Genomic DNA, 57,671 nt, shown 5'->3' with positions numbered 1-57,671 from the left:
CTGCTGCACCTGATACAGACACTGTGGCTGGAGTACTGCCAATATCAATAGACAGTACATCAAAATCTACCGCAAGTCCGTTAGCACAAAGAACTTTGTTATTTTCCAAGTCTAGGGCAACTACTCTGTTAATATACAACTGTGCTTAAGCAAAGGTCGTAAATCAATATGGCATTCCTCGTGGCTGTTGAATCCAGCAATGTGTCCTGGTAACATTCCATCGGCTGTCTTTTGATTTGCAGTAATCAACGTCAAACGTACTTTGGATAACGGCTTCATTCCAAACATTCTCAGGACAATTGATGGCTGTGATTGCCACCAATCAGCACTAAGTCTTTAAGTATCGTATGTTGACAGTAATCATTAATTATTTTCATACTGTAAAAAATATTTCAAAAAACATTTCATCAACAAATAACAGTCAATTCTCAAAAATATGTCTGAAGATACATGCTTTTCAGCAAAAAGTTAACTAAACTCAGTATAATTTACAAAAGCAACGTTTAAAAATAGCAATTGAACAACTAGGGAATAGAACAATAGAAACCAGTCTCGCTGTTATTAATGATTTAGAGCAAATTGCCCATAATTATCCACAGTACCACTGGATAATCATGGAGATTCTTACTAATTTTGTCCGACAAAATGCTCATTACACGCCCCAAAAGGAAGTAACAAGCAATATCGGGGCAAAAGTTCGTGCAGATATTCAAGCAGCCCTTACCGTTATCGCTAGAAGAGATGTAAGTAAATCGGCGGGAATAAATCAAACTATGTTAAGTAATGTCAAAACATTGAGATTGGCTTTTAGTAGGGGCTTTAGCCCTAATATCAGGGCTAAAGCTCTGACTACAAACCGGGAATTATTTATGTCGAGCTACTTAAATAAAGACCCAGAAAATGAGCAACTTGATTTAAGTCACGCGGACATGAGAGGAGCAAACCTGAATAGGGCGAACCTAGAACAGACAAATCTCTATCAAGCTAATCTTGCTGGGGCTAATCTCAGAGAAGCTAATCTTGCTGGGGCAATCCTCAGTGCAGCTAACCTAGAAGGAGCTAACTTATATCTAGCCAACCTAGAAGGAGCAATCCTCAGTGCAGCTAACCTAAAAGGAGCTAACCTCTCTGGAGCTAACCTGCATTGTGCAAGCTTATATCTAGCTAGGTTGGACGGGGCAGTTCTTGATGATGCCATACTTGATGGGGCAAATCTTAGGGAAGCCAAATTTTCTAAGTAAAATACTAGTACCGCAAGGTGTAAATCCAGCTACCATTTCAATTAACAAGACTTGGGGCTTAACAACGGGCAAAATCTCCTTGTTAAAAGTAGTCAAACTTCCGCCACAGTTTACTATAGCAGTTCTAAATGATTCGTAAACTTCTTTCCTTCTTCTTTTGGCGCTCTTCTCTAATGAGATGCTGCGCGTTGGCGGAAGCCTCTTGCAGAGATGGCGGTAGCCTGCGGCAAGTCGCAGCGCGTCTACGATAATTTTTACAATTCATATAATAATGTCCGCTAAATTACCCATAGAATAACCCCACCCCCAACCCCTAAGAGCAGGCTCTTAGGGGAGCTAAAGTGCAGCTTAGGCAAAGTAGGGTTCTCTTATGATGCTTAATTGCCCTGACATCATATCAAATAAGATTGCTATAGTACGGTTTATCTACGAGACGCTACGCGTTCGCCTCTAGTCTGGTAGATAAGGGGGAATTCGTCATTCATAATTCGTAATTCTTGTACCACAAGCGTTTCATTGTTTTTGAATCGTGGTTTATTTCTGTCGGAACGTATAAGTATATTCAATGTTATTCCTTAGTTCAATGAGTGCCTTGACACCTATTATAATTTTTTGCTAAATGCTATACTATTTTGCCCAAATATCTAAGTAATAATTCTAGGTTGTAAGGAAAATCTTTACCATGTCTTCTAAAAAGACAGACTCTCCGTTGAATTGGTTGATAACTATAACAGTTATATTTGGCTTCTCATTGACTGTAATTTTATTCGCGTTGTCCAGTATTAAGGAGTTGTCAATTCAGGAAAAAATCCAATATAGAAACCAAGCATTAACAACTACTGCAGTAGTTTTTCTAGCATCGGCAGCAATATTTAATACTTATTATGCATCAAAGCGTGCCCAAGCGATGCAGAAAAATGCGATCGCAGCTGAGAAAAACCTGGAAATTGGCATTCAGAATGCCAAAATCAATCAAGACAGATTGATTTCAGAACGCTTTATGGGGGCAATTGCCCAGCTTGGTCATGATAAGATTGAAACCCGAACAGGTGCAATTTATGCATTAGAAAGAGTTGCTCAGGATTTTCCTACAGAACACTGGACAATCATGGAAATTCTCACTGCCTTTGTGCGAGAGAATGTACCTATCCACCAGGTGAGGGTAGAGCAACAAAAGCCAGAATATTCACCAGCAGATTACTCAGGTAGGCGTAGAAGTGGGTCGCGTCCGACTCAGCAGTTGGAGCAAAACCTGAATGAAGAATTGCCAAACATCCGCACGGATATTCAAGCAGCCCTAACTGTCATCGGCAGGCGTAATTTACTCGAAGACCCAAAAGATCAGAAACTTGATTTACGCAATATCGACATCAGACGAGCAGACCTGCTAGGAGTTAATCTCCAACAAGCAGACTTACGTGGTTCTGATCTGAGTGGGGCTGACCTGCGTGGAGCTGACTTGAGTGAGGCTGACCTGAATGGCGCTAAACTCGTTAAGTCTATTCTCTATGAAGCTAAATTACAAAAAGCTAGCCTATGTGGAGCAAACCTTTGTTGGGCTAATCTCAACCGCACTAATCTTTGTGGGGCAAACATGCGTTCAGCCAACCTCTGTGGCGCAAGTCTGCGTATAGCTAATCTGCAAGGAGCAAACCTCTATAAAGCCAACTTGCAACAAGCAACCTTAAAAATGGCCAATCTCTCTGGAGCAAAGTTGTTTCTTGCTAACTTGCAAGGAGCAAAACTGGGTAAAGCCAATCTGCACATCACGGGTTTAATTGGTGCTAACCTTTCAGGGGCTAACTTAAATGGGGCCAACCTTTCTGGGGCTAACTTGAATGCAGCCAAACTTCACCAAACAGAAGTCTATTTTGCCAACCTCTCAGAAGCCAGCTTAACGGAAGCTGACCTGCATCAAGCAAACCTCATCGGAGCAAACTTGTATAGGGCAACCTTTTATCAAGCTAACCTGACTCAGGCAAACCTGATGGGAGCTAACTTCTCAGAAGCTAACCTCAGTAATGTCAAACTGGAAGGGACAATTTTAACAGGGGCTAAAAACTTAGAGTTGCAGCAGATTAGAAAGGCACTTGGCGATCGCACTACTCGCCTACCTGATTATATAGAAGTACCGACAGATTGGCGGCAGTCTGGTTAAGTTATCTCAGCATCATTAGTTATTTGGGCGCATTCTACCGTTTTCACCTAATGCTATAGTTTTTACCAAAAGTCTCCGTAAAAATTCTGGAGATGAGGAAGAAACATAATTTATGTCTGATAACAAGACAGACACTCTGAGAAATCAGTTAATAGTTCTAGAATTTATATTTATTTTTTTTTAATTGCTGTTTTTTAGCCTTTGCAAAGGGCGATCGCACAACAATCCTACAGGAAATCTTCAACCACTGGAACATTGGAAAGCTTAAGTTTCACCCTTTGAACCTCAACGTCGAGCCTTTTAACCTCAACGTCGAGCCTTTTAACCTCAACGTCGAGCCTTTGAACCTCAACGTCGAGCCTTTGAACCTCAACGTCGAGCCTTTGAACCTCAACGTCGAGCCTTTTAACCTCAACGTCGAGCTTTTTAACCTCAACGTCGAGCCTTTTAACCTCAACATTGAGCCTTTGAACCTCAACGTTGAGTCTTTGAACCTCAACGTCGAGCCTTTTAACCTCAAACGTGACCTTTTTAAGATATAAGATTGGCTAGAGTGACTGCAAAATCTAACTTATCGGTATAACCTGATAAATATTCCCCAAGCAAGAGATAAACAATAGGACACCTGTCTTATCTTAGTATTTCTATAAGAATAGGAAAAGGAGATGTCTCTAACAAAAGGACTAAGAAGTTTAGATTTAATTCGGGAGCTTCGGCAGCAACTCAATCTTTCTCAGAAAGAGTTTGCTGCTAAATTAGGAGTTTCATTCAAAACAGTCAATCGCTGGCAAAATGGGCATACAGTGCCTTCACAGATAGCATTAAAACTAATAGAAGAAATGTTACGGAAAATGGGTGAACCTGGTCAAAGGCTGCTAAACCAGTATTTTCCAGAAGCAGAGTAGAGTTATGACTCATAAAGTGAGGACATTTAAACCAAAAGACATCTTTGCTGGCGGTAGAAACAAGGGCGCAATCATTCCAGAGCAACTGCTGCACTATACTATTGCTTTGCTATCCGTAGCCTTAGCACTGGGAGTAACGATGCTGCTCCGTCCATATCTGAGCACAACGCCTTCTGCACTATTTTTTGCAGCAGTGATGGTAAGTGCCTGGTATGGGGGTTTCGCACCAGGACTACTGGCAACTGTTTTCTCTACTTTGGTAGTCAACTACTTGTTTCTTCAGCCGCTCTATCCGCTGTACATTACACATCAGGACATTTTAGTGCGGCTGGTCGTGTTCATGATCACAGCAGGGTTAATCATCTGGCTCAACGAATCACGCCGCACAGCTCAAAAAAAAGCTGAAGCGAACCTCAAGTCCCTACGCCAAAGTGAGGCAAGGTTTGGTCGCTTAGTAGAGTCCAATATTATTGGAATCATTATGGCTGATCTGAACGGCTCGATCATTGAAGCCAATAATGCCTTTCTGCAAATGCTTAATTATACACGCGAGGATCTGCGCTCTGGTCGAATCCGCTTGGGCGAGATCACCCCACCCCAATACCTTGAGGTGAGTGAGCGATCAATTCAAGAACTGAGAATTACCGGGGGGTGTAAGCCTTTTGAGCAGGAATATATCCGTAAAGACGGCTCTCTAATTCTTGCCTTACTTGGCTTCGTCAAGCAGGAAGAGACTATCATTGGTTTTGTTCTTGACTTGAGCGAACGACAAGCCGCGCTACGCCATCGCAACCAGGTAGAAGCAGCGTTGCGTGAAAGTGAAGCCCGTTTTCGTCATCTGGCAGACACTACTCCCGTACTGGTGTGGATGTCTGGCACAGACAAACTCTGTTATTACTTCAATAAACCCTGGCTAGAGTTTACCGGGCGGACTCTGGAGCAAGAGATGGGCAACGGGTGGGCTGAAAATGTTCATGAAGATGATTTTCAGCGTTGCTTAGACACATACATCAATGCTTTTGATGCCCGACAAGATTTTAAAATGGAATATCGCTTCAGACGCAATGATTCCGAATACCGTTGGATTTTGGATACTGGTGTGCCTCGGTTTACACCAACTGGGGAATTTCTCGGCTATATTGGCTCCTGTGTTGATATCCATGATCGCAAAGTTGCCGAAGCCGCCCTGCAACAACTGAACGAAATGCTGGAGCAACGGATTCAAGAGCGCACCCTCCAACTCGAAGCTGCGAACAAGGAACTCGAATCCTTCTCCTATTCAGTCTCTCACGACTTGCGAGCACCGCTTCGCCACATTGCCGGATTTATAGAATTGCTTCAAAAGCGGCACAGCTCAACAAGTACGTTAGATGAAATAAGTCAGCGCTATTTAAGAATAATTGCCGAAACTGCCAAACAGGCAGGAATACTAATCGATGAGTTGCTCACATTTTCCCGCATGGGGCGCAGCGAGATGCGCTACATCAATCTGAATATGGAGCAACTAGTGCAAGAGATAAAACGCGATTTGGTTAGCCAAACCCCAGGACGTACAATTAATTGGCACATAAAGTCAGTGCCAGAAGTACAAGGCGACCCCTCGATGCTGCGGCTCGTCCTTCGCAACCTCATAGGCAATGCCATAAAATATACCCAGACTCGAAACCCAGCAGAAATTACTATCGGAAGTACTGACAATGAAAACGAAGTTGTCTTTTTTATACAAGATAACGGCGTAGGTTTTAATATGCAATATGTCCACAAGCTATTCGGAGTATTTCAACGCCTACATAGCGACCAACAATTTGAAGGTACAGGTGTTGGATTGGCAAACGTGCAACGCATTATTCATCGACATAATGGCCAAGTCTGGGCAGAGGCTGTAGTTGATAGTGGAGCTACCTTCTATTTCTCACTACCTAAACTGTCCAAGAAGGAGGGCGAATGAAAGAACTCAAGCGAATTCTACTGATTGAAGACAGTGCTAATGATGCAGAGTTAATATTGGCCGCCTTGTCAGAAAATCATCTCGCCAACGAAGTAGTGGTAGTGCGTGATGGAGAGGAAGCACTAGATTATCTCTATCGCCGGGGGCTGTTCCGGTTGCGAATGCAGGGGCATCCTGTTGTAGTGCTGCTCGATTTGAAACTGCCTAAAATCGATGGACTAGAAGTACTGGCACAACTAAAATCTGACCCAATAATGCGAATGATTCCGATTGTGGTACTAACTTATTCGCGTGAGGAGCCAGACTTAGTTCGATGCTACGAGTTAGGTGTAAATGCGTATGTCGTCAAGCCTGTAGATTACCATGAGTTTGCCGATGCTATCAAAGGTCTGGGACTGTTTTGGGCAGTGATTAATCAGCCACCCCTTGGTGCTCTCCCCTCTGTACCTCATCGTCAACAGGAGGTTAAATGATGAATGTCCTGCGTTTTCTGCTTTTGGAAGACAGTCCCTTAGATGCAGAGCTTGCCGAAGCGATATTAACTGAAGGAGGAATTAATTGCGAACTGATCAGAGTCGAAACCGGTGCTGATTTCTTGACTGCTCTGGAAACAGAGGGTTTCGATTTAATTCTTGCCGATTATGCCTTGCCTTCTTTTGATGGAATTTCTGCTCTGAAAATTGCCCGAAATCACACTCCAGAGGTTCCTTTTATCTTTGTCTCTGCCGCATTGGGCGAAGAATTAGCGATCGAAGCCTTGAAGAACGGTGCAACTGATTATGTATTAAAGCAACGACTAGGGCGGTTAGTTCCCTCGGTGCAACGGGCATTACGGGAAGCCAAGGAGCGCCGGGAGCGCCAGCAAGCAGAGGAATTGCTACAGAAGAGTGAAGCCAGATATCGCAGAATTGTTGATACCTCTTATGAGGGAATCTGGATGATTGACTCTCAATCACGAACAGAGTTTGTGAATCAACGGTTCTGTGAGATGTTAGGTTATCCGGCTCAAGAGATGCTCGGTCGTTCTATGTTTGATTTTATGGCTCAGGGTGATGGGATAGTAGCCGAAGAGATACTAAAGTGGCTAAAGGGAGAAAGGAGTGATCTTAAAGAAGGTCAATTGCGCTGCAAGGATGGTTCGTATATCTGGACGCTGATTTCTAGTAGAGCTATTTTTAGTGAAGAAAATGAGTTCTTGGGCGCGATCGCCATGATAACTGATATCAGCGATCGCAAACGCACTGAATCAGAACGCGATCGCCTTTTCCAACTTGAGCAAACAGCCAGGGCAGAAGCAGAGGCTGCTAACCGGATAAAAGATGAGTTTTTGGCGGTACTTTCCCATGAATTGCGATCGCCACTGAATCCAATTCTCGGTTGGTCAAAACTATTACAGAGCCGTAAATTTGATGAGACAGAACTCCAAAAAGCCCTTAAAACCATTGAGCGCAATGCTAAATTACAAGCTCAACTAATTGAAGACTTGCTTGATGTTTCTCGTATTCTCCAAGGCAAACTCAATCTCAAGATGATACCAGTCAATCTAGCATCCACCATTGAAGCAGCAATGGAGACAGTGCGTTTAGCAGCAGAGGCTAAAACCATTCAAATTGAGATGATGCTTGATCCGAAGGGGAAAGTTTTGGGTGATTCAGCCCGCTTACAGCAAGTTTTCTGGAACCTTTTATCGAATGCCGTCAAATTTACACCGATTGGGGGAAAAGTAAATGTGCGATTGGAGTATATCGACGCTCAAGGGCAGATTACCGTCAGCGATACAGGTAAAGGCATTCACCCAGACTTTTTAGTTCATGTGTTTGACTATTTCCGTCAAGGTGACAGTACAACAACTAGAAAGTTTGGTGGGCTAGGGTTAGGTTTAGCGATCGCTCGTCACTTAGTTGAGATGCACGGTGGAACGATTTCGGTCGAAAGCCTTGGTGAGGAGCAAGGAGCCATCTTCACAGTTAGGTTACCACTGCTCAAGGACAGTGCAACAATCGAGGATGACCCGAATACTGATTCCTCAACTGCCATTTTTGCCTCCTCTCCCCTGATGGGTGTACAAGTCCTAGTTGTGGATGACAATACTGATAGCCGCAACTTTTTCAGCTTTGTGCTGGAACAGTTTGGCGCGATCGTCACCGCAGTCGGATCGGCAGATCAAGCATTACAAGCGCTAACACAGTCAAAGCCAGATATCTTACTCAGCGATATTGGAATGCCAGAAATGAACGGCTATATGCTGATGCAACAAGTGCGGGATCTGGAAGCAGAAGTAGGGGGAAAACAGATTCCAGCGATCGCTCTGACTGCTTATGCAGGCGAAATCAATCAGCAGCAGGCACTAAGAGCGGGGTTTCAACAGCACATCGTTAAACCTGTAGCACCAGAGGAATTGCTCATGGCGATTTCCAATTTAGTCAGATGTGTTTAGGTGTTTCTGAGAAATCTGAGTAATTAGATGAACCTCGTTAAAACGTTAACCCAACCGGATTAGATGCGATCGCGCACTGAAGTGATTGGTAGCAAATGGGTTGGTTAATTTAAAAAACAATTTAGCAAAAGAACTTTCAAGAGTGAAATATATCACTAAAATTATAAAGCTATTAAATTTAAAGATATTTTTAGTGATTGAAGTTTATTTATTCCTGATACAAATATTTCCTTATAACTGAATTTCCTCTGATTGTGGGCGCTGTTACAACGCGTAATTTGGAAAACGTTTACTATACCTGAGTACTTTCACAAAACAAAAGTAGTTCATCAGGAACATAAGTATTTTAATACTGGAGAATAATATCATGTCCACCAAATTAACCATAAGAAAAGAACCCCACCCTAACCCTCCCCTTTCTAAGGGGAGGGAATTAAATTTCCTGTTTCCCCCCAATACATCGGGGGGATTAAGGGGGGTAATTCGACTTGTATGTACACCGCAGGCGGGAAGGTTAGCTAAAGCTATGCTTTAGCGGGGTGGGGTTCTGGGTATTATGCTTAATTGCCCGGACATAATATAACTTGCTGTTATCCTATCCAGCTAAATCGCAGTCGGCTGGTAGATTTTCAACAATTTTCTTTTTTTATGAACTCTGAATCGATAATAACTATTAGCAAAAAGGTAATATAAACTTTCTAAAAGGCTGCACAAAATCAAGCATACTTCCGCCGAATAAACAAGGGGATTCTGCCCTTTGTTCAAAAGCAAGCTCACAGGTAATTGGTATAAGGATAAAAACTTAATTTATTTAGTTTTTTCTGCGCCACTAGTTAAGAGGTAATCTATGGTGCGAAACTCAAAGCTAGGGTACAGAACGTTCCCTAAGTTTATTCTGCGTCCATCCGTTGCTATAGGTATAATTGCATCTTTATTAATTTGTGGAATAAGTTTTTATATAGTAAAACGCTGGCATTATGCAAATTCAGAGGCACAAATGCCAGCAACACAATTGCCACAGTTAAAAACAGTAACAGCTTTAGGGCGGATTGAACCACAGGGAAAAGTAATTAAACTCTCTGCTGCGGTGTCTACAGAAGGAAGTCGGGTAGAAAAGTTGTTAGTGAAGGAGGGGGATAGGGTAAAAGCAGGACAGGTGATTGCGATTTTGAACAGCCGCGATCGCTTGCAAGCAGAATTAAAAGAGGTGCAAGAACAAGTGAAAGTAGCCCAGGCAAACCTAAACCGCATACAAGCAGGTGCTAAACCCGGTGAAATTGCCGCCCAAAAAGCTGCGATCGCTCGACTCAAAGCAGAACACCTTGGCGATATTAATGCCCAAGCAGCAACAATTGAGCGATTCCAAGCCGAAGTGCGTAATGCCCAAGCAGAAGACAAACGCTATCAGCAACTATTTCAACAGGGTGCAATTTCCACCTCCCAAGGGGATACCAAGCGTTTAAACTTGGAAACGGCCCAAAAAAGCCTGCAAGAATCACAGGCACAGTTAAATCGCACTCAATCAACTAGCCAGCAAAAGATTAAAGAAGCCACAGCAACACTCGATGAAATCGCCGAAGTGCGCGGAGTGGATGTAGAAGCTGCTCAAGCAGAAGTTAATCGTGCCATAGCAGCCATGAATCTGGCAAAAGTCAATCTCGAACAGTCCCAGGTGCGATCGCCCCAAAATGGACAGGTATTTGAGATCCACACCCATCCTGGGGAATTAGTATCAAATGATGGCATTGCAGATATTGGACAAACCAGCCAGATGTATGTCATAGCCGAAGTCTACGAAAGCGATATCGGCAAAGTGGATTCAGGGCAGCAAGTGCGAGTATTTGGTGATTACCTCCCGATTGAATTGCAAGGAATCGTAGATCGCAAAGGCTTGCAGGTGCGACGGCAGAATGTTATTAACACAGATCCCGTCAGCAATATCGACAACAGAGTAGTAGAAGTCCATATCCGACTAGATCAAGCCTCCAGCCAAAAAGCTGCCAACTTAACCAATATGCAAGTTAAGGCAGTAATTGAACTATGAAATGGGCATGGGGCAGGGGGAGCAGGGGGAGTAGGGAAGAGTTAAAACTGGATTTATCCACCTCAGATACTCGTTGATCCACCTTTGATACTCGTTGATCCACCTCAAAGACTCGTTGATCCACCTTTGATACTCGTTGATCCACCTCAAAGACTCGTTGATCCACCTTTGATACTCGTTGATCCACCTCAGATACTCATTCATCCACCTTTGATACTCGTTGATCCACCTCAAAGACTCGTTCATCCACCTTTGATACTCGTTGATCCACCTCAGATACTCGTTCATCCACCTTTGATACTCGTTCATCCACCTCAAAGACTCGTTCATCCACTTCAAAGACTCGTTGATCCACCTCAAAAACTCGTTGATCCACTTCAAAGACTCGTTGATCCACCTCAGATACTCGTTCATCCACCTAATCTCTCTATTCCTAATGCCCCCTGCCCTCCACTTCTTATGATGGGATTAATTAAACAACTGCGACGACGAACCCCTCTAGGATGGCTGCAACTGAATTATGAAAAAAGCCGTTTGTTAGTGGCATTGTCAGGTATTGCCTTTGCGGATCTTCTCATGTTTATGCAGCTTGGCTTTCAGACTGCGCTGTATGACAGTAACACCAGACTGCATCGCAGTTTGCAAGCAGATATTGTTTTAACCAGTCCCCAAGCTCGTAACTTGCCAAGCTTGTCTACATTTTCTCGTCGGCGACTTTATCAAGCAATGGATATACCAGGGGTAAAGTCAGCAGAACCAATGTATTTCAACAACACAATTTGGAAGAATCCCCAAACACATCGTGAGACGGGGGTGTTAGTTATTGGCTTTAATCCAGACAAGCCAGCCTTTGACTTAACGGATGTTAACCAGCAATTGCAGAAAATTAAGCTGCCAGATACCGTTTTGTTTGATCGTGGTGCAAGAGGAGATTATCAAAAAGCGATCGCTCAAATTGACCAAGGTAAAACCCTAACCACCGAAATAGAACGGCGCACAATTACCATTAGCGGCTTATTCCGAGTCGGGGCTTCCTTTGGCGCAGATGGCAACCTGATTACCAGCGATCAAAACTTTTTGCGGCTATATTCCGGGCGACAGTCAAGTAGCGTCAGTCTAGGTTTGATTGTTCTTAAACCAGGCTATGACTCGAAAAAAGTAGCTGCAATATTGAAAGCCTACCTCAGAGATGATGTCAAAGTATTAACCCATGCAGAATTTATTGAATTTGAGAACAACTTCTGGAGAACAAATTCCCCAATTGGGTTTATTTTCAGCCTGGGTGTATCGATGGGGTTTGTGGTGGGCGTGATTATCGTCTATCAAGTCCTCTCCACCGATGTTAATGCCCATGTTCGGGAATACGCCACCTTTAAAGCAATGGGATATCGCAATTATTACCTGCTAGGTGTGGTGCTTGAAGAATCGTTGATATTGGCAGCACTGGGCTTCTTCCCCGGATTGGGAGTGTCCTTAGCACTTTACCAACTGACTCGCATAGCTACAAATTTGCCCATGTACATGACTGCGATTCGGGCATTGCAGGTATTAGTGCTGACTATCATTATGTGTGCAATTTCTGGTGCGATCGCCACCCGCAAACTCCAAGCCACCGACCCCGCTGATATGTTTTAAAAATGGGCATGGGGCATTGGGATAATTAACAATCCCCAATCTCAAATCGTTCGACTGAAGCGAACGCGTAGCGTCTCTAAGAGTTGCGAAGTCCAAAATCTCCAATCTCAAATCCAAAATTGTTATGCTTCCCGTCATCTCCATCCATAATCTCGACCACTACTTTGGTTACGGCTCACTCCGCAAGCAAGTTCTATCTAACATCAATTTAGAGATTAACGCTGGTGAAATTATTATTATGACCGGGCCCTCTGGTTCTGGAAAGACTACCTTACTGACCTTAGTAGGTGGATTACGTTCTACCCAATTTGGTAGTTTGCAGGTGTTGAGACGCGAACTTTGTGGTGCTAGTGCTGAAGAACTAGTGCAGGCGCGACGCCGTAACGGTTATATTTTCCAAGCACATAACTTGCATGGTAGTTTAACGGCACTGCAAAACGTCAAAATGGCTTTGGAATTGCACAAACATCTTGGGTTAAAAATGATGCTAGCTAGGTCAGCCCAGATGCTAGAGCAGGTAGGATTAGGAAATCACCTGCATTACTATCCTGATAAACTGTCTGGGGGACAAAAACAAAGAGTAGCGATCGCTCGCGCCTTGGTCAGTCATCCTCAAATTATCTTAGCGGATGAACCCACCGCCGCCCTTGACAGTCAATCAGGACGAGATGTAGTCAATCTCATGCAAAAACTGGCAAAAGAACAAGGCTGTACCATCTTGATGGTTACTCACGACAACCGCATCCTAGACATTGCTGATCGCATCGTTCACATGGAAGATGGTAAGCTCAAGTCAAAATTAAAACTGTCAGCTTAGAGGATGAGTCCTCTCCCAAAGGGAGACAATGCCGCGCAACCAGCGTCACCAGTTCGCCCTACAGCCCTTCAGGCATCCTACGGCAGGCGTTCCCGCAGGGTAGGGCGGTTCGTTTAAGAAAAATTAAGTGCATCTTCATAGCGAATTGGTATAAGTTCTGGAGTAATCCAGGCAAAGATCGTTGAAGCAGGAATCATGCCACTTCAAGTGATGTAAGCTTCAAAAGCGTTCATTACTCAAGCTCAGAACTCGAAACCTCGAGCTTTTTACTCGATTATTCCAAATCAGAACTGGAAACGAGGAAATTTTAGGTAAAATCGCTGCTATTTTACACCCTATCTTAACTTTAGTAAAAAATATTATAAGTATATAAACGGGAATTAGGGTAAGCAAACTGATGCCACAGTATACTAATTAAGTTTTAAGATCATTGACAATGTAATACACCTTGGTTATTAAAGTTAATATCAATTCATTAAATTACACTTACAAATCATTCTCTCTTGTCTCCTACCCCTACCCCTGTGCTGTCCATAAGTCCCTAGACGATTTCCCAACATTTATGGTTTTCAACAACATTTGCTTTAAACAGGAAACACTAGTAGAAATAAGCTAGTCTATTTTCCAATCCAAGCAAGGTATTTTTTATAGCTCTATGATTACTGAGAATCGCACTAATAATTCAAACAATAAGTTGCTCGGTTTTGATGTCAAAAATTTGACATCTAATCGCCGTGCAATAAATGTGTTAAAGGGAATATTTGCTGTTCTCCCTCTCACCTTGGCATTGCCTGTAGATGCTTTACAAGTAAAGGTGACTCCAACTAAACCTAAATTAGGAGATACGCTCTCAGTGGAGATTAATCTAGATCATCAGGAGAATGGTACAAATCCAACAGTAGCTAGTGGTAAGAATACATACCCAGCCTTTAAAATTGCCCCCAATCAGTATCGGGCTTTTGTTCCCACAACTCCACTAGAAAAAGCTGGAACTAGACCACTTCGGGTTGCAGGGGATGGTCAGGTGCAAAACTTAGCAGTGAATGTGCTTAATCGCAAATTTCCTATACAGCGCATAACTTTGCCACCTGGCAAAGCCGGAGTGGATGCCACAGAATATGAATTAAAACGGGTGGCAGCTTTCAAGGCACTACAAACACCACAAAAGTATTGGAATGGAGTGTTTCTGAAGCCAAATGCTGGGCGGATGAGTACAAACTATGGTGTACGTCGCTACTATAATGGTACATTTGCAAAAGACTACTATCATCGTGGCCTTGACTACGCTGGTGCTGCCGGTTCACCCGTAATTGCCCCAGCCGCTGGGCGAGTTGCTTTGGTGGGTAGGGTATCCCAAGGGTTTCGGGTTCACGGTAATGTAGTTGGCATTGACCACGGTCAAGGCGTAATCAGTATTTTCATGCACCTGAGTCGTATTAACGTTAAAGAAGGTGATTTTGTGAAAGCTGGTCAACTAATTGGCGCAGTGGGTTCCACAGGTGCTGCCACGGGCCCACATTTACACTGGGGTCTATATGTCAACGGACAATCTGTTGATCCAACACCTTGGCGGACTAAGGTCGTTAACTAGTAGAGGCGGAATTGATCGCGTCTGTGCATAATTTGTGTTTTTTTGTTGAGAATTAGGCAAAAGAAATTGGATTGATACCGTCCCTACCTTGCTTGGCTAACATAAATGATGATAAGCGTTATGAGCATCGAAAAAATTGTAGAACAAGCTCTCCAGGATGGTTATTTAACACCAGCAATGGAAGCAGAAGTCGGTAGAATCTGTGACAATGCCTCGGAACTCTCAATTGAAGATTATATGGCACTTGATCGGCTGATGGGAGCATTATTGACTGGTGAGGTAGTGGCGGTACCTCGGAAACAATTTATTAACGTCATGGAAGAATTGGTACTGACTGAAGCGATCGCCCGAGTTGCAGAAATTGAAGCCACCAGCGAAAGTTCTCTAGATGTCGGCGATATTGCTGCTTACGCTCTCAATCGGCTACCACCTTTGTATGCTACTACAGAAGAAGGTGCTACCTTCCAGCGCCAAACGGCTCGGGCAGAACTGCAAGAATTAATTTCTCAGCAAGTAAATGAGGCAATTAACCGTTACCTTGATCGGCCCCATTTCTTCCCAGAACGACAAGCCTTAGGCAAAAACACTGGCAATGAGGTTGTACGCCAAGTTAGTGCTTTACTCCAAACATACGCACCTAACTTTGAGCAAAAATTATAACTTTAAGAGTCATTAGTCATTTGTCAGGAGTTTTAGACAAAGGACAAAGGACTCTTAATTAATCAATCACGCACTAACACTGTTGTCCCTAAACTCACTTGCTCATACAACAATCGGACATCAGAATTACGCATCCTTAAGCAGCCGTGAGATACAGCCGTTCCTACCAGGCCAATATCCGGTGTGCCATGAAAGCCAATTTCGTTTCTTCCATCTGACCAAAAACCAATCCATCTGTCTCCCAAAGGACTATCCGTACCAGCCTGAAATACTTTACCAGTAATCGGGTGACGCCAGATTGGATAGTGTCGCATGTGGATCACCTGGAAAGAACCTGTGGGCGTTTCCCAACCTTTCTTACCTACAGCAATTGGATAGCTGGCTATGACCTCATCTCCTGCGTATACATAGGTGCGGCGATCGCTTAAATCAACCATTACTTGCGTCTTGGCATTAGCCAGCCTATTAGATGGTATTTGTTGGGCTGAAGCCTGAGACCATAGAGCTTTTGGCCAACTATCCCCAACTGGATTTTGTCTTTCTGCTTGCGCCACCAGCCGCGTCTTAGTTGGTAGGTCGGTTGCTTCAGCTAGATCATTCTTAATTATTTGAGGCTGAGTTTGAGGCTTAATAGCAGCAGACCTAAGTGTAGGCGTCTTCCGAACAATTGTGTGTCTATCAGTTGCTTTCGCTACATTCTTCTTAATTATTTTCGATTTAGTTTGAGGCTTAATAGCAGAGGACTTTGGTGTAAACGCCCTCTGAGGAGTTGAGCCTTGGGTAACTTCACCAACTGGCACAGATGCACCCAGCGCAATTTCCCCTAAACTCACTTGTGAAACATTCTTGTAGACTTTCTCTGGGCGGCTTCCCTTAGGATTGGTTAGGGTAGAATCTCGCCGCATCGAAGTAGATGCAGACTTCTCAGACTGCCGTTCCGCCGTAGTAATGCGCCAATGGACAGCTAAAGATAAAAATGCTGTGCCAAAACAGAGCAACATTACCATCCGCCCTACAGATTCGTTTCTTACCATTGCCATCGCCTATTGTTTATCCCTGACATATCCAGCCGAGCAATTGGATGTGTTCATCATCCGATTATCAAAAATTTATCAATACTTATCATTTCCGATATAAATCTGCCAACACCTCTGGGCAAACTAAGACTATGCAAATTGTCCCAGCAGCAAAACTTCAACTGACCAACCTCATTCCTCCAAAATTCTGGGGGTTGTAAGCCAATACTCGGACTTTCTGGTGGAACTTTTGAAATGTAGCAATCAATCATTAATGGTGTAGGTGGGAGAAAAACCATGTTTGAAAAACTATTGCTAGCAGTCACAATTACATTTTCCCTCAATTGCTTTTTTCAAGTTCGCGTACCAGAGCAACAAAACTCTGGTGCTACATACGGTTCACGACCAGAACAATCAGCAACTATTCTGGTAATAAAATCAAAAAAATAAATCACCATTATAGTAACCACAGCAAGCCAACTTCCAGAAATTATTGCCTGAATTTTAAAGGTATCAACAAGTTAGAATTACAAAATTTTTATCTTCATCCTTATAACTAGATTTAATTATTTTTATCAAGCGTATATACCCAGTTGCTAAAATTACAAAAATGTGCATATTGCTGCGCCTTTGTTAGTTGATGGGTGCAAGGGCAACTATGCGAACAGTATAAGGAAAAAGTGCCTCTCTTTATTGCTATAAATGTATCCAAAATTGTATGCTTCAGTGTTCCAGTCATAAATCCGTCACCTTAGCATGGAACTTCTGTCCCATTAGCAGGTCTAATAGATAGGGATGATTTAGAGCCAGTACGATCTATGAGTCAGTCGATTACTGTATCCTGGTCAACGGTTGATGCAAAGTATCCAGAAGCATCAGTGCAAGTTGACAAACTCCCTAATCACGATTTAATTTTGCGCTGTCAAGCGGGACTGCGACCAAATCGTGCTGCGTTTGCAGAACTATTACGCCGCTATCAAAGTCAAGTTGATAAAGTTCTATACCACCTGGCTCCAGATTGGGCTGACAGAGCCGATTTGGCTCAAGAAGTTTGGATTCGAGTCTATCGGAATATTAACCGATTACAAGAGCCTGCTAAATTTCGGGGCTGGTTAAGCCGCATTGCCACCAACTTGTTTTATGATGAGTTGCGTAAACGCAAGCGGGTTATGAGTCCTTTGTCACTGGATGCTCCCCGCTTGTTAGACGACGGCGAGATGGATTGGGAAATCGCCGGCGATACCCCAGGTCCTGAAGAAGAACTGACAACTAGAGAATTTTACGAGCAATTGCGGGAAGCGATCGCGGATTTACCAGAAGTCTTTCGTACTACCATTGTCCTCAGAGAAATCGAAGGCATGGCATACGAAGAAATTGCCGAAATCACTGGAGTTTCATTAGGAACTGTGAAATCAAGAATTGCCAGAGCTAGATCGAGGCTGCAAGCTCACTTGCAGAATTATCTAGATTCCTAATTTACAGCATCTTGCCTCTGCCCAATGGCAGAATTTAAGCATTGATTAAGAATTACTACAAAGATGTAGATTGCCTCTGCCCTTAGGAGGAAAATTGGCTAATTTTTCCGAATTTAAGTCCAGTTTACCCGTGTTTAAATTGGTAATAATGTTAAGATGACTACTGATTCTCAGTTTTACGACCGTTCTCCTTTGCAACTTCCTCAAGATTTGTCAGATGGAATGGCCAAGCATACCAATGAATCAACGGGTCTTATGGATATGGTGAAGCGCGATCGCTTCGAGTTATTGAGTGCTTATCTCGATGGTGAAGTCACAGCCCCAGAACGCAGGCAAGTAGAAGAATGGCTGGCAAATGATGCCTCAGTTCAATGCTTGTATGCCCGACTCTTAAAGCTGCGCCAAGGCTTGCGGACTCTCCCAGTGCCAACAGCCCAACAGTCACCAGAAGCAACAGTTCAGCAAGTATTCACACGTTTGCGCCGCCGTTCCCGTTTCAACTGGATGGTGGGAGGTGCAGCCATTGCTGCTTGTGTAATCGGTGCAGTATCTGGCTTAGTATCTGGTGGTTCGAGTCCGCCGCAACTGGCACAACGACCAGAAATAGAACCGATACAAACGTCATCAGCGTCTATGGTTCCACTTTCCCCGCTGATGGTGGGACTAAATAACCCGGTAATTGAAATTCCTAAAGCAGCAGTAGCTTCTCCAGAAAATCCAATCTATCCGGTACAGCCGCAACGGCACGACTCTAAACAGGATATAAACTAATTGCATTAACAGTTCACAGATCATAACTGTACTTTGCTGTTAAACCACAGTCTGTCCACCAGCCGTCAGGTTGGAGGAATCCTCCTAATTGGTTTACTTGGTCTAGAGTCATCAAATAAACCCAAGCCCAACCTAGAGAGAGCGACTGTGCCTGATAAACCTGGATAATTTGTCGATTATAGAGGTTTTCTGGTGATTGTCTAGTGGACTGGTAATCTTCCAGCACATCCAAATCATTTAAAATCCTTGGGTTGGAAAAAGAAAGTAAATATCCGTAAACTTGGGTATTCCCTAGCGTCATTGCTGGGTAGCCCATTGGCAGAGCAAACAATTTACCTTGTACAAAAGCTTTTTTAACATCTATTATCTTGTCAGCACAGTATTTTTTATAGTTAGCTTCACCTGGTTTGAGTGTACCGTAGACAAAAACCCGCACCAAATCGGAAAATTGTATATTTGATTCAACCATTTAAACCTTCATCAAATGACTCTTGCTATACCTGAAACACTAGCAGTTCGGGCATAATCAGGCTGATGCTCAATTATATAAATCTGTGAGTAGTTGACCTACAATATAGGTTAACCTAGCAGGTTGACATAGCAGGTTAACCTAGACAGACCCAGTAGGAGAATTTTTTTGGTGGATTCCCGATATAACCCAGCAGCAATTGAGGAAAAATGGCAAAAAACATGGGTAGAACTTGGCTTAGATCAGACACCGACAGCTAGCAACAAGCCAAAATTTTACGCTTTATCCATGTTCCCTTATCCATCGGGCAGCCTACACATGGGTCACGTCCGTAATTATACGATTACCGATGTGATTGCCCGCCTCAAGCGAATGCAAGGCTATCGGGTAATACACCCTATGGGTTGGGATGCCTTTGGGTTGCCGGCAGAAAATGCCGCTATTGACCGTGGTGTGCCGCCAGCAAAGTGGACTTATCAGAATATTGCCCAGATGCGGCAGCAATTGCAGCGTCTTGGTTTATCCATCGACTGGGAATGTGAACTTGCTACCTGTTCACCGGATTATTACAAGTGGACGCAATGGATTTTCTTGCAGTTTTTGCAAGCGGGGTTAGCTTATCAAAAAGAAGCAGCAGTAAACTGGGACCCCATTGACCAAACTGTACTGGCAAATGAGCAAGTTGATAACGAAGGACGTTCTTGGCGCAGTGGGGCAATAGTTGAGCGCAAATTATTGCGGCAGTGGTTTTTTAAGATTACTGACTACGCCGAAGAATTGCTGAATGACTTAGATAAATTGACAGGTTGGCCGGAACGCGTCAAGTTGATGCAGGCAAACTGGATTGGTAAATCTACAGGCGCTTACTTAGAATTTCCGATCATTGGGATAGATGAAAAAATCGGCGTCTACACCACACGTCCAGATACCGTTTATGGTGTCAGCTACTTAGTGTTAGCACCAGAACATCCCTTAACAAAGCGCGTCACCACAAAAGAACAACAAGCAGCGGTAGAAGCCTTTATTAAAGAGGTTTCCAATCAAAGTGAGTTGGAACGGACTGCTGAAGACAAACCTAAGCGGGGTATCCCCACAGGTGGGGTCGCAATTAACCCGTTTACAGCAGAAGAAGTGCCCATTTGGATTGCTGACTATGTGCTATATGAGTATGGCACTGGGGCAGTGATGGGAGTACCAGCACACGATGTCCGGGATTTTAAGTTTGCCAAAAATTACGATTTGCCAATTGATTTTGTCATAGCTTCCCCAGATGATGTTGCAGGTTTTGACTTAAGTCCAACATCAGAGATAGATGAAGTCACACAACTCATCCAAATTGAATATAACCAGGCATACACTGAACCAGGAATTTTAATTAATTCTGGGGCTTTTACTGGTATGGCTTCGGCAGATGCTAAACAAGCCATAATTGAATACGCCGAACAACAAGGTTTTGGTAAAGTGCGGGTGCAATATCGCTTGCGGGATTGGTTAATTTCGCGGCAACGTTACTGGGGCGCACCGATACCTGTAATTCACTGTCCTAACTGTGGGATAGTGCCAGTGCCTGATAAAGATTTGCCAGTTCAGTTGCCAGAAGAGGTGGAATTTTCTGGACGTGGCGGTTCACCTTTAAGTCAGTTAGAAAGCTGGGTAAATGTGCCTTGTCCGACTTGTGGCACTTCAGCAAAGCGGGAAACTGACACGATGGATACTTTTATTGATTCCTCCTGGTATTTCTTGCGCTTCCCTGACGCTAAGAATGAACGACAGGTTTTTGATTCCAGTAAAATTAATGACTGGATGCCAGTAGATCAGTATGTAGGTGGGATTGAACACGCGATTTTACATTTGTTATATTCGCGGTTCTTTACTAAAGTGTTGCGGGACAGAGGGTTACTGAACTTTGATGAACCCTTCCAACGCCTGTTAACTCAAGGTATGGTACAGGGTTTAACTTACCTAAATCCCAATAAGGGCGGTAAAGATAAGTGGGTTCCTTCTAATCTAGTAAATTCAGCCGACCCTCGTGACCCTCAGACAGGCGAACCATTACAACGTCTCTATGCCACAATGTCTAAGTCAAAGGGTAACGGTGTAGCGCCAGAAGATGTAATTGCCAAATACGGTGTAGACACAGCGCGAATGTTCATCTTGTTCAAAGCGCCACCAGAAAAAGACCTGGAATGGGATGAAGCTGATGTGGAAGGACAATTCCGCTTTTTAAATCGGGTTTGGCGTTTGGTGACAGATTATGTTGCGACTGGGGTATCCCGTAAGCAACCCCAATCTGATTTAACTAAGGCGGAAAAGGAATTGCGGCGGGCGATTCACACGGCTATTCAGGCGGTGACAGAAGATGTTGAAGGTGAATATCAATTCAACACAGCTATTTCAGAATTGATGAAGTTGAGTAATGCTTTAACGGATGCCAGCGGCAAAAATTCACCAATTTACGCAGAAGGGATTCGGACTTTGGTAGTATTGCTAGCACCATTTGCACCACACATTGCTGATGAATTATGGCATTTATTGGGTGAAACTGATTCAGTTCACACTCAAACTTGGCCATCATTTGACCCAGCTGCTTTAGTAGCTGATGAAATCACTTTAGTGATTCAGATTATGGGTAAAACTCGCGGCGCGATTCAAGTACCAGCGCAAGCAGATAAAGCAGCGTTGGAGAAGTACGCCCGTGAATCAGAAGTTGCCCAGCGTTACATCGAAGGCAAAGAGATTAAAAAGGTAATTGTGGTGCCTGGGAAGTTAGTGAATTTTGTAGTCAGTTAAGAGTAGAGGGAAGAGAACACGGTAGGCGTTGATACTGACCAACCATTGCTAAATCACATCTGAATTCATAACTCTGTACTCCTATTTTTTAATGCCCGATTGCGATACCAAGCGGGGAAGCGTATCGTCATCAAGATGGCGATCGCAACCAGGACTATGTGTAGAATCGTAGAAACGTTGAGTGGCAGCAGCCAACTGATCAATGCACTCAGCGCAAAGGCAATCCCCCAGGTCAGGGTAAGAATCTGATTCACGCGAATAAAAATAGGACTATTCCAATGTTCTTGAGTAATTTGCTCACGGGCATACTGAATCGTAAATGGGATACCCACGAGTAAGGAACCAATCGCAATCACTGCCAAGGCACCGTCAGCAAAAAGTCCTGGATGTTGCGTAATGAAAGGATGCCGCAAGTAAACACCCACAACTAGAACGAAGGCAAAAAAGACAACCGTACACCAATCTAAAATGAAGCCTTTACGTAAATTTTCACGTCCAAGAATGAACGTCAGGACGAGTGCAATAATTGCCCCGTGGAGGATACCACTCTCCCCTCTGTTTGCCAACACAGAATAAATGATCCAAGGTAAGAACCCCAAAATAACTTTTTTCATCGTGTTTGTTCTTCCTAATGCCTGAGCAATGGACTTTGTATATTGAGAGAGTGGTAGACCGAATTCGATCTATCCCGACATCTCCTACCTGTAATTTCAGCTACTTGCTCTACTTTCATTGGTTTTTCTGGTCGGCTCAACAGACGAATGACTAACCATCGGCTGCGTTCTTTTACGTCTCGACAACGACGGTAGCGTTGGGTCAACTCTGCATAATCCAAATGAGGAAAGATATTCATCCGAGTACGAGGCATCGCTGTACACCGATTTTACTTCCTCTAAATAATAATACCATCTATTACAACTTGGTATTAGACGGAGAGTACACATTGCTAAATCAATTTTTGCCCGTTTCGTAGAAGTGCTACTAAATCGATTTCTAAATCAATTTTGCAACCATTGCCTTTGCGGTTATCGTAAGGATTTAGATCGTGTTTGGCGTTGTAGTGATCAAGTCTGTAGAATTTCTTTAATTGTGGCAGGCTTGCTACCTGTGAGACATTGGATAGCAGTCTAATTAATATACCACTTGTAGGCTTTCTCGGTACTGTTGTTATTGTGCATTTCCAGAGCGTATATGGCGCGTCTTGCTAGTTTATCTGCTCTGCCTGGATGAGTCTTATAGGAATTACTTTTTAATTCTTCTGTAGGAATGTTAAAGCCATGAAACATTTGTTGCAAGAAGTATTGTAACAGTAGTTTCTTTCTCTAATATATGTGTATTTAATAACATCTATATGAGCGTCCAGAAAGTAGGACTGTTTTATTTATACACGAAAAAGCGCTTGAGAGTTTTGCTCACTCAAGCGCTTCTTCGTAAAAGCTTATACCAACTCACTCGTTTGATGCAACATTTTAAATCTGCAACACTCCCTTGACAGGGAGTATTGCGGGGATAACTTGTGACAAACATGTGGTGAAATGGTATCACTCCTTGCACTAACTAAGAATATCTCTTTTGCAAGAAAACCGGGGATCTAATGAGTGACAGTTTATGAACTGACACTAGTTAAAAACGACTCACTATGAATGGTAACTAACAAGACTAAGCACAACTGTAGCAATTTTGTAAGTATAGTATAAAAACTTATAGTTTATTAGCGTAGGCGTAGCCCGCCGTACCTATTGCCTACCACTGAGTACCGATTCACAATGTGCAGGAATTAGTAGCATAAATATCTCAACTTCAGCGGCAAATGAATCGCCATCGAGTAAGCCAGAGAAGTCTTGGATATTAGCCTTGAAGCGATTTGGACTCAAATAAATCGTTACCTCCTTTATAGATGGAGGTATTCTTTAGAGAATGGCAATCCAATAACAAATCTTCGATCCAAGCAGATTGAAAAGTTTGGGTTAGGTATCTTCTATCTCTTAGCAAACGGTGACATCCTAGTCTTCCGCATAGTGTAGGAGGTTACTTCCTTCGTTGAAGCAAAACATAGCTTTTTCACTGACAATTCCCGCGATATTCAAAACGATTTTGCGTGTTTCAATAAAAACAACAGAGGCGGATTATAGGTAAGATTTAAGAATTTCTCATACCTGTGCCTAAAATTGTAAAAGTCTAGATAGACGCTTCGCCCTTGGCTAAAATAGCCACTCCCCTACGAGCAGACGCCTTAACCTGGCATCTAGGTGTGTGGTAAAATTGCCTGGAACAGAGGTTTCATCTGAGTTGGAGTCTCATATAAATTGCAAAGGTCAAACTTACCGATCAATAACTCCCACGATACTTTTCCTATGGATTCGGAAAATATACAACAAGACTGGTGACAAACTGAGTGTAATTTGTAAATGAATATCTAGAATTTGCTACCAGACTGAACCAACTTCCCACAATTTTGACTTCTATTTAACTTTAGGATAGACACATGAACGATAAGCTGATGCTGATGATTCCTGGCCCAACCCCGGTGCCAGAAGCTGCCTTACTGGCATTAGCCAAGCATCCGATTGGGCACCGCACTAGTGAATTTAGCAACATATTGGCAGAGGTGACGGAAAACCTCAAGTGGCTGCACCAAACTCAAAGTGATGTGCTGACGCTGAATGTCAGTGGTACAGGTGCTGTAGAAGCTGGAATAATTAATTTTCTCTCTCCAGGCGATCGCATTTTGGTTGGTTCTAACGGTAAATTTGGCGAACGCTGGGTAGAAATCGGTCAAGCCTACGGTTTGAATGTAGAAGAAGTTAAGGTTGAATGGGGAAAACCTTTAGTTCCAGAGGTATTTGCCGAAAAACTCCAAGCAGATACCCAAAAGCAAATTAAAGCCGTAATCATTACTCACAGCGAAACCTCAACGGGTGTGTTGAATGACCTAGAAACCATCAACCGCCATGTCAAAGAACACGGTGAAGCTTTAATTATCGTTGATGCCGTGACTAGCTTGGGTGCGTTCAATCTACCTGTGGATGCTTGGGGTTTGGATATAGTCGCCTCCGGTTCCCAAAAAGGTTATATGATTCCGCCGGGATTGGGTTTTGTCTCTGTCAGCCCCAAAGCTTGGGAAGCTTACAAAACTGCGAAGCTACCGAAATATTATTTGGATTTAGGCAAATATCGGAAAGCCACAGCCAAAAATACAACTCCATTTACTCCGCCTGTGAACTTGATCGTAGCGCTGCATACCACGTTGCGAATCATGAAAGAGGAAGGCTTGGAGTCAATATTTGCTCGACACGAACGGCTCAAGAATGCTACCCGCGCCGCCATTCAAGGATTAAATTTACCCCTGCTTGCAGCAGATAGTTCCGCCAGTCCGGCGATTACGGCTGTAGCACCGCAGGGAATTGAACCGGATAAGATTCGGTCATTGATGAAAAAACGCTTTGATATTGCCCTAGCAGGCGGTCAAGACCATTTGAGTAACAAAATTTTCCGCATTGGTCACTTGGGTTTTGTGAGCGATCGCGATATCCTTAGCTGTATAGCATCCTTAGAAGTTACCCTAAGAGAACTTGGCTACGAAGACTTCACCCCTGGATCTGGTATAGCGGCAGCAGTTAGAGTGTTTAGTCAGTCCTGAGTACTGAGCACTAAATCAAAAGAGCAAGTTAAATTATCAACTCGCTCTTTTGATTTGGATGTAAATGAGTAGAAACCGCTACAGTCAATAGACCTATATATCAACCTTTACACAAGGTAGAGTTGATCTGACAAGCTTCAATTCTCCTAGATGATACCAACTTGCCCAAGATAGTATTATTTACTCCGGAGACAGTCGCACAGCGTATTTGACACTAAACAATACTAACTTTGGTAACTTAGTATGATCCTAAATTGGCATAAATAGCATTGTTTGAGATTCCGGTAACAGCCTTTTGGTAGAGACTTCTAATCCCTGACGCTCAGTAGCACAGGGTTAGCTAGTCCGCAAGCGTCTAACTCGTTAACACTACGTATGCGCTAGCGTCTCCCCTTCTCCCAAGGGAGACACTAGCGCCTGCCGTAGGATGCCCGAACGCAAGACCATCTCCTTTAAGAGAAGGGCTGTAGGGAGAAAACTGCGCTGCTTTACTAAAATTCAAAATCCAAAATCCAAAATCCAAAATCGGTATGATCTACGCTGTCTCCAGCCAATCATAAATTTGTTCTAACTGCTCTAGAGTAATTAACCCATACTGCCAAAGAATCATTGCCAAAGGACCTGGATCTTGCTCCCGATGCCGAAGCGCGACCGCTAGCGATGCTGTGGAAATTGCCAAATCTTCTTGCAAGAAATGAATAAGTCGAGAATATTTTGATGGTGACATTTGTATCTCACCTCCTTGTGCAGAATGTATTGTCATATATCAGTTCACCATTGCTCGGTAGCCAGTAGCCAATATTTCATCTGTCACTGTGCCGTTATCGGCTATACACCCCAACACAGTTATTTAATCTGCCTTAAAGAAAGGCTTTTCATACAGGGTCTGAGAAATAGAAATTTCAGTACAAATCATCTGCTCGATTATCGAGCAGTATTTTTACTTAGTTAAATTGACTCAATCTTGTTTACTTTTATGCTTTATTTAATTACACATGTAGTAACAAAGATTCCATAGCCTATATTCTCTTATTGGCGACTATTTACATTTACGCCGAAGGGAATATTTTTGCAACCAAACCTAAAAACTGCGATTTGAGCTTGGAGACAGTAGAATTTTACATTATTATCACAGTTTTTAAATAGTAGCGTTACAGATGACTGTTTTACCACAATACGTGACATTTTTTACAAAAAAAACATATATTTCGATAGTATAGGCTCTGAACAGAGCAACCACCAAAATCTTTATCCTCACAAACCGCCGGAGTTTCTAAACTCAATTTTGACAATATCGCCCACTTTCAACTTCAATTCGGCAGCTCTTCCAGAGCGAAGTTCAATCACCTTATCGATTGGTGTATTGGGGCCATAGGTAGGACAAGGCTCACTTGCACAAGGAGGTGCAGCTGCCTGAATATATTTAACTACACCCTTATGTAGAAATACCATATCCAAAGCCACAGGTACATTCTTCATCCAAAAACTGACTGGTTGTGCTGAAGGGAACCCAAACAGCATCCCTCGGTTATCTGGCAAAGCTGGTCGATACATCAATCCCTTCGCTTGCTGTTCTGACGTCTGCGCCACTTCTAGCTGAATCGTTGTGCCATTAGAAACAATGGCTTTTGCAGAAATTGGTAGTGTTTGACCTAAATTCTCTGGTGCTGGAGTTTGAGAACCAGACGTGAGGGTGGGAGGTTTAGCTGTTGTTGGCACAGAACAGCCGATCAGAAAAATACTCAGTAACATCGAGAGCATACCTAGCCAACGAGTCATAATTCTTTTTGATTTTGTAATTTAGATTTCAATTTTACAGTGTTGTAGGCGGAAACCGTTGGGGTGGGAGGCAGCAGCCCCCAAATGTGTATTCCCAGTTTGAGACTGGGAATGCGGCAACGAATCTCCTTGTTAAAGATAGGCAAACTTCCACCACAGTGTACTAGGATTCTCTTAAAACGTACCCTACACCTCGCACTGTCTGAATAAGGCGCTTTTGACCTTCATCTTCAATTTTTAGGCGCAAGTAGCGGATGTACACTTCAATTACATTCGACTCACCTAGAAAGTCGTAACCCCAAACATTTTCTAAAATTTGTTCACGGGTTAATACCTCACGGGGATGTTCCATTAAGAATTTTAATAATTCAAATTCCTTCATTGTCAAGTCAATTGCCCGTCCGCTGTGTATAGCACGGCGAGTTGCGATGTCTAAAATCAGATCCCCAAAGCGTAATTGCTCCGTGGTATCTAAATCAGGTTTTAAGTAGAGGCGAATTAACTTTAAAAAGTCTTCTGAGCGGTAAGGCTTGAGGATATAATCATCGGCTCCAGCTTCTAGACAAGCTACACGATCATCGACTGTATCCCTTGCCATTAAAATCAATACAGGCGATCGCATACCAGTGCTTCTCAGATTTTTACACAATGAGAGTCCTGATTCACCTGCTAACATCCGGTCTAAAACAATTAAAGCAGGCTGGCGATCGCGGCAGTGTTGCAAACCACTCGTCGCATCATGAGCCAAAATTGATTCATAGCCGGCTTCTTGCAAATCGCAAGAAAGCTGATTTGCTAGGCTCTCATCGGTTTCAATCACCAAAACACAGGGACTTTGAGCAACTGTCATAACAATTTGGGATATTGGATTTGGGATTGTAAAGATATTCCAGTGAAAATCTTTACATCAGTTAGAAGTGCAATTACGAGTTTGTAGTGATGGAGCAATCCTGATTTGACACGCGGCTAAGGATCTTTTAGCACGTTCAGGTGTCAGCCATCGAATTCTCGGATGCAATCTTAATAACTAACTCCAAATACCATCTCCATACCAGTAATTCTGGAAGGAAATCAGCAAATTGAGCATGGGGCATGGCAAGAGGAACAGAGGGGAAGAATTTTCTGTTTGCTCCCTTACTTGTTTAACAATGCCCAATGCCCAATAACTAAGGCAATTCTACCGAAGTTGGTTTTGCAATATGTGGCAAACCCCAACCTAATTTTTCTCGCAAAATTCGGAAAAACTCAGGCGGTTGCAGGCGAATAAATCTGGCACTATATTGCGATCGCTCCATATATACTCTATCTTCTGGTAGTACATAGCACCCGCCATTACCATCCACCACCATCACCAGTCGAGCAATATTGACTGGATAGATGTTAACAGATTCAGTATCTGGAAATACCAATGCTCTAGAAGCTAGGGAATGGGGACAAATGGGTACTAGCTGTAAAGCAGGTACGCCAGGAGTCACCACTGGGCCACCAGCACTCAATGAGTATGCTGTAGAACCAGTAGGTGTAGAAACAATCACACCATCCGCCGCAATATCTACTGGGGCATGACGCCCTATAGCAATTTCAAAATGGCACATAGAGGTCAAAGGTTCCCGATGCAGCACCATTTCATTCAAGCAGAGTGCTTCCCATAGCACTGAATCTCCGCGAAACACTTTGACGGTGAGCATGGCTCGTTCTTCAATTTCATACTCACCCGCCATCAACTGTTCTAGTGCTTGGGGCAATTGATTCAGGAAGGTTTCCGTCAAAAATCCCATGTGGCCGGTATTCACTGTTAGTAGTGGGATACCACAGGGGGCTACCTGACGAGACGCTGCTAAAACAGTGCCGTCTCCTCCTAACACCACTGCAAACTCCATATCTGAGTCAAAACCAGGGGGTGTCAGACCGTCAATGGGGGTGTGGCATACAGGACTATCTGGGTTAGAGTAGCCCAGTATGCCACCGATACTCGATGTGATACATACATTCCAACCGGCTGCGGTTAGCTTGTCTTTCAACTCGATAGCGACACGACCCGCTATCGGTTTAACGTCATTGTAGATAATGCCTGCTTTCGGCACACTCAAATATCCAAGTTTAGGCGATGCTCTGTATTATGTAATCCTTACACATTTTTGACCATGTAGTCATTAATCTAGAGTCAAATATCTAGAGTCTAGAGTTTTACGACTAATGTCTGTTTTGTAATCACTATTGACTATTGACTTTTGAAGACTGTTTAAAAGGAGTTTTTTTAGATTTCTGCTTTTTGGTTTTATTTTTCTCGTAGTCTAACTCCTTGAGCTTCTTCATAATTCGGCTGAAGTACTCTTGTAGATAGCTTTCTAGGGTTGTGGTTTGTTGCTGATCTAAACCAAAAACTGTGTATACTTCATCCATTGGAGCATTTAACTCTTTACCACTAGCCAACACTTCTGTAAACGCTAGCCTATCTGCTACGTTCCATCCCCACTGAAAGAACCGCATTAAGCCCCGCACAGTACGCAGCAAGTTTATTGGCATCCGCGTTACCCTGGCATCTTTACCAGATAAGCGTTCGCACAGGTTGATGATTTCCTCTGCACTCCATGCACGAGTACCGACTACAGGAAAAGCTTGGTTTTCCGTTTCGGGCACACTCAATGCTCGAATAGCAAACTTAGCAATGTCCTGAGTGTCCATATAGGCGATAGGAGAAGAATTACCAGTCACCCAAACTGGCTGTGCTTCCAAAATGGGAATCCCATACTGACTGATTAATCCTTGCATAAACCCAGCTAGCCGCAAGATGGTGTAATTCAAGCCAGACTCAGCCAGGAAGAGTTCTGTACACCGCTTAATTTCCATTAACGGCACTTCTGGGTATTTATCAGCATCTAAAATCGAAAAGAAGATAAAACGCTCTACACTCGCTGCTTTTGCAGCTTGAATCAATGCTACTTTGCCGTCCCAATCTACTTGTTTGATGCTCAGTGAATCTGTAGGGCGAGATGTTGACGCATCAATAACTTGGGTTACACCTGACAATGCTTCTGCTAGACTTTCGGGGTAACGCAAATTTCCCGGTACGAGTTCTGCACCCCATTCTTTGAGAAAAGCTGCTTTTTTACTGCTCCGAACAAGACAGCGTACTTTATATCCCTCATCGATTGCACGACGAGCCACTTGTCTTCCTAAGGTGCCAGTGGCACCGACAATTAATAATGTCATGAGGGTTGTAATAAATTTTAATGTTTTATGAAAAGAATGTTATCAGAATAACCTATGCAAACAAAAGTTTACATCTTTTCTCAGAAAATCAATTTATTTGGAAGAACTTATGGGAAAATGGCTGTCCGGTAAACGGACAAGCTTTTTTCCCAGTTAGCGAAAAGTATGAACGCCAGCTTGAGGCGAACAGAACTTTCCAAGGCAGAGGAAAACCTCTTCCCTTTCAATAGCCGATTACCGTAGGGATTATTCTTCTGTGCCTTGAATTTTCAGTAACAACGCGCCTAAGCCCCAGCCCACGAAGATTAAACTGAAAGACAATAGAGCTCCATCCAAAATTTCGCCGCCCATTGGTGTGATTCTCCTTATGCAAAGTAGTGTGTAAACTAGGTCTACCAGAAGCTTTTCATAGTTGCTGTAGGATTAGACCTGTGTAAATAATTTTAAACTAGTTTAGCAGGTAATCCCTACTGGTTTAGGGGGCAATCCCTACTGTTGGGAGAGAGGGAGATGGGGAGATTGGAAAAAATTGATGATAATAATTATGAAGAGATTTTATGTATCAAAATAATCCAGATAATTTAGTAAATTTTTGCAAAGAGAATCGTCCGCGTTTGGTGCTGACGCTAGGAGATCCAGCGGGGATTGGGCCGGAGGTGATTTTGAAAGCTTTAGCAGATCCGGAAATTAGTCAAAAATATGACGTAACAGTGGTGGGTAACCGGGATTTGCTGGCACAGACTTATCACAAACTGAATTTAACTGAGAATTTAGCAGCTTTGGCAAATCCAGACGAGTTGTTAGTCAGTGATGTGCAGTTTGATCGGGAAAATAAAAGTGAAATCATCCCAGGAACAGGTAATGCAGCAAGTGGTGCGGCTAGTTTTGCCTATATGGAATATGCGATCGCTCAAACACTCGCTGGTAAATTTGATGGTATTGTCACAGGGCCCATCGCTAAATCTGCTTGGAAAGCCGCAGGGTATAATTATCCAGGGCAAACGGAACTCTTGGCACAAAAATCAGGTGTTGACCGTTTTGGGATGTTATTTGTAGCGCGATCGCCCCATACGAATTGGACACTCCGCGCAATACTAGCTACCACACATATTCCTTTACGTCAAGTAGCTGAGACATTGACACCGCAGTTGTTGACACAAAAACTGGATTTGCTAGTGGAATGTTTGGAGAAAGATTTTGGCATAGATAAAGGAAGAATTGCGATCGCGGGTTTGAATCCCCACAGTGGCGAACAGGGACAACTTGGACATGAAGAACAAGATTGGTTAATTCCCTGGTTAGACCAAGAGCGGCAAAAACGACCACAATTACAGCTAGATGGGCCGATACCGCCAGATACGATGTGGGTTAAACCTGGTCAAGCTTGGTATGGAAATTCTTTAGTACAAAATCCAGCTGATGCCTACTTGGCACTTTACCACGACCAAGGCTTAATTCCTGTGAAGCTGATGGCGTTTGATCGGGCAGTTAATACTTCTATTGGTCTTCCTTTCGTTCGGACTTCACCAGACCACGGAACAGCGTTTGATATTGCGGGTAAGGGAATTGCGGATACTACGAGTATGAAAGCAGCAATACATTTAGCGGCTGAGTTGGTTAGTCGAAGATTGGCGGTGGGTTGTGGTTAAAAGTTATTTGTTGCAATATTTACTAGGAGTAATGCTTACTTGAATTTTGAAATTATTGGAGACTCACCAATATTGAAATAATTGCTGTTGGTAACTCCATTCGTGAACTAGAACGCTTGCGTAAAACTTATGGTTCAGGACGGTGGCGGAAACTTAAAGGCTTTGCAACCATTAGCTTAGACGACGGAAGCATTTATGAAACTGGCACCATTGCCAAAATATGTAAATGCGGGTGTGCTGAGACTCCATCTCTACCTTTAGTTACTTCTGTGGACTTTACCTAACCTTTGACAGGCCATGCTTTCAATTCAGTGAATCGCTTAAAAGCTTTATTTATCGAATCCAAGTTTTCCTTGAGTTCTTTAATTTGACAATTCTTTACAGTCAAAGTAATAAACAGCCAACGGTGCTTGGGGTAATCAGTGACAACCTGTGGGAGAATTTTGTAAGCTCTTGCTTTCCACATGAGCGAACGTCGCCACTGACAAACCGGACAATGACGAACCCTACAGAATCGGGCATCTAATAGCTTTAACTTAAGAATGCCTTCTGATTCCTCTGGCACTAATTGAAACTTCAGCAACTCGGAACAAATTCTCATCCGCCAAGCATACTGCTGAAAATAATGTTCGTCTGCTTTGGCGTAATAATGCAAGAGTTTATCAGTATTGGCTCTGTGCTTGTCCCAAATTTTACCTATAGGCGAAACTTCGGTTAAGCTCTGTATATTTGGATTTTGTTGGAACTTATCTTGAGACGATATATTAAAAGCAATAAAGTTACTGTCTGAGGCTTGAGCAGACACGAAATTACTAAATCAGTTTGTATCAATGTCCCAAATTAACGCAAGTTATCCGGTCAAGCCTCAGTAAAAGTATTTAAGTAAGCAATAAGACGAATGCTGACTTATCTGAGTCGTTCATTATTATGAAGTACTCCCGAAATCAGAAAGATTAGGAATCAGTATTTTCGTCGGGCGCTTCAAACTTGTAACCATAGCCCCGCACAGTTTTAATAAACTCCGGTATGCTGGCATCGACTTCCATCTTCTTACGAAGCTGACCAATATGTACATCAACCACTCGGCCATCTCCTATGTAATCGCAACCCCAGATTTTTTGGATTAGCTGTGGACGACTCCAAGCCTGATTAGGATGACTTGCCAAAAAATGTAAAATATTAAATTCCAGCGCTGTTAAAGCGAGAGGTTTATCGTTAAGTGTTACCTCCCGACCCTCTGGGTTAATTGCTAGCTGCTTGAAGAGAATACGTTGTGTTGGGGAGGGGTTGATGTAGCGTATCCGCCTCAATAGAGCTTCTACTCTAACTTCAACTTCTGCAAGACTAAACGGTTTAGTCATGAAATCATCAGCACCTGCGCTCAAGATTTTAATTTTATCAGCCTCGTCAGTCCTACTAGTCAGTATCAGCACTAAAACATTAGTACGACTCTGCATTTCTTGGCAGAGGCTATAACCATTAACATCCGGCAAATTCCAATCCAGAATTACTAAAGTTGGATTGAATTGCTCAAACAACGATAACGCAGTCTTACCATCTGCTGCCGACTCTATTTGATATTTCCGACTTAAAAAACGATACACGAGATTTCGGACACCGAAGTCGTCATCAACGATCAGAATTTTGGGAGTAGTCTCAGAAACCATAACCATAATGCTGCCTATTGTGGATTGGGCGATTTGCTGTTGTGCCAGTTTTGCTTGAGGTGTTTCTGTTGAAAATGTGTTCACGCGCGTCTATGCTGAGTACTATCGCTACTGTAGTACTTGCGTACAATTAGTTTTCCGTAAATATGAAAACTTCAATCATGTAATGCTTATAGAATATATAATTATTGGATGATTTTTGTAAAATTTTTAATTTATATTGTATAATATCAAACTTTTATAGTGAAAATGAGTGTAATTGAAGACCATCTTCATAACCGCAAATAGTTGAGAGAAATAACAAACGCCACAGCAATTGCTACAACTTTGGAACAGTAACGCACTACCTGATTAATTAGGTATCTACAAAGGCTCACAAACAAAGCTAGAAGCCAACCTAGATTCTAAACTCCTATTTCCCCAAATGTACTCTAAGCAACAGGTATGCCTTCTTGAAGAGGGTCTACGATAATTTACTCAGCGTGCATTTACATGTAGCTACCCTCTTAAGCATATAGTATACTACAAGTTTCAGCATGAAACTATGACAAGTCTTGGACTGGCGGCAAGCTAAGGGTGATTTTGCCAGTTTTGCCAAAATTTTTGTAAGCTCTTAATCTGGCGAAGGTATTGATGTAAAAGGGAAAATTTTAGTCCAAGCTATTAGCCCAGAACTTAGTTCTGAGCATGATGTTGGTCAGTGCAACAGTGGGGCACGAGATTGAAGAGATATTATTGTTAGCGATCGCAGATATTGAAAAAGTCCAAAAATACTATAGTAATGATTGGATATTTTTAATTTTAAACTAAGATTTTTTCAGTTATATAGAGATTATAGGAGATTTAAATAAATTTAAATTTGGCTGTATTATTCAATATCATCAACATAAAATTTAAATATATTTAATTAACTTAATATAAAACATTGTCTTGTCATACATAGTCTTAAATGGCTTGATTGACAATTGATTAATTGGTATAAATTATTGAAATTACCACTCTATCTGAGGAGATAGTTTGAAAATATTCATCCTAGAGAAAGAGCAATTAAATATGCTTAGTCCATTAAATTGCTATTAATATCGTCAGTAAGGAATAATTATGACCAACAATTTAGCAGGCGGCATCATTCCCCCACAGCCACCAATAGAAGCACAATCTGAAGCTCATGTCTTGAAGACTCGTCTAGAATGGGGCGAACCAGCTTTTACAATACTGGATGTGCGCGATCGCAACACCTTTAACGAAGGTCACATTATGGGAGCGATGCCGATGCCAGTAGATGAATTAGTAGAGCGGGCAATAGCTTCTTTGGCTAAGAGCCGGGATATTTACGTTTACGGAGCTAATGAAGAAGAAACTGCTCAAGCCGCACAACAACTGCGTTCTAATGGATTTGAACATGTCTCTCAACTCAAAGGTGGTCTTGCTGCGTGGAAGGAGATCGGTGGCCCAACAGAAGGCATTGTCGAATCAACAACTCCCCCAGGTGCAGATGAGTACAATGTGGTAGATCGGCTAAAAAATCACCAAGAGAATCTGCAAAAGGGAGGTACTAGCCCGACAGAAGCCATTAAAAGGGGAGCAAGTAACCTAAAAGAAGGCATTCAAGAGGGAGCCAGTAATTTAAAGGAAAGCATTCAAGAGGGAGCCAGTAACCTAAAAGAAGGCATTCAAGAGAAAGCCAGTGACGCTAAGGAGAAAGCCAGTGACGTCAAGGAAGGCATTCAAGAGAAAGCCAGTGACGTAAAGCAAGACGTTCAACAGAAAGCCGGTGACGTCAAGGAAGGCATTCAAGAGAAAGCCAGTGACGTGAAGCAAGACATTCAAGAGAAAACCGATGACGTGAAGTAAGACATTAGCGAATCTAGAACTCCTACAGGTTCAGATGATTCTAATATTGGCTCTTATGCATAAAATAACTTAGCAAATCAGTAATAGACTTCTTGCAAAATCTCAATTTCTCGTGAGGAAATAAGTCAGAATTCACAGAGAACTCTGAGCCGCAGCTTTTGCCATTCCCCGTACCCCTACGAGGAAGCAAGCTACGTAATAGCGTGCAGGAGAACAAGTTGCCCTTCGCCCTTGTCGTTGACTATAAGAAAAGGCATGTGATAAATTGAAGAGTCAGGAAACAAAATATTCTGCCTCCAGAGGCTTGTACTCCAGAAATATAACTTTTGCAAGAGGTTATACTGTTTGATTCAGTGTTCAAACAAATCCTTGAATTGCAACAAATCTAAAGAAACAATTGTTGGTAGAAATTCAAAACATTCTTGAGCAATTTCCCAACGTTCTTCTCGTTTGAGCATTTCTGTTAACTTATGCTGCACACTAAGTAAGTAGCGTACATCATTGGCAGCGTAACTCAGTTGAGCTTGAGATAAACTGGCAGCGTTACCCCAATCAGAACTTTGAGAGCTTTTATCCAGTTCCACTTTTTCTAACTCTTGCACCACATCTTTAAGTCCGTGGCGATTTGTGTAAGTACGGGCTAACTTACTAGCAATTTTGGTGCAAAAAACAGGCTGAACCTGAATCCCCAGATTGGCTCGTAAAGTGGCAAGGTCAAAGCGAGCAAAGTGAAACACTTTTACAACATTTGCCGCTTCCAAGAGTTTTTTTAAGTTTGGAGCATCAGCTTGTCCTTTAGCTATGCGAATTGCAGTCACTTTTCCTTCTAGATTGCACAACTGGACAAGACACAAGCGATCGCGTTGCGGCAATAATCCCATCGTTTCTGTATCAACTGCGATCGCTGTAGATTCTAAATACTGTTCAAGGGCTGCGTCACTGAGGTCGCGATTGCTCACCTGAAAATCTTGTAATGTCATGAATTGTTCAAAAATAATTGCAGTGTCCAGCAAATAAAAGTATTGTCAGACACTACATTATTATTGTGCAAAAAAATCAGAAATTAAATCTACCTAGTGCGGAAAAACATTTGTGTAAGGTAAACTTCGCCTTGATTATTAGTAGCAACGCCAATTCCAGTCAGGTTATAATTTCCTTTAAGATTCTTTAGATGTCCGGGACTGTTGATCCAACCAGTAACAGCTTCGTCTACAGGGTTGCTATATCCCCGATTGAAAGCAACATTTTCCGCCGCACTGTTGTAGCGAATAGGGATAGCTTTGACTCGCCGTTCAAATCCCTGATGGCTAAATGGAGTTTTACCTTTAGCCATATTTTGACTATGAATTCTTGCTTGTCGAGTGATATTTGCATTTATGGTCAACTTTGGCAGTCCTTTAGAAGCCCGATATCGATTAATTTGGTCAAAAACTGATTTTTCTAGCTCTGTAGTTTTAAAAGTAGGAGTCGATATTGCAACCTGACTGGAAAAAAGCGACAACAGCTTATTACGGGTGGATGTATTTGTAGAAGAATAATTTGGTTTCGGAACAGTCGTTAATCCACTAGCAAGGACAAGCGCACTTAAAGCGATGCCAAAAGCAGTTTGTCGGAACATGGAGAATTGCGTAATGTGTAGAGATGACTTCTACTCTACCCTATTGTTCCAACAATATATACCATGATTCTATTAAGGATTGATGAATTTCGGCAAACTGGCTACATCGTTGTACAGGATGTATAAACAATCATTTCCAATTGTCAATACTTCAATAAATAAGCTTCATGAAATCACGGTTATTTTTACTGATAATTTAAGAATTTTCATCAATTACTAAAAAAATAATCTAGTCTTCAATAGACAAATGTCATTGAAACTACATTCTTCAGCCTGCTAGCAGGCTGAAGTCTGGGGAATTTGACGAAACACAAACCTAAATTTTACCAAATCTATCAGCGAAGGAAAATTTGTGTGAAGTAGATTGCGCCTCTACTGTTGCTAGCGACACCAATCCCCGTCTTATCATAATTACCTTTGATATTAGCTAGATGCCCTGGACTTTTGAGCCAGCCTTGAACAGCGATTGTGGCAGGATCACTATATCCCTGGTTGTAAGCGACATTTTCACCAGCTCCTCTGTAAGGAATACCGATTGCTTTAACACGTTCTGAAAATCCCGTATGTCCAAAGGCAACTGTACCATTAGCCATGTTCTGACTATGAATCCTGGCTTGATTCTCGATGGCAGAATTACGAGTCAGCGCTGGTAGCTTTTGGGAAGCTCTGTAGTTATTAATTTGGTTGAAAACCGACTGTTCTAAAGTAGCAGTGTCTATTTTAGATGCTGCAATCTTAAAAGTATCACTTGATACATATAAACTTTTTGCTGTAAAAGTTGGATTTGTTACCTGAGTAGCGATCGCTCCACTATTGAGAATAATGGTGCTTAAAGTAAGTCCGTAAATTGTTGTTTTAATCATTTGCTGCAACTAAAGTTGCAGACAATCTAACCAAGTTAGTGTCAATGTGACAAATTGGTTATCGGTCTATATACCTCTGTTTATGGGGTTTTATGTTCAAAAACTACCAGCAAACGTTTAAATCCACGATTTTACGAAAACTTTTTTATATTTATAAAAAATTGCCATCTACCATTAGTATGATTATTTTTAGATAAACCCCTTTTTGCACTTCATTTTGTAATACACGAATATTTCCAATATCTGGCTAATAATGGTTAAACAACAATCAAAAATTCCCAATAATTAACAGTAGCAATACTTAGCAAAACAAATTATTATGAACTATTTTTGAATACAATGAGATAAATTTACTAAGTATTAATACTGATTAATTGTGAAGTATGAGATATACAGCAGTTTTCTTTTGCATGAAGTACAAAGCTACGGGTTTGGAGGCAGGAGGTAAAAACTCTTTATATCTGATTTTGAGTCCTGCCTTTTGTACCTCACTTACTTGCAAACTGCTGTAAATGGCATAAATTTTTTTACTAAAACTTCTGGGCGACTAGCTTTGGTTGAGAGTTTCTAATCTGCGACACGCTGTTCGCGTCGCCAAGGCATAGCAACTCTTAGAGACGCACAAGGGACGCTTAGAGCGAGTCCGCGTCCCTTGCACATCTCGTAGAGAGCATTTACGCATGATTTAAGAACTTAGCTACTGTATGTACATCCTTATCGCCGCGTCCAGAACAGTTAATCACAATGCGGGGACTGTCGGTTAGTTGGGGACATAGAGTTTCGAGGTAGGCGATCGCATGGGCTGTTTCCAATGCCGGGATAATCCCTTCCAATTTTGACAATCGCTGGAATGCCGCCAAAGCCTCTGCATCCGTCACACTATAATATTCGGCACGATTAGTATCCTTCAAATAGCTATGTTCTGGACCTACACCGGGATAATCTAAACCTGCACTAATTGAGTGTGCCTCAATGATTTGCCCATCCTCATCTTGCAGAAGATAGCTCATTGCTCCGTGTAATACACCAACTCGTCCTTTTGTCAAGGTTGCTGCGTGTTTTTGAGTATTGACACCTTCCCCGGCTGCCTCAATCCCAATAAACCGTATAGAAGACTCATTAATAAACTCATAGAATAGTCCCATAGCATTGGAACCACCACCGACACAAGCCAAGAGAATATCAGGCAATACACCCCACTTTTCGATTGCTTGGGCGCGAGTTTCTTGGCCAATTACTGCATGGAAATCACGTACCATCATCGGGTAAGGATGGGGCCCTGCTACCGAACCCAGGATGTAGTGAGTTGTTTCCACATTTGTCACCCAATCGCGGATTGCTTCAGAAGTGGCATCCTTGAGCGTTCCTGTTCCCGCTTCCACCGGACGCACTTCTGCCCCCATTAATCGCATTCTGAACACATTCAAAGCTTGGCGTTCCATGTCATGAACGCCCATATAAATTATGCATTCCAGCCCAAAACGAGCGCAAACTGTTGCCGTAGCAACTCCATGTTGTCCAGCACCAGTTTCGGCAATAATTCGTTGCTTACCCATGCGCTTTGCCAACAATACTTGACCAAGAGCATTATTAATTTTGTGAGCACCAGTATGATTTAAATCCTCGCGCTTTAAGAAAATTTGTGGTCCCGTGCGATCGGGTCGGGCATAATGAGCAGTGAGGCGTTCAGCGAAATATAATGGTGTGGCACGTCCTACATAGTCCCGTAACAACTGCTGTAGTTCTGCTTGAAAACCAGGATCATTGCGGTATTGCTGATAAGCTGTTTCTAATTCAGCAAGGGCAGGCATGAGCGTTTCAGGTACATACTTACCGCCAAAGCGTCCAAAGCGGCCTAGCGTATCGGGAACCTGAGCAGTTGAACTTGGAGATAGGGGAGTGGTAGTCACAAGCTGATTTTGATGACGGGAATGACTTTATTATTATAGAAAAGTCTGAGGCATATATGGAAAATGGTGATTAAGGACTAAATTCTTCGTTGATACTCAATGCCCAATGCCCAATTTCTTTAAATCCCTCGCAATGGATTTGTGATGTTAGCCTAGAAATTGATATCCGAGCAGAATGGTTGCGTAGAAGTTTCCACTGCCTTTGAAATTTTTCTTAAAGATTCATTTTATGTCTTCTTCCAATCCCAAATCTTCTGACAAAAGCTTTGTCTACCGCGAATTTGGCAACGACAACTCCGCCGCCACAGAAAGACCAATTCCAGAACTGCCCTCACAACAACAAAATCTCAAAGTACAAGCTTCCCGCAAAGGACGCAAAGGCAAAACTGTCACGGTGATTAGCGGTTTTCAAGCCAAACCAGAAACCTTGGCAGATTTGGTGAAGCAGTTGAAAACCCAGTGTGGCACAGGTGGGACAATTAAAGATAACGAAATTGAAATTCAGGGCGAACACAAGCAGAAAATTGTCGAGATTTTAACCAAACTAGGTTACAAGGCCAAAATCAGTGGTGGCTAATCTTAAGTGCGCTTTACCGGATCTCAACTGTGACCTAGATTGAGAGGGGCAATGTTATCTTTGAGAGGTAGAAATATACTTGAGCAGTGGTGAATCACTTCACCAACAAGCTGTCTTTTGTGAGATTAATAGGAGGTTCAAATGGATTTAGTTCGTCTTCTGTGTGCCATTTTCTTACCGCCTTTGGGTGTTTTTTTGCAAGTAGGTTTCGGTGTAGACTTTTGGATTAATATAATTTTGACGCTTTTTGGTTACATTCCTGGGATTATTCATGCAGTGTGGATAATTTTGAAGAAATAATTCTTTCTAAGTGAAGGTTGGGTGTACCAACCTTGACAGAGGCAATTCATAAATTGCCTCAACAAAAAGGCTTAAAAATTGGATATCTGCAAAGTTTTGAACAAGAATTTAAAAAAGAGCATTCTGAATTGTACACTCTGCATTCTTCTTCAAAAGTTTGCCGGAGGTATTACAAGACTGTAGCGAAAAAGTAACTATTTTTTTACTTAAAATAAAAACTCTAAAGACATGACCAATCATGTCTCCAAAGTATAATTTGTTGTGGCGCTAAATACCGAATTTACTATCATTTTTTAACATGGCGTAGAGTCTAAACTCTAGAAGCAAGGGGCAAGTGTGCAATTGCCATTGCTTAGTTAAGACGTTCAAATCTTTGATCAACCCACTGCTTATATCTAGTACCCAGCCATGAACCATAGGCGCTTTTCGCTCATAGAGTACCTGACGCATGATGGGAGTTTGGTAAATATTTTTTACTTGCGCCACAACATTGATTTCCGCCAAACGATTCAGACGTTCTTCTCTTGTTGGCAAGGCATCAATTTCTTCTTGTTTCTGTAAATATAGTTCTCGAATCGGATTTACCCAGTTATCAAGAATTCCGATGGTTCTCCCTTCTAAAGCCGTCTTAATTCCTCCGCAATCGTAGTGACCACAAACGATAATATGTTCCACCCCAAGATGTAAAATAGCGTATTCTAAAACGGCTAAAAAGTTAATGTCCGTTAGAGAAACTTGATTGGCAATATTACGATGTACAAATAACTCTCCTGGTTCTGTACCGGTAAATCTTGTTAATGCCAGACGACTATCAGAACACCCGATGTATAGAAAAGGTGGTGTTTGTCCGTTAGATAATTCTTGAAAGTAAGTTGGGTCTAGAGCCAGTTTCTCGGCAACCCAAGCCTGATTATTTCTCAATAGTTCATCAATGCTGTTATATTTCATCTTTCGTCCAATTCGAGAGAGAATATTATAAATATTTTAGCTGATCTACAGTTTTTTATAAATCAATATGAACTTTTTCAGAGCTAAAATTATTGTGAAGATTACATTTTTTTATACAGCATTAATTATTGTATAAATTATAAAAAGCTAACTTAATCGTTAAGCAAAAAACTATGTATGTCGGCTATAAAAATTCAATGTATATGAATAAATATAAATTCTCAGTAGGGTGCGTTACGCCGTAGGCTAAGGCATCTTGAATTGTTGATAGTGCGTTGCGCTACGCGATAACGCAACGCCAGTTGCTACAACGGATAGGGCACTTACAAGTAATAAAATGCTATAAGCCTAGCTTTTGCCCTCCGGGCGAAAGCGCCAAAATCTAGTCGTTTTCGCAACAATATCCTTGAAACGGCGCTTGCTTTTATTTTTTGGATCTCCCTAGCGCAGTGTAAAGCCTTCTCTTCTCCCAAAGAGAGACGCACTCGCGTTCGAGAGGCTTGTCTGCGACACGCTCCGCAAACGCCAAAGGCATGGCATTAGAGACGCTCTTGCGTTCGCATAGAGCGAGTCAGACGCTCCTCAATACAGTTCACTTAAGGCTTAACTCTTTATCAAAGTCAATTTTTTTAACGAACCGCCTTCTCTACCAGAGGCTCCGCCAACGCCAACGTGCAGCGTCTCGTAGAGAAGAATGCAAAGGAAGAGAAGGAAGAAATGCTTAACTGAACTGTATTGAGACGCTCTTATGTCGCTAACGCAACGCTTACGAGCGTCGGAAACCTCTACAACGCACTGGCTCCCCTAAGTCAACTGGCGCGATCACAATCCGGTTATCTTAGCCAAGGACACTCTGATTTTGAACGCATCGCCGCAGTCCTTACCAAGATATCTTTGCAGCTGTTTATAGACGTTTATAGATGCTCCCTCATCCGGAATTAAAATCTAAGATAAGGAAGCACACATTTGTATTACACTTTCTGATGGTGGTAAACTAATTTAACAAAGATGCCAAATTTGAGGTTGAAATATTAAGTTATCAGCTTCAATCGGGGACAACAACTTTGCTACCGTTATGATGGTTGATCGACCAACGGTGATCAACAGTAACAGAGGAAAATTCGCAAATTTCTTCTAGTCGTTTTTGTTGAACGGCCGCTTTGCGGAGAGTAATAATTAGCTGATTCACCTGATGCCGTAAATCTGGATTATCATTTACCGCTAACATGGTTTGTCTTTCTAAAAGTTGGAGTATAAGTTCGTAGTGAATAGGTGAAGGTAGAGGAATTTGCTCCATGAAGTTAAATTTGGATTTCATATTTGGGATTTTGTATTAGTAAAAATTTCTCTCTTGTAAATGGATTGTTACATAATAAATAACTACTTGCTTATGGTTTTGATTTGATTAGCAATGAAGATTTGGTAAAGATATGATGATATTTGATGGCAAAGTGCTGCGTATCTACGCATAGTGTGCCCAATTGCCTAACAGTTCTGTGTGGTTAGTTGCCCTGCACTAAGGGTGCAGGGGAGGTGTTTTTTTCAAAAATTCTTCGGCAACATATGGGCGATCGCAGCACCGGGATCTGGTTGTTTTACCAATGATTCTCCAATGAGTACAGCTGATGCACCTGCTGTAAGCACCAAATTCAAATCATCTGGGTTGTGTAGTCCTGACTCGCTGACAACAAGGATGTTTTTCTCCTGCAATTGGCTACCCCTTGCAGCTAAAAGTTGGCAAGTAGTTTGCAAGTCAACAGAGAAATCTTCCAAATTACGATTATTTATTCCTACTAAGGATACCCCATCTAAGGCTAACACACGGTCAAGTTCTGCCAAACTATGAACTTCAATTAAGGCTGCCATTTTCAGGTTGTTAGCAATTTTGAGAAAGTATTTCAAATCTTGATCGCTCAGGATAGCTGCAATCAACAAAATAGCATCTGCACCGTGAACCCGCGCTAAGTATATCTGGTAAGCATAAATGATAAACTCTTTGCACAATAAGGGCAAATCTACCGCAGCCCGAATCTTGGCTAAGTTCTCAAAACTACCTTGAAAAAACTTGACATCTGTTAGCACAGAAAGACAACTTGCTTTGGCTTGCTGATAAGAAAGAGCGATCGCTACTGGGTCAAAATCTTCTCGGAAAACGCCTTTGCTGGGTGAAGCTTTTTTAACTTCTGCAATCAATGCTGGCTTAGTCTTACCTTGGCGCAAGGCGGCGACAAAATCACGGGTTGGCGGCGCACTAAGTACCTGCTTCTGCAATTCCTGCAAAGGAACCTTTTCCCGCATTTGGTCATATTCTACTTCTTTCTGCCAGACAATTTCCTCCAATATGTTGTTTGGCGCTGCATCAGGCATGACAGCCTGATAACGTAATATGGATACATTAATAGCTGGGTTAGGGGAACGGCGACGGATTTGCATAATTAGTGCTGAGTTAGGAGTTATGAGTTAGGAGTTATGAGTTAGGAGTTATGAGTTATAAGTTATTAACATCCTTACTCCTAACTTCTCACTCCTAACTTTTAAATAGCGATCGCTCGTTTATAAGCTTCGTCCAGCACTTCCGAAAGTGACGGGTGAGCGTGAACTAGATGTGCGAGACTTTGGACAGATTGACGGTTAGCGATCGCGGCTGACGCTTCGTGAATTATGTCTGAGGCGTGCAGTCCGAAAATGTGGACGCCCAAGACTTCTCCTGTGTCTTTGCGATATATCACCTTGGCAACACCATCGGCTTCATTTTCAGCCAATGCTTTGGAATTTCCTTTGAAGTAACTCTTAGTTGTGGCGATTTCAAACCCTTCGGTTTGTCCTAACTCCTTAGCTGCGGTTTCTGTTAAGCCCACATAGCTGATTTCTGGGTGGGTAAATGCCGCTGCGGGGATGCTGCGATAGTCTACTATTCTTTCCCTCCCAATTATATTTTCCACCGCGATGATGCCTTGAGCAGAAGCCGCATGTGCCAACATAATCTTCCCGTTTGCGTCGCCAATTGACCACAAATGCGGCACTACTTCACCGGCTGATAGCACTGCCATGCGATCGTCAACTGGAATAAAATTCCGCCGATCAAGTTCCACACCCACAGACTCTAAACCAAGATTTTGTGTCGCCGGGATGCGTCCTGTAGCCACTAAGCAAGCGTCTACTTCGATGACATCTACATCTTCTTTGGTTTTGAAATCTGCTAACTCAATCACCACAGGTGAACCTGGGATGACTTTTTTGGCGTATATCCCTACTTTGCTTTCAATATCGCGGGGAGTAATCAGCACCCGTTCAGCAAGTTTGGCAATGTCGCGGTCAAATCCTGGCATTAGCTGATCTAGGGCTTCAATCAAGGTGATTTCACAACCTAAAGCTGAGTAAATGTCAGAAAATTCCAAGCCGATGTAACCACTACCAATAATCGCCACCCAGTCTGGTAGCGACTCCAACTTAACGCCTTGGTCGCTGGTAAAGACAGTTTTGCCGTCTACTTCAATCCCTGGAGGCACAAAAGGAATTGAACCAGGCGAAAGGATGATGTCTTTGGCCGTGATCGTTTTTTCGCCACCGTCTCCGGTAATAGAGACTTTTTGCGCCCCAGCGATTTTTCCCCAACCCCTGATAATATCGACTTTTAGACGTTTGAGACTGTTGGTTAAGTCGCCTTGAATTTTTGATACCAGATTATTAGCATGATTAGCGATCGCTTGGCGATCAAATTCCACGCTACCAATTTGAATTCCCAGCGACTTGAGGTGGTGGGCATTGCGTAACTCCCGCACACGTCCAGATGCAGCCAGCAGCGCTTTAGAAGGGATACAGCCCCGATTAACACAGGTTCCTCCCATATCAGCAGCTTCAATAATCGCTGTTTTCAGACCACAACTTACGGCGTGTAAGGCTGCGCCATGTCCACCTACACCAGCGCCTATAATTACTAAATCGTAATCAAATTCTTGACTCACGTTAGTTTCCCTGTGTGCTTCGCCTATTTATTCTCAACTTGACCGACAATCAGCGCAACCCCAACAGTTAGTTATCAGTTTTGTTGCTGGGTTTAAGCCCCCAGCACACAGTTATCAGTGAACATTGGGAACTGGTAACTGATTTAGATCCCCTACCATCCGCCTGATAACTTTTTACTGATTTAACGTTTGGGTGTTGCTAACTTAAATTATGATTCACTCACTTCTGGCGAAAAGATGGATGTTTTCAGTAATTATAGTCAAATCTAGATACTTATTTTTTTTATACTCCAAAGGAACTGGGGATTAAGGAGTGGGGAGTTAGGAGTTAGGAGTAGCCCTTCAAGGTGACATAGTGAAGCCAGCGCTGACTAGGAGTCTCCCCAAGTGGAGTATCTGGGGTGTGGGGTGCAATGACTGTGGGAACTATAACTAATTAACTGGACATGATATTAGTTCTTATTATTCAATACCTCTGCCAATTTACGAGGGTGAGTTGATGACGCTTTGAATATTAACTCGTTGTTCTCTAAGATTTGGCAAAAACAATAAGTTCTAAAAATTCCTTTAAGGTTTCCTAGAAGGGTTTTCTTACGTATTTCCCGCAGTATAAAGGTTTTGACAGTCTCAGCAACCTTATAAGGTAAACGCTTATATATGGGGATTTTGCCAGATTTTGCCAAAATTTTTGTATCCTCTTATATTGGCAAAGGTATTGATTATTCAGAGTTGATTCACCGAGCATGGATGCTGCTATCCCTCACAATCCTGGTTGGGTGATTGCTAATGCTCGTAGCCGTGCCAAAAGATTATGGATGCAGGTAAAGCCGAATACTATTACGCGCTTGAATGGTTGAAAAAGGCAGGTAATGCCTACTTGGAATCTGGGAAGAAAGCTGAGTGGTTAAGCTATCAGGAAAACTTGATACAAACCCATGTTCGTAAACATAAATTCATGGGCATCCTTAAGCAAAAAGGTATGGAGTGAAAATTATTGTTTGTAAGCCTAAACCATATTCAAAATGGATTAGAGGATGAATAAACTCGATAATGCTTAATCTGCCATTACACCACTTTCTTTGCTCTAAATCTTTTTGTTTACCTTCTGAAGTAATAAGTGTAACTTGGATCGCGCCATAAATAGGTGGACGTTAAAAAATACAACTAAATTAAGAAATGTAAATTTCTTAAAAGCCTATATTGAATGCGTTTCTAGTGCTTTACATAAGTTTATGTAGTTTTGTTTAATTGTGCCTACCTACTTACACAAAACCCTGATTCATTTAAATACTTTAGTACATTGTGGCGTCAGTTTATCTACCTTTAACAAGGGGATTTTGCCCCAAGTCTTGTTAATTAGACCTCTTGCATAAATTTAAATTGTCATGTTGAGCGAAGCGAAACAGAGTAGTGGGATTCTTCTCTTGACTGCGTTTTGCTCAGAATGACTTCCTGATTTTTTGACTTTTGCAAGAGGTCTATTGAGATAGTAGGTGGATTTACACGCCGTGCTGTACTAGGTCTATTTCTCTTACAGCAACAGATAATTCCAACATATCTGCTTGCTTATGCAGTTTGAACACCATCAATGTTTTTAAGTCTGCAATAACCAGATGATTTAGCTTTGAAATTGAGATTTGCCTAAGATATCAACTTTAGCGGCAAAACATGAAGTAAAATTCACATCTGAGAGGATGTCTGAGAAGTTAAAAATGTCATGCTGGAAGCGATCGCCTAGTGAAGTATCTCATCAACCCACGGTAAATTGCGATTCTTTGCTCCACTTTGTTACGCTCAGAATGACAAATTATACCTTTGGTGCACTTTTCAGACATCCTCTGAAGCAGTACCCGTATAATCTCATAATTCCTAACAAAAAATAGTCCAGTGTGATGATTGATAAATATCCTCAGAATTTTATAGTGTCCTGCTTACCGCTGAGTATGCTTGTATTACTCAGCAGCATATTTTCTAGTCCACTAAAAGCCCACGCTGTTGATACTACACAATTACCAACTAGTAATTTCATCCTTTCACAAAGAATTCCACCACCACAGGATGTCCAACCACCCCCACCTTCGCCACTTCCCTCACCCGAACTGCCACAGCCACTCCCCCCACCAGCAGAACTATTTCCCCCCTCTGCCCCAACTCCCATACCTGAAGAACCATTTCCTGGCAAGTTTCCTCAAACTATTGTTGTTGACCGGTTTGAAGTTGTTGGTAGCACAGTCTTCAGTCCTCAAGAGTTGGCCCTCGCCACTGCTGAATTTACCAAACGACCGATCTCACTGGCTCAACTGTTTCAAGCTAGTTCTAAAATCACTGATTTATACGTCAACAATGGTTACATTACTTCTGGAGCGTATATTCCACCCCAAACACTCCAATCCCGTGTTCTAAAAATTCAGGTGGTTGGAGGTAAATTAGAAGCACTCAAATCCCATATTGTCAAAATTCAGGTGGTCGAAGGTAAATTAGAAGACATCCAGGTAACTGGGACTCGGCGGTTGAATCCGAATTATGTCCGCAGCCGACTAGCAATAGCGACATCACCGCCTCTTAATCGCCAGCGTTTACTAGAAGCACTGCAACTTTTGCAACTTAATCCTTTGATTCAAAAGGTGTCTGCTGAACTCTCGACAGGATCGCGGGCTGGTACGAGTCTGTTAGAAGTGAAGATCAGCGAGGCAAAAACCCTTAGTAGCCAAATAGTTCTTGATAATGGGCGATCACCTAGCGTTGGCAGTTTTCGCCGCGGATTACGATTGAATGAAGCCAACTTACTCGGATTCGGAGATGGTCTGAGTTTAGGATACACTAATACCGATGGTAGCAACTCCTTTGACGCTAGTTACACATTGCCTCTCAATCCCCGCAACGGAACGCTTACCTTCAACTATGGCACTACATCGAGTCATGTCATTGAACCTCCTTTCGACTTTTTAGATATCGAATCAACTTCTCCCTATTACGAGCTGACATTCCGCCAGCCAATAGTTCAAACTCCCACACAAGAATTCGTCCTTGGATTAACGGCGTCCCGACGGGAAAGTGATATTTCGTCCTTGCTACAGAGAGAGGGGCTTCCCGGTTCTGTACTTTCGCCTGGAGCGGATGAACAGGGACGCACCAAGGTATCTGCGTTGCGATTTTTTCAAGAATGGACGAGTCGTAATAGCCGTGAAGTCATCGCTCTCCGCTCGCAATTTAGCTTGGGTATAGATGTGTTGAATGCCACAATTAACCAAAATGCTCCCGATAGCCGTTTTTTTGCTTGGCAAGGGCAAGCGCAGTGGGTACGCCTTTTAGCTCCTGAAACCTTACTGTTACTTCGTTTAAATACGCAACTTGCATCCAGAGCACTTTTGCCTTTAGAGCAATTTGGCTTAGGTGGGCAGGATAGTATTCGAGGCTACCGTCAAGATTACCTACTGACAGATAATGGCACTTTTGTTTCTGCTGAAGTTCAAGTACCGATTCTGCGCTTACCCCAGATAAATAGCACATTACAGGTTGTGCCGTTTATAGATTTTGGTGTTGGTTGGAATAGTTCTGGTAGAGAGAATCCCGACCATAATACTCTAGCTGCTGTTGGTCTGGGGTTGCGTTGGTCACAGGGCGATCGCTTCACCGTTCGTCTTGACTGGGGCATTCCTTTAGTATCTGTTGACTCAAATGATAGAACATTACAAGATAACGGTTTGTATTTCAGTTTACTCTATAATCCTTTTTAAAATTTAGGGGTTCATTCTGCTTCCTTTCGCTACCAGAGGCTGCGCCAATTAAGGTTGACACCATTGAACCAACTAACGTGCGATTTCCAATTGTCAAATATTTTTTACCCAGTGGGATGCGTCCAATTAATTTAATTCCTGCCTTGCTCTTATCTATTTCACAAAATTCCGTGAAGCAGTACTAAATAGCTAGGCCTAAATAAATTAAAGTTTGTAGTGAGTTAGCGCGGTCTTTTCCCTACAGCCCTTCTCAAGACAGGAGACGCTCTTGCGTTTGGGTATCCTACGGCAGGCGCTAGCCTCTGGCAATGTAAGAAGGGGAGACGCTGTTCGCGTCCCTTGGGCTTGTCTGTGACACGCCTCTTGTTCGCCAACGGCATAGCAACTTTTAGAGACGCTGTTCGCGTTCGCTTAGAGCGAGTCTGCGTTCGCCTCTAGTCTGATAGAGAGCGTCTAGGGGTTTCCCTGATGAGCGACTAACTTTCCCGTTGGGTAAGGACTTTAGTCCTGATAAACCTTGCTATGAACGAGGAATCGCTGACTACGAATTAAGATTTTATTATATGTTTAATTATGCTTACTTACTTATTTAAGTGATTAAAAAATAAAAATCAGATGGTTATTTATATAATTCGGAGTTTCCCCACTACTCAGAATAAAAATCCGCAAATATACCATGTGTTCTATTCAGTATTTGATTTTATTCTGGGTATCCTAAGGAAGACAAGGTTGGATGATATAGACAAAGGGACAAAGTTTATAACTTATGTATGAATGGAGAAAACAGCTAGAACTTCTACTGCAAAAACTGATTGAACAATTAGCCATCTCATTCCAGAAGGTCAATCATGAAGAGAAGGGCTGGTTTGCATCTCATACCAATTTTGGGATTACAGACAGTGACAATTTTAATTGAGCAAATTTTCCATAAGTTCAGCCTGAAAGTCTTAAATTTATGGCAATACGCTTGGTGTTAGTGATATTTTGCCCCGGAAGATCCCCCCAAGTGGAGCAAGTGGCTTCCCTTAAAAAGGAGGACTTAATTCCCTTCTTTTTAAGGAGGATTAGGGAAGATCAAGCCTTAACCTAAGTGGATTCCAACTTCTGGGAGTAGTATTTTTTAGACTAAGACATTAAAGATATGAGAATTTGAGGAATAGCCATGCTAGGAAATGAGCGGGAAAAAATACGCCATATGTTGGTTATCCAAGACCTACAAGGGCAGCGAACTGTCATTTTGCAAGAGGCTACTTATTCTTTGGGGCGGCATCCCGCAAACACTATTGTCTTGGCTTCCCGGTCAGTATCAATGCAACATGCAATTTTATTGCGAGTAACTGTTCCACAGACTGACCAATACGGCTTCCAGATTATTGATGGCAACTACAAGGGGAAAGGAAGTACTAATGGCTTATTTGTAAATGGCACTAAATGCTTTTCTCATAATCTCAGAAACGGAGATGTCATTGCCTTTGGCGGTAATCAAGCTCAAGCAAAATATTATGCTATTTCCAACCTCTCAGAACAAGCGTTTTCTGAATCTTCTGATGTTGAAGACTTATCTGGTTTCCTATCACAGCAAGCCAGTCCTGCCAATCCTTTTCAAACCCTAGCTATTGATCCCACTTTTGAAGCAGCTAGTGAGTCCGCCCTAGCTCGCCTAGCATCCTTCCCTGAACTCATCCCCAATCCAATTATTGAGATGGATTTCGAGGGAACAGTGACTTATCTCAATCCAGCCGCAGCTCTCAAGTTTCCCAAACTTAGAGAAGTTGGGACACAACACCCTATTTTAACAGGACTGCTGGGTGCACTTAACAATCTAGAAAAAAATTCTTTTGTGCGGGAGGTGGAAGTAGGTGCAGAAGTTTTTGAACAATCCGTTCTCTACCTTCCTGAAAGTGATTTAATTAGAACTTTTATTGTTAGGGATATTACAGAGCAAAAGCAAGCCACAGCCGAACTGCGCCAGCGCGATCGCTTGCTACAGGCAGTTGCAGAAGCCGCTAATTATTTGCTAGGGGAAATGAATTCTAAAACTGGTATTGATCGAGCTCTAGCTGTATTGGGCGAAGCTGCCAAGGCAGATCGTGCCTATCTCTTTCAGAACCATCCCCATCCTGCTACGGGGGAAATAGCAGTCAGCCTACGGTTTGAATGGACGCACTCCTTTATTGAACCTACCCACCAGCATTGGCAGAATCAGCCTTATCAAGCTTCTGGATTAGCCCGTTGGCATACTGTTCTCTCTCGCGGCGAGTCGATTAGCGGACTCACCCAAAAATTTCCTGTCGCCGAACAAGAATTCCTGATTAGAGATGGCATTCAATCGCTTATCCTGGTGCCTCTCCGGTTGGAGAACGAATTATGGGGTTACCTTGGCTTGGCAGACTGCACCTCTGAGCGGCATTGGTCAAGGCACGAAGAATCCACCCTTTTGACGATGGCCGCCAGTATCATTAGTACGCAGCAGCGTCAGCAAGTAGAAGAAAAGATTCGCTATCAAGCCCTTCATGACCTGCTGACAGGGTTACCTAATCGCCTACTATTTAATGAGCTGCTCGGTAAAACTCTGCCAAACGCCACTCGGAATGGCGAAAGTTTAGCTGTGATCTTCCTCGACCTGGATCGCTTCAAGGTCATTAATGATACTTTAGGGCATACTTTGGGAGACCAATTGTTACAAAATGTCACTCAAAGATTAAAAGACTTACTCAGAGGCGGAGACACCATAGCCCGTTGGGGAGGTGATGAGTTCACTATCTTACTCCCCCGAGTCAATGATATTGAAGAGGTAAAGCAGGTGGCGCAGAGAATCTTACAAGCCTTAGAGGATGCTTTCCATCTTCAAGGGCATGAACTTTACGTGACTGCCAGCCTCGGTATTGCGTTGCTTGATGACAACAGTCCTGATGCCGAAACATTAATCCAGCACGCGGATGCTGCTTTATACTATGCCAAGGACAAAGGGCGGAATAACTACCAATTCTACAGTGTTTCCCTGAGCGCTAAAAATCCTGAACTCCTGACTTTAGAAAAGAGCTTGCGCTATGCCCTAGAACGCAAAGAATTTACGGTGTACTATCAGCCTCGTGTGAACATTGTCACAGGAGAAATTACTGGTATGGAGGCTCTGTTGCGTTGGCAGCACCCAGAGATGGGCTTGGTTGCACCCAGTGTCTTCATTCCCCTCGCCGAAGAAAGTGGATTAATTGTCCCCATTGGCGAATGGGTGCTGCGGACAGCCTGTAGCCAAAATAAAACCTGGCAAGATGCAGGATTGCCACCCATGACGATCGCTGTCAATCTTTCTCTTAAACAGTTCCATCAACCCAAATTGGTGGAGACTATAGCCGAGGTTTTAGAACAAACGGGTCTGGAGCCGCGCTTTTTAGAATTAGAAATTACCGAAACTACAGCTATTGAAAATTTAAATTTTACTAGAAAGGTATTACAAAATCTACAGCAGATGGGTGTCTACATCTCCATTGATGACTTTGGTACGGGTCATTCCTCGCTCTCGCGCCTACAGCTTTTGCCACTCCACAATCTGAAAATAGATAAATCTTTTATTCAAGATTTGACACAGGATATCAAAGTAGCTCATATTATCAAAGCCATAGTTAGCTTGGGACACAGCTTAGGATTGAAGTTGACAGCCGAAGGGGTAGAAAAAGAAGAGGAACTGGAGTTCTTGAAATCTATCAACTGTGAGGAGGTACAGGGCTTTTTACTCTACCGGCCACTTTCTGCAAAGATTGCAACAGAAATCCTCGAAAGTAAACGACCAATACTCTAGTACAAGGAAAAACTGTTTGTACCAGTGAGGATACAATAGCATTCATTGACCTGCTGCCAACCTTTTTCATCTTATGCTGCCAGTCATCTATTCCGACGAATTTTTAGATCACAAGACTGGAAAATACCATCCCGAAAGACCAGAACGTTTAAGTGCGATCGCCACTGCCCTAAAAGCAGCTACCTTTGCAGATAAAATTGGTTGGCGATCGCCTACACCAACATTAGAACAGCCATCACTGATGTCTATGTTGGTTAAAGCGCATAGCCCAGCCTATATCAAAAAACTTTGGCAAATCGCCTCTAGTGGCGGCGGTCCTTTGGATGGAGATACGCCAGTTTCCCCTCGCAGTTATGATGTGGCATTGTTGGCAGTCAGTGCCTGGTTAGATGGAGTTGAGGCTGTATTAAAGTCGGCTAATCCGGCTTTTGTACTAGCACGTCCCCCAGGACACCATGCAGAAAGTGATGCAGGAATGGGCTTTTGCCTATTTTCTAATGCAGCGATCGCAGCTTTATTTGCCCTAGAACAACCTGGAATTAACCGCGTCGCCATCCTCGATTGGGATGTGCATCACGGTAATGGTACTCAGGCGATCGTCGAAACTGAAGCACGCATCGCCTACTGTTCCCTACATCAGTACCCATGCTATCCCGGTACTGGAAGATCGACAGAACGCGGCTTTCATAATAATGTCTTAAATTTACCTGTACGCCCTGGTAGTGATATTGCAGTATATCAGCCACTATTTGAAACACAGGTTGTACCGTTTTTAGCTAACTTTCAGGCGGATTTACTGATTGTGAGTGCTGGTTATGATGGCAATGCCGCAGATCCTTTGGCAAGTATCAATTTGCAGCCAGAAGACTACGCTTTATTTACTGATTATTGTCTAGGGTTAACTCGTAAAATTCTGTTTGGCTTAGAAGGTGGTTACGACTTTGATACTCTTTCTCAATCAGTTGTAGCGACAATTGAACGCTGTTTACTTTAAGCTTTCCTTGTTTAGCTCATTGCCGGACAAAAGTTTACAGAAATGATCCAGGCAAAGGTTTCTCGACCAAAAAAGCAGGGGAGCAGAGGGAAAATTGTAGTAAGTCTTTCTTCTCTGTCCCAATGCCCTTTTTTGTAAACTTCATCGAATCTTCAGAAAGAAAAGTTTGAGTTGGTTCAGAAAGAGCTAAAGTTTTGTTAAGATGCAATTGCTAGCAGTTTCTCAGCGAAATTCACCTATCGGGGTGTGGAGAAATAAAAAGTACTAGCAGCACAAAGTTCAAAAGGTGAACCAATGACCACCTACATTTTTTTCGATGAAGCCTTACGGATGCTGACCAATGCCTATTTAATATCAGCAGTACTGTTAATAGCAGCTTCTAGTATAGGTTTGGCGGTAATTGAAACAATAGAAAAGACAGGAGAACCTTAAGTTTACAGATGGCAGTGTAGTTCTTGCCAAAAACCATTGGGTGCATGTGTTCGCCGTGAATAAATCTTGGGAATACTAGAGCATGAAAGTCTCACAGCGTTGCAGTCTTACCTGGAAATCCATCAAACACACAGGTAACTGTAGCGCTATTGGGACTCTAACCAAGGAGCTACTACAATGGGTCTATTCGACGCTGTGTTGGGTACAGAAACCCAAACCCAAGCAGCACTCAATCCAGAAGAAGCTTTTGCTGTCATTATCTTGATGGCAACAGCCTCAGACGGTTACCTTTCTGTTGAGCAAGCAAATTCTATCACTTCAGTGCTGTCCCGAACGAAACTTTTTAAAAGTTATCCCCATGAGATGATAAATAGGCTGTTTGACAAAATCTTGGGCATTCTCCAAGGTGATGATTTTAATAGTTTATTTGACCTAGCAAAAAATTCTCTATCTCAAGACTTGCGGGAAGCAGCCTTTGCAGTAGCCACTGATTTAGTCTTAGCTGAAGGTATTCTCGCTGAAGAAGAAAAATACTTCTTAAATGATCTATATCAAGCTTTAGGTGTTTCTAATGAGATAGCAATCCAAATTGTGCAAGTAATCTTGATTAAAAACCGGGCATAGGACGATAAAACATATGCTTAATTAAACTATATAAATAGCTTATAAACAAAGCGTGCCAAAGGAGTTAAGCTTCTTTGGCACTATTTTTGGTGTTATTGTGACCAAAGAAGGTAAAAGGAGAATGGGATTGCGGGTAAAGGAAGAAGAAAGAAATAACTTTTCCCTACAGATTAAAGAGCAAGTATTTTTAAATATGGGGTTCCCTTTCCTCATCTTCTTCATTAGGCTTAGATTCGCGACTTTTCCCTTGAAATCGCAAATCTTGTTGTTCAATGCAGTATTATGTCATAATTCGATTTTCTAATTTTGAACTTTAAATTGTAAATTACTTATGCATTGTTCTGCCACCCTAACCCAACTGGTTGAAGTTCTTTTGGCCAGTCCGATAAACTTATCTGAAACTGCTTTAACACAAGTAAGTAGCGGTATCCAAACAGATAGCCGTACCCTGAAACCGAGTGAAGTATTTTTAGCTTTGCGAGGCGATAAGTTTGATGGACATGAATTTGTGCCAACCGCGATCGCAAAAGGTGCAATAGCTGCAATTGTAGATTTTGAATACGAAAATCCTGGCTTTCCTATATTACAGGTAAAAGACACCCTCAAGGCATATCAGAAAATCGGCAGATGGTGGCGCAATCGCTTTAACATTCCAGTGATTGGCGTAACAGGTTCCGTGGGCAAAACTACAACCAAGGAACTGATCGCCGCAGTTTTAGGAACAAAGGGACGAGTTCACAAAACTTATGAAAATTACAACAACGAAATCGGTGTTCCGAAAACTCTTTTAGAACTTGGCACAGAACATGACTACGCCGTGATCGAAATGGCGATGCGCGGTAGGGGACAAATTGCTGAACTGACGCAAATAGCGCATCCAACAATTGGAGTGATTACTAATGTGGGGACGGCGCATATTGAGTTACTGGGTTCGGAAGAAGCGATCGCTCAGGCAAAATGTGAATTATTAGTCGAAATGGCTGCTGATAGTGTGGCAATACTCAACCACGACAATCCCCTATTAATGGCTACAGCAGCGAAAGTTTGGCACGGACAAGTTTTGACTTACGGCTTTTCTGGTGGCGATATCCAAGGGCAGTTAATTGATCACCAAACTGTGGAAGTCGCAGGAATCCAACTACCTCTGCCGTTGCCTGGGCGTCACAATGCAACTAATTTTTTGGCAGCTTTAGCGGTAGCAAAAGTGTTGGGGATCGATTGGGCAAGTCTCAAAGCAGGTGTGGTGGTGGATATGCCCACAGGGCGATCGCAGCAGTTTGCCTTACCCAACGATGTGGTAATCTTAGATGAAACTTATAATGCTGCACCAGAAGCTATGATAGCAGCCTTGCAATTATTGGTAGACACACCCGGAAAGCGAAAGATTGCCGTATTGGGTGCAATGAAAGAATTGGGAGAGCAATCGCAGCAGTTGCACCAGCGAGTGGGAGAAACAGTGCGAAAGTTAAATCTAGACGGCTTGTTGGTTTTGGTAGATGGACAAGACGCCGAAACGATCGCCCTTAGTGCCGAAGGTATCCCATCAGAGTGCTTTGCAACTCATGCTGATTTGGTGGCTAGATTGAAGACATTTGTGCAAACAGGCGATCGTCTATTGTTCAAAGCCGCCCATTCCGTGGGACTAGATCAGGTAGTCAATCAGTTACGTGCAGAATTTCCCAAATGATACCACTAGAAACTCAACGTCTCATACTGCGAGACTTTGTAGAATCAGATTGGCAAGCGGTTCATAAATATAGCAGCGATGATGAAGTTGTGCGTTATTTGACTTTTGGCCCTAATAGCGAAGAAGATACCAAAAATTTTTTGCAAAGAGAGATTTCATTGCAAGGCGAAGAACCCCGTCAGCATTTTGCCTTGGCAGTGACTTTAAAAGCTCAAAAGCAATTAATTGGTGCTTGTCGCATTTCTACTCTAGATACTGGCAACAAAATAGGCTCTATTGGATACTGTTTTAGTAAAGAATTTTGGGGACAAGGATATGCGACTGAAGCTGTAAAAGCAGTTGTATCATTTGGTTTTCAGGAGTTAGGCTTACATCGCATTTTTGCGACTTGTCACCCAGAAAACATTGCCTCAGCACGAGTTTTGCAAAAAATTGGAATGCAGCAGGAAGGATATTTG

The 57,671-nt window shown here is 42.6% G+C and carries 48 protein-coding genes and 2 pseudogenes (2 of these 50 cut by a window edge); 28 read left to right on the top strand and 22 right to left on the bottom strand.

Annotation, left to right across the window (positions count from 1 at the left end):
• Positions 1 to 377: pseudogene (locus tag V7K40_RS12630) on the bottom strand (FAD-dependent oxidoreductase); its annotated part reaches 150 nt to the left of the window's first position; the annotation flags it as partial.
• A gap of 132 nt (positions 378 to 509) precedes the next feature.
• On the opposite strand from V7K40_RS12630, the gene V7K40_RS12625 reads away from it, so the two are divergent.
• The 12 genes from V7K40_RS12625 (at position 510) to V7K40_RS12570 (ending at position 15,436) form a co-directional block, all read left to right on the top strand.
• Positions 510 to 1,241 carry a pentapeptide repeat-containing protein gene (locus V7K40_RS12625; RefSeq protein ID WP_334960009.1) on the top strand — a complete coding sequence of 244 codons (732 nt, stop codon included), beginning with the start codon at positions 510 to 512 and terminating at the stop codon, positions 1,239 to 1,241.
• Between the two features lie 682 nt (positions 1,242 to 1,923).
• Positions 1,924 to 3,399 (top strand): pentapeptide repeat-containing protein, encoded by a 1,476-nt coding sequence (locus tag V7K40_RS12620; protein WP_334959969.1) that lies wholly within the window; start codon positions 1,924 to 1,926, stop codon positions 3,397 to 3,399.
• 278 nt (positions 3,400 to 3,677) lie between these two features.
• Complete coding sequence (locus tag V7K40_RS12615) at positions 3,678 to 3,941, top strand: hypothetical protein (protein WP_334959968.1); 264 nt, start codon at positions 3,678 to 3,680, stop codon at positions 3,939 to 3,941.
• 123 nt (positions 3,942 to 4,064) lie between these two features.
• Positions 4,065 to 4,304, top strand: a complete 240-nt coding sequence (locus V7K40_RS12610) for a helix-turn-helix transcriptional regulator (protein ID WP_334959967.1) — start codon at positions 4,065 to 4,067, stop codon at positions 4,302 to 4,304.
• Between the two features lie 4 nt (positions 4,305 to 4,308).
• Positions 4,309 to 6,252: a PAS domain S-box protein gene (locus tag V7K40_RS12605; RefSeq protein WP_334959965.1), complete on the top strand. Its 1,944-nt coding sequence runs from the start codon at positions 4,309 to 4,311 to the stop codon at positions 6,250 to 6,252.
• Positions 6,249 to 6,725: a response regulator gene (locus tag V7K40_RS12600; protein WP_334959963.1), complete on the top strand. Its 477-nt coding sequence runs from the start codon at positions 6,249 to 6,251 to the stop codon at positions 6,723 to 6,725. The genes V7K40_RS12605 and V7K40_RS12600 overlap by 4 nt, the downstream gene beginning before the upstream one ends.
• Positions 6,722 to 8,689 (top strand): response regulator, encoded by a 1,968-nt coding sequence (locus tag V7K40_RS12595; protein WP_334959961.1) that lies wholly within the window; start codon positions 6,722 to 6,724, stop codon positions 8,687 to 8,689. Before V7K40_RS12600 ends, V7K40_RS12595 begins: the two co-directional genes overlap by 4 nt.
• A gap of 847 nt (positions 8,690 to 9,536) precedes the next feature.
• Positions 9,537 to 10,733: an ABC exporter membrane fusion protein gene (locus V7K40_RS12590; protein ID WP_334959959.1), complete on the top strand. Its 1,197-nt coding sequence runs from the start codon at positions 9,537 to 9,539 to the stop codon at positions 10,731 to 10,733.
• Positions 10,734 to 11,195: 462 nt separating this feature from the next.
• A complete protein-coding gene (gene devC / locus V7K40_RS12585) occupies positions 11,196 to 12,368 on the top strand; it encodes an ABC transporter permease DevC (protein WP_334960007.1) in 1,173 nt (390 codons plus the stop codon).
• A 124-nt stretch (positions 12,369 to 12,492) separates the two neighbouring features.
• On the top strand, positions 12,493 to 13,185 hold the full coding sequence (locus V7K40_RS12580; RefSeq protein ID WP_334959957.1) for a DevA family ABC transporter ATP-binding protein: 693 nt from the start codon (positions 12,493 to 12,495) through the stop codon (positions 13,183 to 13,185).
• Between the two features lie 655 nt (positions 13,186 to 13,840).
• A complete protein-coding gene (locus V7K40_RS12575; RefSeq protein ID WP_334959955.1) occupies positions 13,841 to 14,776 on the top strand; it encodes a M23 family metallopeptidase in 936 nt (311 codons plus the stop codon).
• Positions 14,777 to 14,896: 120 nt separating this feature from the next.
• Positions 14,897 to 15,436 carry a late competence development ComFB family protein gene (locus V7K40_RS12570; protein ID WP_334959953.1) on the top strand — a complete coding sequence of 180 codons (540 nt, stop codon included), beginning with the start codon at positions 14,897 to 14,899 and terminating at the stop codon, positions 15,434 to 15,436.
• Between the two features lie 62 nt (positions 15,437 to 15,498).
• Here the strand turns inward: V7K40_RS12570 and V7K40_RS12565 are convergent, their stop codons facing one another.
• A complete protein-coding gene (locus V7K40_RS12565; RefSeq protein ID WP_334959951.1) occupies positions 15,499 to 16,470 on the bottom strand; it encodes a L,D-transpeptidase in 972 nt (323 codons plus the stop codon).
• Positions 16,471 to 16,749: 279 nt separating this feature from the next.
• On the opposite strand from V7K40_RS12565, the gene V7K40_RS12560 reads away from it, so the two are divergent.
• The 3 genes from V7K40_RS12560 to V7K40_RS12550 all read left to right on the top strand — a co-directional run bounded on the left by V7K40_RS12560 (position 16,750) and on the right by V7K40_RS12550 (position 18,698).
• On the top strand, positions 16,750 to 16,902 hold the full coding sequence (locus V7K40_RS12560; RefSeq protein WP_334959949.1) for a hypothetical protein: 153 nt from the start codon (positions 16,750 to 16,752) through the stop codon (positions 16,900 to 16,902).
• Between the two features lie 368 nt (positions 16,903 to 17,270).
• Positions 17,271 to 17,927, top strand: a complete 657-nt coding sequence (locus tag V7K40_RS12555; protein ID WP_334959947.1) for a sigma-70 family RNA polymerase sigma factor — start codon at positions 17,271 to 17,273, stop codon at positions 17,925 to 17,927.
• A 156-nt stretch (positions 17,928 to 18,083) separates the two neighbouring features.
• The gene (locus V7K40_RS12550; protein ID WP_334959945.1) at positions 18,084 to 18,698 is read left to right on the top strand and encodes a zf-HC2 domain-containing protein; all 615 of its coding nucleotides are present in this window, start codon (positions 18,084 to 18,086) and stop codon (positions 18,696 to 18,698) included.
• A 13-nt stretch (positions 18,699 to 18,711) separates the two neighbouring features.
• On the opposite strand, the gene V7K40_RS12545 is transcribed toward V7K40_RS12550, so the two are convergent.
• The gene (locus V7K40_RS12545; protein ID WP_334959943.1) at positions 18,712 to 19,167 is read right to left on the bottom strand and encodes a gamma-glutamylcyclotransferase; all 456 of its coding nucleotides are present in this window, start codon (positions 19,165 to 19,167) and stop codon (positions 18,712 to 18,714) included.
• 171 nt (positions 19,168 to 19,338) lie between these two features.
• Between V7K40_RS12545 and leuS the strand changes: the two genes are divergently transcribed.
• The gene (leuS, locus tag V7K40_RS12540) at positions 19,339 to 21,957 is read left to right on the top strand and encodes a leucine--tRNA ligase (protein WP_334960005.1); all 2,619 of its coding nucleotides are present in this window, start codon (positions 19,339 to 19,341) and stop codon (positions 21,955 to 21,957) included.
• A 65-nt stretch (positions 21,958 to 22,022) separates the two neighbouring features.
• Here leuS and V7K40_RS12535 read toward each other — a convergent pair whose 3' ends face one another.
• The 3 genes from V7K40_RS12535 to V7K40_RS12525 all read right to left on the bottom strand — a co-directional run bounded on the left by V7K40_RS12535 (position 22,023) and on the right by V7K40_RS12525 (position 23,831).
• Positions 22,023 to 22,571: a hypothetical protein gene (locus tag V7K40_RS12535; RefSeq protein ID WP_334959941.1), complete on the bottom strand. Its 549-nt coding sequence runs from the start codon at positions 22,569 to 22,571 to the stop codon at positions 22,023 to 22,025.
• A 14-nt stretch (positions 22,572 to 22,585) separates the two neighbouring features.
• On the bottom strand, positions 22,586 to 22,825 hold the full coding sequence (locus tag V7K40_RS12530) for a hypothetical protein (RefSeq protein ID WP_334959939.1): 240 nt from the start codon (positions 22,823 to 22,825) through the stop codon (positions 22,586 to 22,588).
• 868 nt (positions 22,826 to 23,693) lie between these two features.
• Positions 23,694 to 23,831 (bottom strand): hypothetical protein, encoded by a 138-nt coding sequence (locus tag V7K40_RS12525; protein ID WP_334959937.1) that lies wholly within the window; start codon positions 23,829 to 23,831, stop codon positions 23,694 to 23,696.
• 611 nt (positions 23,832 to 24,442) lie between these two features.
• On the opposite strand from V7K40_RS12525, the gene V7K40_RS12520 reads away from it, so the two are divergent.
• Positions 24,443 to 25,597: an alanine--glyoxylate aminotransferase family protein gene (locus V7K40_RS12520; protein ID WP_298921281.1), complete on the top strand. Its 1,155-nt coding sequence runs from the start codon at positions 24,443 to 24,445 to the stop codon at positions 25,595 to 25,597.
• A gap of 535 nt (positions 25,598 to 26,132) precedes the next feature.
• Here the strand turns inward: V7K40_RS12520 and V7K40_RS12515 are convergent.
• The 6 genes from V7K40_RS12515 to V7K40_RS12490 all read right to left on the bottom strand — a co-directional run bounded on the left by V7K40_RS12515 (position 26,133) and on the right by V7K40_RS12490 (position 30,940).
• Positions 26,133 to 26,360, bottom strand: coding sequence for a DUF2949 domain-containing protein (locus tag V7K40_RS12515; RefSeq protein WP_012410503.1), 228 nt, complete (start codon positions 26,358 to 26,360; stop codon positions 26,133 to 26,135).
• 491 nt (positions 26,361 to 26,851) lie between these two features.
• Entirely contained in the window at positions 26,852 to 27,376 is a 525-nt protein-coding gene (locus V7K40_RS12510) for a DUF192 domain-containing protein (RefSeq protein WP_334959935.1), read from the bottom strand.
• 163 nt (positions 27,377 to 27,539) lie between these two features.
• Positions 27,540 to 28,226 carry a response regulator transcription factor gene (locus V7K40_RS12505; RefSeq protein ID WP_273768161.1) on the bottom strand — a complete coding sequence of 229 codons (687 nt, stop codon included), beginning with the start codon at positions 28,224 to 28,226 and terminating at the stop codon, positions 27,540 to 27,542.
• Between the two features lie 316 nt (positions 28,227 to 28,542).
• Positions 28,543 to 29,460: an NAD(+) kinase gene (locus V7K40_RS12500; RefSeq protein ID WP_334959933.1), complete on the bottom strand. Its 918-nt coding sequence runs from the start codon at positions 29,458 to 29,460 to the stop codon at positions 28,543 to 28,545.
• A 130-nt stretch (positions 29,461 to 29,590) separates the two neighbouring features.
• A complete protein-coding gene (locus V7K40_RS12495) occupies positions 29,591 to 30,589 on the bottom strand; it encodes an SDR family oxidoreductase (RefSeq protein ID WP_334959931.1) in 999 nt (332 codons plus the stop codon).
• A 246-nt stretch (positions 30,590 to 30,835) separates the two neighbouring features.
• Positions 30,836 to 30,940, bottom strand: coding sequence for a PetM family cytochrome b6-f complex subunit 7 (locus tag V7K40_RS12490; protein ID WP_298921292.1), 105 nt, complete (start codon positions 30,938 to 30,940; stop codon positions 30,836 to 30,838).
• A 206-nt stretch (positions 30,941 to 31,146) separates the two neighbouring features.
• Between V7K40_RS12490 and pdxA the strand changes: the two genes are divergently transcribed.
• Positions 31,147 to 32,238, top strand: coding sequence for a 4-hydroxythreonine-4-phosphate dehydrogenase PdxA (gene pdxA, locus V7K40_RS12485; protein WP_334959928.1), 1,092 nt, complete (start codon positions 31,147 to 31,149; stop codon positions 32,236 to 32,238).
• A 280-nt stretch (positions 32,239 to 32,518) separates the two neighbouring features.
• Here pdxA and V7K40_RS12480 read toward each other — a convergent pair whose 3' ends face one another.
• Entirely contained in the window at positions 32,519 to 33,043 is a 525-nt protein-coding gene (locus V7K40_RS12480) for a protein rep (protein ID WP_334959926.1), read from the bottom strand.
• A gap of 148 nt (positions 33,044 to 33,191) precedes the next feature.
• Entirely contained in the window at positions 33,192 to 33,911 is a 720-nt protein-coding gene (locus V7K40_RS12475) for a response regulator transcription factor (RefSeq protein ID WP_334960003.1), read from the bottom strand.
• Positions 33,912 to 35,006: 1,095 nt separating this feature from the next.
• Between V7K40_RS12475 and V7K40_RS12470 the strand changes: the two are divergent.
• Positions 35,007 to 35,453, top strand: a pseudogene (locus V7K40_RS12470) (rhodanese-like domain-containing protein); the annotation flags it as partial.
• Between the two features lie 656 nt (positions 35,454 to 36,109).
• On the opposite strand, the gene V7K40_RS12465 reads toward V7K40_RS12470, so the two are convergent.
• The 4 genes from V7K40_RS12465 to trpB form a co-directional block, all read right to left on the bottom strand.
• On the bottom strand, positions 36,110 to 36,739 hold the full coding sequence (locus V7K40_RS12465) for a ribonuclease H-like domain-containing protein (RefSeq protein ID WP_334959924.1): 630 nt from the start codon (positions 36,737 to 36,739) through the stop codon (positions 36,110 to 36,112).
• An 89-nt stretch (positions 36,740 to 36,828) separates the two neighbouring features.
• Entirely contained in the window at positions 36,829 to 37,377 is a 549-nt protein-coding gene (locus tag V7K40_RS12460; RefSeq protein WP_334959922.1) for a CAP domain-containing protein, read from the bottom strand.
• Between the two features lie 335 nt (positions 37,378 to 37,712).
• On the bottom strand, positions 37,713 to 38,240 hold the full coding sequence (locus tag V7K40_RS12455; protein WP_334959920.1) for a CAP domain-containing protein: 528 nt from the start codon (positions 38,238 to 38,240) through the stop codon (positions 37,713 to 37,715).
• Between the two features lie 674 nt (positions 38,241 to 38,914).
• On the bottom strand, positions 38,915 to 40,150 hold the full coding sequence (gene trpB, locus V7K40_RS12450; protein WP_334959918.1) for a tryptophan synthase subunit beta: 1,236 nt from the start codon (positions 40,148 to 40,150) through the stop codon (positions 38,915 to 38,917).
• A gap of 229 nt (positions 40,151 to 40,379) precedes the next feature.
• Between trpB and V7K40_RS12445 the strand changes: the two genes are divergently transcribed.
• Together V7K40_RS12445 and V7K40_RS12440 are read left to right on the top strand one after the other, a co-directional pair.
• The gene (locus V7K40_RS12445) at positions 40,380 to 40,727 is read left to right on the top strand and encodes a translation initiation factor (protein WP_273768123.1); all 348 of its coding nucleotides are present in this window, start codon (positions 40,380 to 40,382) and stop codon (positions 40,725 to 40,727) included.
• Between the two features lie 141 nt (positions 40,728 to 40,868).
• The gene (locus V7K40_RS12440; RefSeq protein ID WP_334959916.1) at positions 40,869 to 41,027 is read left to right on the top strand and encodes a YqaE/Pmp3 family membrane protein; all 159 of its coding nucleotides are present in this window, start codon (positions 40,869 to 40,871) and stop codon (positions 41,025 to 41,027) included.
• 267 nt (positions 41,028 to 41,294) lie between these two features.
• On the opposite strand, the gene V7K40_RS12435 is transcribed toward V7K40_RS12440, so the two are convergent.
• The 4 genes from V7K40_RS12435 to lpdA all read right to left on the bottom strand — a co-directional run bounded on the left by V7K40_RS12435 (position 41,295) and on the right by lpdA (position 45,940).
• Positions 41,295 to 41,975: a carbonic anhydrase gene (locus V7K40_RS12435; RefSeq protein ID WP_334959914.1), complete on the bottom strand. Its 681-nt coding sequence runs from the start codon at positions 41,973 to 41,975 to the stop codon at positions 41,295 to 41,297.
• A gap of 1,045 nt (positions 41,976 to 43,020) precedes the next feature.
• A complete protein-coding gene (locus tag V7K40_RS12430; RefSeq protein ID WP_273769510.1) occupies positions 43,021 to 43,272 on the bottom strand; it encodes a DUF5340 domain-containing protein in 252 nt (83 codons plus the stop codon).
• A 245-nt stretch (positions 43,273 to 43,517) separates the two neighbouring features.
• A complete protein-coding gene (trpC, locus tag V7K40_RS12425) occupies positions 43,518 to 44,408 on the bottom strand; it encodes an indole-3-glycerol phosphate synthase TrpC (protein ID WP_334959912.1) in 891 nt (296 codons plus the stop codon).
• Between the two features lie 101 nt (positions 44,409 to 44,509).
• Positions 44,510 to 45,940, bottom strand: a complete 1,431-nt coding sequence (gene lpdA, locus V7K40_RS12420) for a dihydrolipoyl dehydrogenase (RefSeq protein WP_334959910.1) — start codon at positions 45,938 to 45,940, stop codon at positions 44,510 to 44,512.
• A gap of 1,892 nt (positions 45,941 to 47,832) precedes the next feature.
• Between lpdA and V7K40_RS12415 the strand changes: the two genes are divergently transcribed.
• From V7K40_RS12415 to V7K40_RS12385, 7 genes are all read left to right on the top strand, one after another.
• A complete protein-coding gene (locus tag V7K40_RS12415; protein ID WP_334960001.1) occupies positions 47,833 to 49,677 on the top strand; it encodes a ShlB/FhaC/HecB family hemolysin secretion/activation protein in 1,845 nt (614 codons plus the stop codon).
• Positions 49,678 to 50,839: 1,162 nt separating this feature from the next.
• Entirely contained in the window at positions 50,840 to 53,476 is a 2,637-nt protein-coding gene (locus V7K40_RS12410; RefSeq protein ID WP_334959908.1) for an EAL domain-containing protein, read from the top strand.
• 73 nt (positions 53,477 to 53,549) lie between these two features.
• Entirely contained in the window at positions 53,550 to 54,470 is a 921-nt protein-coding gene (locus tag V7K40_RS12405) for a histone deacetylase (RefSeq protein ID WP_334959906.1), read from the top strand.
• Between the two features lie 294 nt (positions 54,471 to 54,764).
• Entirely contained in the window at positions 54,765 to 54,902 is a 138-nt protein-coding gene (locus V7K40_RS12400; RefSeq protein ID WP_334959904.1) for a hypothetical protein, read from the top strand.
• 177 nt (positions 54,903 to 55,079) lie between these two features.
• Positions 55,080 to 55,526 (top strand): tellurite resistance TerB family protein, encoded by a 447-nt coding sequence (locus V7K40_RS12395; protein ID WP_334959901.1) that lies wholly within the window; start codon positions 55,080 to 55,082, stop codon positions 55,524 to 55,526.
• 331 nt (positions 55,527 to 55,857) lie between these two features.
• Complete coding sequence (gene murF, locus V7K40_RS12390; RefSeq protein WP_334959899.1) at positions 55,858 to 57,213, top strand: UDP-N-acetylmuramoyl-tripeptide--D-alanyl-D-alanine ligase; 1,356 nt, start codon at positions 55,858 to 55,860, stop codon at positions 57,211 to 57,213.
• Positions 57,210 to 57,671, top strand: the 5' portion of a protein-coding gene (locus V7K40_RS12385) for a GNAT family N-acetyltransferase (RefSeq protein ID WP_334959897.1). The gene runs 69 nt beyond the window's last position; only the first 462 of its 531 coding nucleotides appear in the window; its start codon is at positions 57,210 to 57,212; its stop codon lies beyond the right edge, outside the window. Before murF ends, V7K40_RS12385 begins: the two co-directional genes overlap by 4 nt.

The organism is Nostoc sp., assembly GCF_036917195.1.
GTDB lineage: Bacteria > Cyanobacteriota > Cyanobacteriia > Cyanobacteriales > Nostocaceae > Nostoc.
This window is presented reverse-complemented; position numbering and strand designations above follow the sequence as displayed.

Excerpts from the sequence above, each read along its gene's own strand:
- V7K40_RS12530 (WP_334959939.1), bottom strand. The coding sequence starts at position 22,825 with ATGCCTCGTACTCGGATGAATATCTTTCCTCATTTGGATTATGCAGAG.
- V7K40_RS12555 (WP_334959947.1), top strand. The coding sequence starts at position 17,271 with ATGAGTCAGTCGATTACTGTATCCTGGTCAACGGTTGATGCAAAGTAT.
- V7K40_RS12620 (WP_334959969.1), top strand. The coding sequence starts at position 1,924 with ATGTCTTCTAAAAAGACAGACTCTCCGTTGAATTGGTTGATAACTATA.
- V7K40_RS12535 (WP_334959941.1), bottom strand. The coding sequence starts at position 22,571 with ATGAAAAAAGTTATTTTGGGGTTCTTACCTTGGATCATTTATTCTGTG.
- V7K40_RS12610 (WP_334959967.1), top strand. The coding sequence starts at position 4,065 with ATGTCTCTAACAAAAGGACTAAGAAGTTTAGATTTAATTCGGGAGCTT.
- V7K40_RS12565 (WP_334959951.1), bottom strand. The coding sequence starts at position 16,470 with ATGGTAAGAAACGAATCTGTAGGGCGGATGGTAATGTTGCTCTGTTTT.
- V7K40_RS12400 (WP_334959904.1), top strand. The coding sequence starts at position 54,765 with ATGACCACCTACATTTTTTTCGATGAAGCCTTACGGATGCTGACCAAT.
- V7K40_RS12570 (WP_334959953.1), top strand. The coding sequence starts at position 14,897 with ATGAGCATCGAAAAAATTGTAGAACAAGCTCTCCAGGATGGTTATTTA.
- V7K40_RS12505 (WP_273768161.1), bottom strand. The coding sequence starts at position 28,226 with ATGACAGTTGCTCAAAGTCCCTGTGTTTTGGTGATTGAAACCGATGAG.
- V7K40_RS12460 (WP_334959922.1), bottom strand. The coding sequence starts at position 37,377 with ATGTTCCGACAAACTGCTTTTGGCATCGCTTTAAGTGCGCTTGTCCTT.
- V7K40_RS12605 (WP_334959965.1), top strand. The coding sequence starts at position 4,309 with ATGACTCATAAAGTGAGGACATTTAAACCAAAAGACATCTTTGCTGGC.
- V7K40_RS12575 (WP_334959955.1), top strand. The coding sequence starts at position 13,841 with ATGATTACTGAGAATCGCACTAATAATTCAAACAATAAGTTGCTCGGT.
- V7K40_RS12590 (WP_334959959.1), top strand. The coding sequence starts at position 9,537 with ATGGTGCGAAACTCAAAGCTAGGGTACAGAACGTTCCCTAAGTTTATT.
- pdxA (WP_334959928.1), top strand. The coding sequence starts at position 31,147 with ATGTATCAAAATAATCCAGATAATTTAGTAAATTTTTGCAAAGAGAAT.
- V7K40_RS12475 (WP_334960003.1), bottom strand. The coding sequence starts at position 33,911 with ATGGTTATGGTTTCTGAGACTACTCCCAAAATTCTGATCGTTGATGAC.
- V7K40_RS12410 (WP_334959908.1), top strand. The coding sequence starts at position 50,840 with ATGCTAGGAAATGAGCGGGAAAAAATACGCCATATGTTGGTTATCCAA.
- V7K40_RS12490 (WP_298921292.1), bottom strand. The coding sequence starts at position 30,940 with ATGGGCGGCGAAATTTTGGATGGAGCTCTATTGTCTTTCAGTTTAATC.
- V7K40_RS12440 (WP_334959916.1), top strand. The coding sequence starts at position 40,869 with ATGGATTTAGTTCGTCTTCTGTGTGCCATTTTCTTACCGCCTTTGGGT.
- V7K40_RS12550 (WP_334959945.1), top strand. The coding sequence starts at position 18,084 with ATGACTACTGATTCTCAGTTTTACGACCGTTCTCCTTTGCAACTTCCT.
- V7K40_RS12435 (WP_334959914.1), bottom strand. The coding sequence starts at position 41,975 with ATGAAATATAACAGCATTGATGAACTATTGAGAAATAATCAGGCTTGG.
- V7K40_RS12445 (WP_273768123.1), top strand. The coding sequence starts at position 40,380 with ATGTCTTCTTCCAATCCCAAATCTTCTGACAAAAGCTTTGTCTACCGC.
- V7K40_RS12515 (WP_012410503.1), bottom strand. The coding sequence starts at position 26,360 with ATGACAATACATTCTGCACAAGGAGGTGAGATACAAATGTCACCATCA.
- V7K40_RS12580 (WP_334959957.1), top strand. The coding sequence starts at position 12,493 with ATGCTTCCCGTCATCTCCATCCATAATCTCGACCACTACTTTGGTTAC.
- murF (WP_334959899.1), top strand. The coding sequence starts at position 55,858 with ATGCATTGTTCTGCCACCCTAACCCAACTGGTTGAAGTTCTTTTGGCC.
- V7K40_RS12395 (WP_334959901.1), top strand. The coding sequence starts at position 55,080 with ATGGGTCTATTCGACGCTGTGTTGGGTACAGAAACCCAAACCCAAGCA.
- V7K40_RS12560 (WP_334959949.1), top strand. The coding sequence starts at position 16,750 with ATGTTTGAAAAACTATTGCTAGCAGTCACAATTACATTTTCCCTCAAT.
- V7K40_RS12595 (WP_334959961.1), top strand. The coding sequence starts at position 6,722 with ATGATGAATGTCCTGCGTTTTCTGCTTTTGGAAGACAGTCCCTTAGAT.
- V7K40_RS12455 (WP_334959920.1), bottom strand. The coding sequence starts at position 38,240 with ATGATTAAAACAACAATTTACGGACTTACTTTAAGCACCATTATTCTC.
- V7K40_RS12545 (WP_334959943.1), bottom strand. The coding sequence starts at position 19,167 with ATGGTTGAATCAAATATACAATTTTCCGATTTGGTGCGGGTTTTTGTC.
- V7K40_RS12600 (WP_334959963.1), top strand. The coding sequence starts at position 6,249 with ATGAAAGAACTCAAGCGAATTCTACTGATTGAAGACAGTGCTAATGAT.
- V7K40_RS12405 (WP_334959906.1), top strand. The coding sequence starts at position 53,550 with ATGCTGCCAGTCATCTATTCCGACGAATTTTTAGATCACAAGACTGGA.
- V7K40_RS12415 (WP_334960001.1), top strand. The coding sequence starts at position 47,833 with ATGATTGATAAATATCCTCAGAATTTTATAGTGTCCTGCTTACCGCTG.
- V7K40_RS12520 (WP_298921281.1), top strand. The coding sequence starts at position 24,443 with ATGAACGATAAGCTGATGCTGATGATTCCTGGCCCAACCCCGGTGCCA.
- devC (WP_334960007.1), top strand. The coding sequence starts at position 11,196 with ATGGGATTAATTAAACAACTGCGACGACGAACCCCTCTAGGATGGCTG.
- V7K40_RS12495 (WP_334959931.1), bottom strand. The coding sequence starts at position 30,589 with ATGACATTATTAATTGTCGGTGCCACTGGCACCTTAGGAAGACAAGTG.
- trpC (WP_334959912.1), bottom strand. The coding sequence starts at position 44,408 with ATGCAAATCCGTCGCCGTTCCCCTAACCCAGCTATTAATGTATCCATA.
- V7K40_RS12510 (WP_334959935.1), bottom strand. The coding sequence starts at position 27,376 with ATGACTCGTTGGCTAGGTATGCTCTCGATGTTACTGAGTATTTTTCTG.
- V7K40_RS12465 (WP_334959924.1), bottom strand. The coding sequence starts at position 36,739 with ATGACATTACAAGATTTTCAGGTGAGCAATCGCGACCTCAGTGACGCA.
- V7K40_RS12430 (WP_273769510.1), bottom strand. The coding sequence starts at position 43,272 with ATGGAGCAAATTCCTCTACCTTCACCTATTCACTACGAACTTATACTC.